The sequence below is a fragment of the Micromonospora trifolii genome (assembly GCF_022229005.1).
Lineage (GTDB): Bacteria > Actinomycetota > Actinomycetes > Mycobacteriales > Micromonosporaceae > Micromonospora > Micromonospora trifolii.
Genome location: NZ_JAKKFD010000009.1, coordinates 1 through 55557, shown reverse-complemented (window position 1 = coordinate 55557; position 55557 = coordinate 1). Strand labels below are relative to the sequence as shown.

Below are 55557 nucleotides of genomic sequence, written 5' to 3'. Positions count from 1 at the left end.
TTTCGGGTCACCTTCTCGCACTGATTTGAGGCGGTCTGCGAACTCGCCCGCGACACTTGGCGAGTTGCTAATGAGCGGCACGGCGGCGGCGATCATCTTCAATTCGCGAGCTTCTCGCAAGACTGTCCACGACTGGTCCGAGGTCACGTCGTAGCCGTAGACCCTAGCCAGCCCTTCATGTAGGCCCGTGCCTCCGAACCGTGCCTCGCCTACCGCCACCGCTGCCAGGTCGACCTGCCATGGCCCGATGCACGTGGCATCGAAGTCGCACATCACCGCCCGGCCCGATGCCTCTCGCAGCAGGTTGCCGACATGGGCATCCCCGTGGACGAGCTTGGGCTCCTCCCGGTGGCTGAGCGCAACGAGCTGCGGTTCCAAGCGATCGCACCATTTCACCAGGAAGTCGCGGTCATTCGTATCGAGACCTTCTGCGTCGGCCAGGCGACGTCGGGCGTCGCCGACCGGATCCCAGGCCGGGAGTGCAATGGGGGCCACGTCGAGAGCATGGAACTCGCGCAGCACAAGGCCGAGGTCCTCCACCGTTGGAGCAACCGGTGACGGTCGGACGTAGGACCAGACTGAGGCGACGAGGTCGCCGACTCGCACCGGCTGCTCGACATCGGGTGCGAGCCGGATTGTCGGTGCGTCGATCCGAGCAAACCAACGCCCAAGCTGAACTACCTTGGTCACCCGGTCCAGGAGCTGATGGGTTCTCGCGATCCGGATAACGATTCCAGATCGAGGCAGCGCGAAAACCGCATTGTTGGTCAACTGCAGCAAGAGGGCTGTCTCGGGAGAGACACCAAGGATGGCGGCGACGTCCCGCATGGCCGCTGTCATCGCGGCCTGCGAGAACCGCCCGCTCACATGTACGCCATTGCCCGAGTGGCGAGGACACGGTCGAACGCGGCCACCTCCGGAAGTTTCCGATGCCGAGCGAAATCACGGCGCAGATTGATTACTCGATCGACGACCCGCTTAGAACTCATCACCTGCGACTTCTCCAGCACCCGATTACCGATCGCTAACGCGTGCTCGGGCTCGCCTGCAAGGAACAACGCGCTGCACAGCCCGACCTCGTTGAGCACGGTGCTGCGCACGTTCTCCGCGCCGAACGCGGCGATGGAATCTCTGCACCAGCGCACCGCCTCGGACGCGTGCTTTCGGTCTCGTCGTGCCATGTCCCGGTACACGCGCCCGTACTGAGCGAACAACTCGCCGCGGTCGTAGAAGCCCATCCAGTCAGGCTCGCGGTCCTTGTCGACGCGCTCGAACTGGTCGCTCGCCTTCCCGAGGGTTGTCACGGCGGTCTGGTGGTCCCCGAGTGCCGCAGCCGAGGCGGCCTCCGCGCCCCACAGCAGGGCTTTGGCTGCCGGGGTCGCGTGTGACCCGAGCTGCGCGTACGTGAGTTGCAGTGTCGCGAGTGCATCCCGGTTGTGCCGTAGGTGTTGGAGCTGCTTGGCCTGCGCGTACCGAATCATCGCGACCAACGGTGCGTTATCAGCAGTCAAGGCGGCACGCTCGCCGGCGACGAAGTGCCGCTGCGCGTCGTCATGCCTTCCCGCGTCGAGCGCGGTCCAGCCGGCCAATTGTCGAGCTGTCGCCACCGCCGCAATGAGGGGCGATGTAAGCCCAGCCGGGTGCGACCAATCAAGCATCCGGTAGACCGACTCGGCGAACCGGGCCACCTCCCGATACAACAGGCCACCGCCAGATTCCCTGTCCACCGACCGGTACAGCTCCAACACAGCGTTCAGCCGAGCGATATCCGATGTGCCGATTCGCCGAGGCTGGACAAGCTCGTTGCCGCCGAGCAGACCCGCGCCGCCAGCGACAGCGGCGATCGCGGCCAACAAGGCCCGCCGGCCCTCGTCCGGCCCGGCACCCTGTGCCTCGGTTGAGGCGCGAGGGCTCCCGGCTGTCTCGGCCGGTCGCTGCGGCTGTCCAGGGAGGGTGAACCAGAGACAAGATGCTGGTATCCCGAGAAGCTTTGCCCAATGGGCCAAACGATCCAAGTGCACCAGCGGTGGGCCGTTCTCCACGCGACTCAACTGCGCCTGTGTGATCCCAAGCCATCCCGCCACCACGGTCTGCGGCAGCGCGATCCGCCCGTGATACGGATGGCACCGATACGCCCGGATCACCCGCCCCAGATGCCGCTCGGCGAGGGCCTGTCGCACCGGCTCGTGTTCCCAGAAGCTCGCCGGAACCTTCGGCGGTGCGCTCAGCCGGTCCCGCTCGGCGGACTGGCACGGCGTACACCGTCCGCTGTCGTTGTCCCGGGCCAGCCGTCCGCCGCACCGAGGGCAGTTCGCGTGGGTCATCGGCGGCTCCGTCCGTCTCGCCTCATCGAGCGTATCCATTGAACACGCTGCGTGGAGCGCTGGTATACGCGCGACGCATATCGTCAAAGGACCGCCGAACTAGCGAACGGACCACAACCACTCAGGACGCGCGCGCCGCCCGCAGCGCCTCGACGACCACGCCCCAACGCTCCGGACCGTTCACCGACTCCAGCGGTTTCCCGTCCGCCACGACAACGCCGGCAGCGCGCAGCACCTCCAGGTGACCCGCGTACGCCGGATGAGCGGCCAACTCCGCCTTGGTGTGCGGAAACGCAATGATCGGCAATCCCGCTCCCAGCGACTCGTTGAGGACGCCGAGCGCCAGCGTGTCGTTGATGCCCAGCGCCCATTTCGTCACCGTGTTGAACGTGACCGGCGCGGCCAGCACCACATCAGCCGGCGGGTGCGGCTCCGGGTCGCCGGGCATCCGCCACTCCACGCGTACGAGATAGCCGGTCTTGTCTTGCAACGCGGCCCGGTCGAGCCACGTCGCGGCGGTCGGGCTGACGATCATGCACACCCGCCACCCGTCGGCGAGCAGCAGATCGACCAACTCGTCGATGTGTTCCGCCGGACCCGCGGCGCAGACGACCAGATACAGGACCGGGCGTTCCGTCATGCCCGCAGTCTGCCCGATTCGACAGTCGCGACGTCGAGCGCATACCGATCGTGTATGCCGTCAACGATCACCGTGACATGCCGTTGTCCCTGGTCAGCCGCGACAGTCGACGCATGGCCCGGGGCGGGTGCCTTGTCCCGGAGTTGCGCCGGCCCTCAACGGCGCAGCTCCTCCCCGCCCGCCCCGGTGCCAGCCCATCAGCGACTTGGAGCCGGCATGCCCACCGTGATCGACGATGACCATCCGGCCCGCGTGGGCCTGGCCGCCGCCTGGGAGTCGGTCGACGCGCGGGCCGCCGGCGACTTCTGGTGCACCCTCGAAGACCGCCGCCCTGGGTTGCTCCCACAGCGTGACGCGCCGCTGTTCTTCGCCGCGCTGGGCCGCCTCCTGGTCGGCGGCGACGACCCGGCGAACCGGGCGGCGCTGCTCCGGGTGCTCGGCCACGCGTACCGTCACTTCGACCTGCTCCCGCACGCCACCACCATCGGCGACGCGCTGCTCGCGACCGTTGCCCGCCACGCGCGCCCCCTGTGGACGCCGCAGCTCACCATCGCCGCCGACCGCGCCCTGTGCCCCGCCAAGCGCGCCCTCCGTCGCGCCGCCGCGCAGGCCGGCGACGGCCGGGCCTGGTGGCACGTCGAGGTGATCGGCCATGACCGGCCGTCGCCCGACATCGCCATCCTGACGGTACGTCCCTGGCGGCGACTGCCCTTCCAACCAGGTCAGGCAGTGCCGGTCTGCACGCCGCGCCTGCCCGGGCACTGGCGCTGGCTCTCGCCGGCCAACGCCCCACGCGCGGACGGCACCGTCGAGCTGCACGTCCGCGCCGTACCCGCCGGCACCGTCTCCCACCGCCTGGTCCATGACGTACGCCCCGGCGAGCTGCTCTGGCTCGGCCCACCCGTCGACACCGGTCTGAGCCTCGAACCGTCGAGCACGAGCGATCTGCTCCTTGTCGCCGGTGGCACCGGACTGGCGCCGCTGCGCGCCCTGGTCGAACAGGTTGCCGCCGCACCGGACGGTCGGCGGGTGACGCTGATCGTCGGCGCGCGCACCTTCACCGACCTGTACGACGCGATCGCCCTCGACAAGCTGCAGTGCGCCCACGACTGGCTGACCATCGTGCCGGCCCTCTCCGACGACCAGTGCGCGGAGCCGGCCGAGCAAGGCGACGCCCTGACCATCGCCCTCGAACACCACCAGCCCGGCCAGGACATCTACCTCTGCGGCCCACCCGCGATGCTGGCCGGCGCGCGGCCACGACTGCGTGCCCGGGGCGTCCCCGCCGCCCGCATCCACCTGCCCGAAGGCTTCACCCGCTGATGGCTCTGTCTGCGGCAGACGGTCGGGAGTGGTTCCCCTTTAAGCGTGATGCCTGTGAGTCATCACGATGACCCAGAGGCATCACGTTCGTCGGGACAAGGCCGGCCGGACCTGGAGCACGCCGGTCGCCCGCCGCCTGGTCGGGAGTGGTCAGGAGTAGGTGTCGCCGAACTCGCGTACCTCGTCGACGTCCAGCGTGATCCGGTCGTTCGCGGTCCACTGGCCGGTGGCGGCGAGCCAGCTGGGGTCGTCGCGTTCGTCGATGTTGCTCCAGCTGTGCCGGTGATGGCGTAGCTGGATCGGGCCGGTCGACTGGCCGGGCGCGAGCGTGCCGTCGGTGAAGGTCAGCTCCACCCAGCCGGGGACCGGCGTTCCCGGCGGGGGGCCTGGCGGGGCCGGCGTCGTCATCGCGGAGGGCGCGCCTGGCGGGACGAAGAACTGCACGGTCTGCTGGACCCGGTCACAACCCAGCGCGGCCCAGTCGCAGTTCGGCACCAGCGAGGTGTTGGCGCCCTCGAAGCGCAGGTGGTAGCGCACCCGCACGGTGCTCAGGTCGAGTGGCCCGGTGCCGGTGTTTGTCACCTTCAGAAGGTGCTGGATCTGGTTGTTGGTGGGGGACCAGTCCAGGTTGAGGTAGCTGACCGTCGCGCGGCCGGCCGCGGTGCGCACGGTGGTGGTGGGCGAGGTGTCGGAGTAGCCGCCGAGCGCGCGGGCGGCAACACCGATCCGGTACGTCGTGCCCGGTGCGAGGTCGGTCAGCGTGATCGTGGTGTCGGTGGTGGAGCCGAGGAAGCGGTACGTGTTCGGGCCCAGCGGCACCTGCACCTCATAGTTGATCGGCTGCTCCGCACCGGGCTCGACCCAGGCCGAAGGCGCCCAACTGAGCGTGAGCTGGTGTGGTTCGTTGGCTACCACAGTGGGGGCGCCGGGGGTGCTGATCGCCGGGCCGTCGGCGCGGGCGGCGGTGACGGCGAGCAGGCTCGCCAGCGTGGCGAGGGCGATGGTGGCGGCGACGCGGCGAGCGGGCATGGGCAAATGGTATGCACAAGCATCGATGCCTGCGCATCGTCCATCAGTCCAGAGGCGTCGAACGTAGGTCCAGTCCGTTACGCGACGTAGTCGGCTTGGAGATAATGCCTGGTCGCGTGGCTACCTAGCGTGAACCCCGTCATCACGAACGGCCTCGACGTCGGCGTCGCACCTGCCGCCCCGTCCGGCCTCAGACGGGAGAAACACATGCGTACTCAGAACAAAAGCCGGCGGTACGGCGCCCGAGTGTCAGTACTCGTGCTCGGTCTTGTCGCGACCGGAGCGGTGCTCGTCCCGGCGAGCCCGGCGTCCGCCGCGGTCCCCGGTCTGGTGCGGGTCGCCGCGACCAGCGTCAACAACTCGGCCGACTACCACAGCGTCACGGCGACCTGCCCGGCCGGAAAGGTGCTCACCGGCACCGGCTACGAACTCAACGGCGTCACCGGCGAGGGCATCGTCGACGACCTGCGCCCCAACGGCGGCGTCGCCACGGCGCCGACGGCTGTCACCGTCGGCGCCTACGAGACCGAGGCGTTCGCGGGGAACTGGTCGGTGACGGCGTACGCGATCTGCGCCAACCCGCTGGCCGGCCTGGTCCGGGTGGCCACGACCAGCGTCAGCAACTCGACCGACTACCGCAGCGTCACCGCGACGTGCCCGGTCGGGAAGGTGCTGACCGGCACGGGCTACGAGCTGAACGGCGTCACTGGTGAAGGTGTCGTCGACGACTTCCGCCCCAACGGCGGCGTCGCCACGGCGCCGACAGCTGTCACCGTCGGCGCCTACGAGTCGGATGCCACAGCCCTGAACTGGTCCGCCACCGCGTACGCGATCTGCGCCAACCCCCTCGCGGGCCTGGTGCGCACCTCGGCCGTGGGGGCCAGCAACTCCCTCGACTTCCGCAGCGTCACAGCGACCTGCCCGGTCGGGAAGGTGCTGACCGGCGCTGGCTACGAGCTGAACGGGGTGACCGGCGAGGGCATCGTGGACGACTTCCGCCCCAACGGCGGCCCCGCGACCGCCCCGACGTCGGCGGCGTCCGGCGCGTACGAGGAGGACGCGTTCGCCGGGAACTGGTCCGACACGGCGTACGCCATCTGCGCCCTGCCGTAGCCGCGTTCCTCCGGTGTGGTCGTCCTGGCAGCGTCCGGGACGGCCATGCCGTTTGTCCGTTATAGAACCTAATGTCGGATCAAGATGGTTTAGTGGGGCGGTAATCCGCAGACCAACAATGGTCGCTCGAACAATGGGCTGCTCACTTTCATGTCTCCGATTCGCAGGTCCCCGTCGTGGTGGTCCGGCTTCGCGGCCTCGGTGCTGGTCGCCTGCCTGGTCGCCACGACAGTCGTCGCGCCCGCGCCGGCCGAGGCCGCCGTCAACCAGATCGCGCTCACAGTCATCTCCGACGGCGTCGCGCCCTTCGACAGCCTGGACAGCGGCGCGAACAACGGGCGCGTACGCACGAAGGACGTGTTGACCTACGGCTGGGGGTACTCATCGGATGGTGCCGGCGCGGGGTCGGTCACCTTCGTGCAGACGCTGACCGCCCCATCGTTGGTCCGCTTCGACACGTCGAACCTGGCCCAGTGCACCGGCCCGGGCGGCGGCAACATCAGCACCGACGGGCAGACGCTGACCTGCGCCGTAGCCGTGGACGCGACGGGCGCGGGCACCGTACCCATCAGCGTCACCATCGGCGGCAGCGTGCCGAACGCAACGACCATCGGGGCGTCGCTCACCGCCAACGCCGGCGCCCTCAACGGTGGCACCCAGAGCACCACAGTGGCGGCATTGCCCCAGCTCAACCTGCAGGCCAACCTCTTCGGCACCCCGACGCCCGCGTCAGTCGGCGGGGCCAGCGGCAGCGGGTACGCGTTCAGCTTCGTGGTGACAGTGCCGACCACCGCCAAGGGCATCGAGTTGGTGACCGCGCCCCTGACGTTCACCGCCGACCTGAGCACGATCTCCGCCAACGCCGTCCTCGTCGCCGGCTCCTGCGCCCCGGTCAGCAACGGCGGATACGGCGTGCCGTACGGCCGGATCGGGATCGTCGCCAACGCCACCGCATCCAACTCGGTGGTCAACTCCGGCACCGTCGGGTGCACCCAGACCGGGCGCACCGTGTCGATCACGATCACCGGCGCCGACCTCGCGGGGCGGACCAGCCCCACCTTCGGCGCCCAGGGCAACACCCTGCCCAGCACGCTCAGCTACCTGGCCTCCGGCACCTTCACCGTCTTCGTACCCAGCGGCGACAGCACCTCGACGATCCAGTCCACCATCCAGTACCGGGGCTTCGACCCGACCAGCGTCACCGGGCAGTCCAACTTCGGTAGCGGATACGAACCGGGCGGTGAACCCGCCGCCGCCACCTGCACCTACGTCGCGGCGAACGCCACCCGGGCGAACGACAACTGCTTCTCGACGACCTTCGGACCCCGATCAGCCGGATACAACGGGTACTTCTGGACCACCGACACCCCCGCTGGTCTCCCCGCCGGCAACGCCACAAACGGGACCGCGGGCGACGGGATCGCCTCACCCGGGCAGACCTACTACGACCGGCTCCAGCTCTACTCCACCAGCGGACCGGCCCTGGTCGGTGCCGCGATCTGCGACAAGTGGAACCCGACCGAAACCCGGATCGTCGGGGCCGGGCGGGTGTACCGCAACAACACAGTCATCGCCCCCAGCGAATACCTCGTCGAGTACGGCGTGTTGAACCTGCCCGACGACAACGCCCGGCGGACCACCTCCTGCGCCACCGGTAGCTGGTTCGGCTCGATCGACGCCGCCGGCGGCGCCGCAGTGGTCAACGCCGTCCGCTTCACAGTCACCTGGACCATCGGCAACGGCGAGGTGAGCTACTTCCACCCGCAGTTCCAGGCCCAGCCCAACCCGACCGGCACGATCATCGCCAACTTCGACAGCGGACGACTCGGCGGGGCCGAAACCTGGGGACCCTCCTACTACAACCGGGTGACCAACAACCCCTCGTACACAGGAAACCGGCTGACCCTGACCGACGGCGTGCTGCGGGTGACCCAGTCGAACGGACTGCCGGTCGGCCAACAGTTCGTGGCCGCCGGCAGCACAGTCACCTACACATTGACGCCCACCGTCACCCGGGCGACGTCGGCCACCTCGCCGGTCGGCGGGGTGACCATCACCGACACCCTTCCCGCCTGCATGAGCTACGTCGCCGGCAGCGCCCGCTACGTCTCCGGCGGTGCCACGCTGGCAGTGGAGCTGACCGCCGCGCAGCACGGCGCGGACGGCATCCCGTGCACCGGCGACAGCGGCGAAACCGGGCCGAGGCTCCTGCTGAAACTCGGGGCGATCACCCCCGGCGTCACGATCCCGGCGATCACGTTCCAGGCCGTGGCGCTGCGCATCGCCTCGGACAACACCGCAGCTACCAACCTCGCGGTGATCAGCTCGGACGCGGCCGTCGCCATCGACGTCGCCCGCCGCACCACCAGCAACACCATCGCGGTACGCAACCAGACGCAGTTCGCCCTGTCGGAGTCGACCTCCACCCCGCAGGTCACCGCCGGCGACCCCATCAACTTCACGCTGGCGTACCGCAACATCAGCGGATTGACAGTGCCCTCGCTGGTCCTGTTGACCGAGCTGCCGTACAACGGGGACGGCCGGTCCGCGTTCACCGGGACCCTCGCCTACACGGGCAGCGCCGCGCCGGCCGGGGTGCAGGTCCAGTGCACCAACCGGGCGCACGGCACCATCACCCCCAACCCCGGCGACTACACCCCGACCTGCGGGCCGGACACCACGGCGTTGCGCGTCGTTGTCAGCAACCTGGCGAACGCGGCAGTCGACTCGGTGCGGATCACCCTCACCCCGAGCGGCAACGCGAGCGGCGACCGGTACGTGAACACCAGCACCGGCAGTTACACCCCCAGTGGCACGACCACGCCGGTGGCGTTGCCGACCACCGAGGTCACCCAGGTCACGGTGGTCTCGTCCGGCATCAGCGGTCGGACCTGGAACGACGTGAGCGCCGACGGGATCCGCCAGCCTGGTGAACCGGCCGTGTCGGGCTTCCCGGTCACCCTGTCGGGCACCAATGACCAGGGCGCGTCGGTGAGCCGCTCGACGACGACAGCGACCGACGGCACGTACGCCTTCACCGGGCTGCGGGCCGGCAGCTACACGGTGACCTTCTCCCCGGCCGCGCTGCGGGCCGACCAACGCTTCTCGCAGCGGTCACAGGGCACCAACAGCGCCGTCGACTCCGACGGCGACCCGAGCACCGGCAGTACGGCACCGCTGGCCCTCGGCACCGGGGCCAACCTGAACGACGTCGACCAGGGCATCCGCCTGCTGCCGCCCGCGATCAGCATCACGGCGGCCAACGCCGGATCGGGCTCGGCCACACTGAGCTGGACCGCGCCCGACTACCTCGGCAGCCCGATCGTGTCTTACACGATCACGCCGTACATAAATGGCCAGGCGCAGAGCGCGCGCACCGTCGACGGCACCGCCACCACCCGAACGCTGACCGGGCTCACCCCCGGCACCACCTACACCTTCACCGTGGCGGCGACGAACGTCGTCGGAACCGGGCCGGCGTCGGCGGCCTCCGCGCCGGTCCGGGTGAACGCCCCACCGAGCCTGTCGTTCCCGGCCCCGCCGAACGGGCAGGAGACCATCGCGTACAGCGTGCAGTTGGTAGTGACCGGCGGCACCGCGCCCTACGCCTGGACGGTGAGCGCCGGGACGCTCCCGCCGGGGCTGACCCTCGGCCCGACCACCGGGCTGCTGGCCGGCACCCCGACCACCCCGGGCAGCTACCCGTTCACAGTGGGCGTCACCGACGCCAGTGGGCTTTCCGCCACCCAGGCCGTCGCCGTGCAGATCGAGGCCCTCGTCGGGCTCAGCATCAGCGTGCCCGAAGAGTCCGCGCTGGGGACGATCTCCGCGGGAGAGGGAGACTTCTCCGGCCAGCTCGGCACCGTCACGGTGACCGACGACCGCGGACCGACAGCCGGGTCGTGGCAGGCGACGGTGACCGTCACCGACTTCACCACCGGCGCCGACACCGCGATCATCGGTCGGGGCCTGGTCAGTTACTCGTCCGGGCCGGCCACCGCCAGCAGCGGCAACGGCGTCTTCATCCCGCAACCGGGGATCGGGCTGTCCGCGTCGCAGGTCGCCGCGGGCTGGTCCGGCACCGGCCCGAACGTGGTGTCGTGGAATCCGTCGCTGCGGGTGGTCCTGCCGGTGGAGCGGGTCGCCGGCACCTACGCGGCGGTGGTGACCCACTCGGTCGCGTAGGACGGCGGGACCGGCCGCGGGCTCGTCCGCCTCACGGATTCCAGTAGACGAGGACTTCGGCCTGGTCGAAGCGGCACTCCTTCAGGTCGGCGCGCTGGATCACCCAGTGGATGCTCGCGCCGCCCTGCCTGCCGCCGTGAAACTCGGCCAGCACAACCCAGTCACCATGGTCGGGTGGCCCGCCACCGCGCACCGATCCATCGTGGCCGGACCGGCCCGAGGGGTTGGCGCCCAACCACGCGGGGTTGAAACCGTTGCAGTCAGTGCCGTAGCCGCCCAACAGCAGCGGCGTCGTCCCGTCTGCGTAGGAGAACGCGCCGTCCGGCACGTCGTCCAGGACTTTCTTCCACACCTCGGTCATCTCTTCGAACGGGGGATCTCCCGGCAGCGGCGGAGACCACGGGGGCCCCGGGATCGTCTTGACGTAGGGCAGAGAGATGTCGACAGTGAGGTGCAGATCGCCCTGCGGGATCTCCGCGTAGACCTCGGCGAACTCCTCGTCGTCCGGAGGAAAATCAGGCGGGTACTGCTCGCGCTCCTCGACCGCCACGCCCGCCGGCACGTACCTGACCTCGCCCCAGCCGCTTTCTTCGGGCCAGCCGAACAGCAGCAGATGGCCGTCGGACGGTAGTGGTAGGTCGGTCACGTCTGCCGGAAGGGCAGCGCAGTCGATGGTGGCGATCAAGGGGTACTCGGGCTCTTCGGCGTCGGCCGGAAGCATCAAGGGCCCACGGATGGCGCCCACTACCGGCCCGTCACCCCCCTGCGTCAGGAGGGCGGACGGACGGGCGAGCCCCAGCCAGCGCTCCACATCGGCGGCGGGGATGTCGCGGCGCAGCGCCTCGGCGCGGACCTGATCGAGGATCTTCACGTTTCGGGGAAGCACTGGAGCACCGTAGGTGAACAGTGCGACGTTCACGACCCCGCCGGGTGCCGGCCGCCCGGAAGGCAGGCGCCGCTGCTGTCGATACCGCGATTTGCTGTCGCAGGGCGGCAGGGGGAAGCGCCCGACCATAGCGTCCGAACCACTGATTTCGGTGAGCGCGCGATCTGTGGGAGGCGACATGCAGACGACCGAAGGTGTGGCGTTACCGGGCGAGCGGGCCCCGGTCACAGTGAAGGTCGACCGCTGGCGGGCGGGGCTGCCGCCGGACGCGTGGCCCGAGAGCCTTGCGGCAACCGGCGAGATCTGGAGGCGCGACGTCTTCGCGGTGGCCGAGGCGTACCGGGCGGGGTCCGCGAGCCCACGGCAACTGCTGGTGGCCGTGCTGGTCTGGGCTTACGGCCCCATCGGGTACGGCCCGTGGCGTGCCGCCAGGTCGCTCGACGCCGATCCGTTCGGCAAACGCCTGGCGTACGCGCTGGAAGAGGTGTCCGTGCCAGCGCCCGACGAGGAGGCGCTGCGCACGGCGTACCGCCGCTTCCGCGACCCGGATCACGCTCGCCTGCCCTGGTTGGGGCCGGGCCTGTTCACGAAGGTCCTCTACTTCATCGGTTACCGGCGCGGGGTGGGCGGCGTGCAGCCCCTGATCCTCGACCGTGTCGTGGCCGGCCTGCTCCCCGCCGAGGCGGGTGTCGGCCGGCGCAACGGCTGGTCGTCCGAGGAGTGGCTGGCCTACCTGCGGTGGGCAACCGAGCAGGCTCGGGTCAGGGGCGTGGAGCCGGACGCGGTGCAGATGGCGGTCGTGCCCGACCGGTGAGGTGGCTATCGGGCGTCGCGTAGGCGGGTGTCGAGCGCGTCGAGGTCGGGGACGAACCAGATCTGCCCGCCCTGGTTCGACTCGTGCACCAGGGCGCGCAACGCGGAACTCTCCGCGAGCTGCGCCGAGATGTCGCCGACGACGGCCAGCCGCACCCGGTAGTTGACGAACTTCTGCATCACGTCGCCGGCGAAGCGGGTGCCCAACGAGAAGAAGCGTTCGTCGAGTCGGTTGGCCGGCACGGCGACCACCTGGGCGCCGAGGAACGCCGCGCCGATCAGGTCCAGCGCGTCCTGCTCGGTGGCCACCGGCGGCCCCGCCGGGTCGCAGACCAGCACCGGCACCCCGGCGCGTTCCTGAATCTCGTCAGACATCGTGGACCTCCCGGTCGAGCAGGCCGTTGTCGGCGTTCAGCACAGCGTCGAGCAGGTGCAGCAACTCGGCGGTCGCGGCCGGGTCACCCAGGATGATGATCTTCATGCGGTGGCGTTGCTCGTCGTACACGGTCTGCACCCGCAACGGGTTGGCCTGGTCGTGGCCGGTGTTGGCGCTGGTGAGCACGAGCGTGCCGACCCGGTCGGCGGCGGCCCGGTCGACGCCGTCGATCTGCACGATGCTCGACACCTCCGCCTGCCTGGCGACGCTGGGCGCGGCCGGGGCCTGCCCGGTGAGCGCGTCGAGATCACTCGCGGCGATCCGGTACTGCTTGCCGATCCGCACCGCGCGCAGCCGGCCGGAGCGGATGTAGCCGCGAACCGTGCGTACGTGTAGCCCGAGCCGGTCGGCCACCTGCTCAACTGAGTGCATTTCTTCCGTCATCGCTCCCTATGCTACCCGAGTGGGGAAGTATGGGGAGTGATGGGGTCGACTCGTTTACGACATCAGCTCCAAAGGCTCCGAACCAACCTGGGCCGGCGAGGCCCCGCGAGGCGTTCCGCCGACCAACTCGCCCGCGCTGTCGGACGGGTCCAGTACCGTCTGGAAACCATGGACGCGCTCGCCGACGCCATCATCGGGCGGGATCACCCCGCGGGTCTGCTGCGCGCCGAGCTGGATCGCGCCACCACCAGCCACGGCGGTCTCGCCCTGGTCACCGGCGAGCCGGGCATCGGCAAGACGACCCTCGTCACGTCGGCGGCCCGGGAGGCCCGGCAGCGAGGCGCGCTGGTGCTCGGCGCCGCCTGCTGGGATTCCGACAGCGCCCCCGGTTACTGGCCGTGGGTGCAGGTGCTGCGTGCCCTGCGGCGCTCCGCCGACGACTGGGCGGTGGCGCGGCAGTCCGCCGAGCCTGCCCTCGCGGCCCTGCTCGGCCAGTCCGGCGCCGGCGGCGAACAGGCCGGTCGCCTGGTCAGTTGGGCCGGCGTCGACAGCGGCCCGGACACCGCCGAGCAGGAGGCGTTCGCGCTGTACGACGCGGTGACCGCCGCGCTGGTCGCCGTCTCCCAGCACCGGCCGGTCGTGGTCGTCCTCGACGACCTGCACTGGGCCGACCCGGCCTCGCTGCGGTTGCTGAGTTTCGCCGCCCAGCACACCTGGTTCGAGCGGCTCCTGCTGATCGGCACCTACCGCGACGCCGAGGTCGAGTCGGGTGAGCATCCCCTGCGCCCGCTGCTGATGCCGCTGGTCGCGAAGGCCACCACGATCACCCTCACCGGTTTCACCCGCGACGAGGTGGCCGCACTGATGACCCGGACCGCCGGCCGGGAGCCCGACGCCAGCCTGGTCGACGAGGTGCACCGGCGCACCGGCGGCAACCCGTTCTTCGTCGAGCAGACCGCACGGCTGTGGCACGCCGACGACGCGGTCGGCGCGATCGCACCTGGCGTACGGGAGGCGGTGCGCCGCCGCCTCGCCCAGCTGCCCGCCGCCGTGGTGGAGGCGTTGACAGTCGCCGCCGTACTGGGTCGCGAGTTCCACCGTCAGGTCCTCGCGGCCTGCGCGGCCGCACCGGCGGCGCAGGTGGACCGGTTGCTCGACCGGGCGGTGACCGCCCGGCTGGTGGTCGCCCGGGGCGGTGGCCGCTTCGCCTTCGCCCACGACCTGGTCCGCGAAACCCTCTACGACGGGCTGACCGACGACGACCGGCGCGCCCGCCACGGCGCTGTCGTCCGGGCGGTCGACGACCTGCGGGAGCTCACCGACCGGCTGATCCCCGCCGACCTCGCCCGCCACGCCTACCTGGCCGGCCCCGCGCTCGACCGGGCCCGGGTGGCCACGCTGCTGGTCGCCGCCGGGCGGGACGCCTTCGCCCGGCTGGCCGGCGACGAGGCGGCGGTGCACTTCCGCCGAGCCCTCGAGGTCGTCGAAGACCCGGCACAGCGGGTGCGGATCCTCGTCGAGTTCGCCGAGTCGCACTATCACCACGCCCGCCGGGAAGAGGTCACGCGACTCCTGGCCGAGGCCGCCACGCTGGCCCGCTCACTAGACGACTCGGTGCTGCTGGCCCGGGTCGCGCTCACTGTGAACCGCTCCCGCCAGGTCGATACCGCCCAGTCGATCGAGGCGGCGGAGTTGGTGCGCGAGGCGTACCGCCGGTTGATCGGCGAACCGGACGCGACAGCGACGGTCGGTGCCCTGGTCGCGGACCTGATCACCGCGAGCGAGACGATCGCCCGTCGAGGGCAGGACGACGAGGCGCTCACCTTCAGCCTCTGGGCCCGCCACGACACGACCTGGGGGCTCGGCACCGCAGCGACCCGAGCCGCGCTCACCGCCGAGATCCGGGACGTGGCCCGTCGGACGGGCGACCGGGAAACCGAGCTGTGGGCCACCTCGCTGCGCTGGGTGGCGCTGCTGGAGCTGGGCGACCCTCGCTTCGCCGAGGAGCTCACCACCTTCGTCGACGCCGAACGGCAGGGCGACTTCGCCCGGCACCGGATGGCCGCGGCCGTCGACAGCGGGATCATCGCGGCGTTCCAGGGTGACTTCGCCACTGCTGACGAGCGGTTCGCCATCCTCACCGACCAGACCGAGCCGGGCCACACCGAGTTCGGGTTCATGGGCCACCACCTGCGCTGGTCCCGACTGCTGCTCCAGGGCCGGGTCGCCGAGGCCGCCGCGCTGGTGGACGGGCTGGCCCCGATCGACTACCCCTACCGGGAGCTGCTGCGGGCGATCACCGCGGCCGAGCGGGGCGACGGCGAGACGGCGGTCCGGCTGACCGCCAGCATCGAAGCCGCCGCCATCCGGTACCCGCGCCCGGTGTCACCGCTCTGGCTACGGCTACGCGCGCAGGCCGCCGCGGCGTCCGGCAACCCGAAGCGCTGCGACGCCGCGCGGGCCGCGCTCGCCCCGCACCGTGGAGAGTGGACGGTAGGGCTCTTCGGCTGCGATATCAGTGGCCCCGTCGACCACTGGCTGGCGCTGATCGACGCCGCCCAGGACCGCTGGGACGACGCCATCGCCGGCTTCACCGCCGCTCGGGACTCCGCCGACCGGCTGGGCTCCCGGCCCTGGTCGCTGCTCGCCCGCACCGGCCTCGCGAACGCCCTCGCCGGCCGAGGTCAGCCGGGCGACACCGCGACGTCGACAGCGCTGCGCGCCGCCGCCGTTCGGGAGGCGACAGCCCTCGGCATGACGCAGGTGCTCCACCGGCTCGCCGCCCCGACAGCGCTCGACGCCGACCTCCCGGACCAGGCCGTCGGGTCGGTTCAGCCTGCTGGGTGGGGCCAGGTTGTGGCGCCCGGCCAGGCCGCCGCGTCGGTCCAGACCATCAGATCGGGCCAGGCCGTCGGGTCGGGTCTGGCCGTCGCGCCCGGCCAGGCCGCGCCGGTCGCGACCGCGATCGAGGGGTACGAGTTTCGGCGCGACGGGCCGGTCTGGCAGCTCGCGTACGACGGTGTCGTGGTGCACCTGCCCGACGCCAAGGGGTTGCACGACCTGCACCTGCTGCTCAGCCGCCCGGGCAGCGACGTGCCGGCGGTCGAGTTGCTCGACCCGGCGGCCGGGCCGGAGCTGGTAGCCGCCCGCCGGATGGGCGCCGACCCGGTCCTCGACGACGAGGCGAAGGCCCGCTACCGGCGGCACCTGGCCCGCCTCGACGAGGAGATCGACCGGGCCGCCGCCCGCGACGACGACCGGAAGGTGTCCAAGCTGGACGCTGAACGGGGTGCGTTGCTCGACGAGCTGCGTGCCGCGGCGGGCCTCGCCGGCCGAAGCCGCCGCCTGGGCGACGAGGCCGAGCGGGCCCGCAAGACGGTGACCGCGCGAATCCGCGACACGCTGCGCAAGCTCGACGACCGACACCCGGCACTGGCGAGCCACCTGCGAGACGCCGTCTCCACCGGCACCACCTGCCGCTACCTACCCCCCAACCCCCTGCCCTGGCAGCTCTAACCCCACCCCCAGCCCTCCGCCCTCAGCCCACCGCGATCTTGCACTTTCGGTCGCCGATTGAGGTGGATTCGCCACCCTTGTCGGGACAGTAAGTGCAAGATCGCGGGAGCGGGGGGCCGAGGCAGGGTCAGCGGCGGTTGTACTTGTACATGGTCAGGGTGCCGAAGACCAGGACGAAGCCGGCGCTCCACAGCAGCAGCCACATCGTGGCCGACGGGTCCGAGTCACCGCTCATCGCTCCGCGGATCGCGGCCACCAGCTGCGTCACCGGGTTGACCTTCACGAACGCCTGGAGCCAGCCGGGCATGGTGCTCGGCTCGACGAAGACGTTGCTCAGGAACGTCAGCGGGAACAGCACCATCATGCTGACCCCCATCACCGACTTCTCGCTGCGCAGGATCAGCCCGAAGAACGTCCACACCCAGGAGAACGCGAACGAGAAGACGACCAGCAGCCCGATCCCGACGGCAACCCCGACCACCCCGCCTTCGGGGCGGAACCCGAGCACCAGCCCGAGACCCAGGATCACCACGGCGGCGAGGATGTAGCGCAGCACGTCGCCGAAGATCATGCCGACCAGGGCGGCCGGACGCCAGACGGGCAGCGTCCGGAACCGGTCGAAGATGCCCTTCTCGATGTCGGTGTTGAGGCCGACGCCGGTGTACATCGTGATCATGACGACGCTTGTCACCATGATGCCGGGCAGGAAGAACTGCAGGTAGTCGCGCGGGCTGCCGGCGAGGGCGCCACCGAACAGGTACGTGAACATCAGCACCATGATGATCGGGAACGCGGTCACGTCGAAGAGCTGCTCCGGCACGTGCTTGATCTTCAGCATGGCCCGCCAGCCGAAGGTGAGCGACGCGGCCAGCGCGCTCGGCCGGGGCGGTCGGGAACCGGGCGCGAGCACTGTCGCCAGCGCCTCGGCGGACGGAACGTAGACGGTCGGCGCCCGTTCGGTGGTGGTGGTCGTGGTGTCGCTCATCGGGCTGCCTCCAGCTCGTCGTCGTGGGCATCGGCCGGCACGGCGGGGTGGTCGGTCAGGGCCAGGAAGACCTCGTCCAGGCTCGGCTGACCGAGGGAGAAGTTGTCGACGACGATGCCGGCGCGGGCCAGGTCGCTGAGCACGCGAGCGGCCTGGGCGCTGGCGTCGAGGTCGGTGCCGGCCTCACCGACGCGGGCGGTCAACGCCACCGGGTCGGCGGCGAGCTGCACCGGCACGTCGAGCGCCTCCCGGAGCACCCGCTCCGCCTCGGGGCGCTGAGCGGGGTCCCGAAGTCGCAGGTGGACGGTGCCGGAGCCGATCGACGACTTCAACTCACCAGGGGTGCCCTCCGCGATCACCCGCCCGTGGTCGACGACAGCGATCCGCCCGGCCAGCTGGTCGGCCTCGTCGAGGTACTGGGTGGTCAGCAGCACCGTCGTGCCGTGCGACACCACCGCCCGGACGATCTCCCACACCTGGTTGCGGCTGCGCGGGTCGAGGCCGGTCGTCGGCTCGTCGAGGAAGAGCAGATCCGGGGTGTTCAGGATGCTGGCGGCGATGTCGATGCGTCGCCGCATCCCGCCCGAGTACTTCTTGACCTGGCGGTCACTCGCCTCGGTCAGCCCGAACGCGGCGAGCAGGGCCGCTGCGCGCTCCCGGGCGGCCGGCTTGCGCAGGCCCAGCAGGCGGGCCAGGAGCACCAGGTTCTCCGTACCGGTCAGGTCCTCGTCGACCGAGGCGTACTGGCCGGTGAGGCTGACCCGGGAGCGGACCTTGTCGGCCTCGGTGACCACGTCGTGGCCGAAGACCCGGGCCGAGCCGCCGTCGGGTCGCAGCAACGTGGCGAGCACCCGGACCGCTGTGGTCTTGCCCGCGCCGTTGGGGCCGAGCAGACCGTAGACGGTGCCGGCGGGCACCTGGAGGTCGATGCCGGCCAGCGCCCGGGTGTCACCGAATGAGCGGGTGAGCCCCTCGGCCTCGATGGCCAGACCGGTGGTGCGTCTACTCATGATCCTTACCTTTCGTGTTGGACGTGTTCAGGAGACGTAGGGCCGAGCCGCCCGGCCATCGCGCAGTGCCAGACCCCACCAGCGCAGCTGGTCGAGCAGGACGTCGACGTCGCGTTGCAGTTCGTCGGTGCACTGGGCGGTCGGCTCGCCGGCGAGCAGGTCGATCCCGACGACGTCGCGCACCGTCATCGCGTGCAGTGCGGTGAAGACGGTACGTAGTTGGTCGACCGCGTGCAGGCCGGTGGACCGGCAGCCGTACGACACGAAGCCGACCGCTTTGGCCTGCCACTCGTCGTACGCGTAGTCGATGGCTTGTTTCAGGGATGCCGGGAAGCTGTGGTTGTACTCGGGGGTGACCACGACGAACGCGTCCGCCCGGCCCACCTCGCGGACGAACGCCCGGATGGACGGTGTCGGCTCGGCGGGGTAGGTGGCCGGGAAGTCGTACTCGGTCAGGTCAACGACAGTCACCGCCAGGTCGTCGTGCCGCTCGGCCTGCTCGACGAACCAGTGGGCGAGCCGGTCGCCGACCCGCCCCTCCCGGGTGCTGCCGACGATCACGGCGATCCGCAACTGCGTCATGGCCACCCCCCTTCCACACTGAGAAGGCGCGAGGTGACGACACGCGCCCGCTAGATCCGATCTAGCGGGGGCGGTTCGGGGCGAAATGTCGGTGGGATCGGCTTGACTGGGGTCGACGAATGGGGGAGCGGGATGGCACAGGTACGCATCGAGCCGTGGCACGAGGACGACCTCGACCTGCTGCGGCAGCTCAACTCACCGGACACCCGCAAGCACACCGGCGGCCCGGAGACCGACGAGCAGGTGCTCGCCCGGCACGACCGGTATGTGCACTTCTCGGGCACCGAGCAGGGCTGCATGTTCACGCTGGTCCTGCCGGACGGGGCACGGGCGGGCAGCGTCGGCTACTGGGCCCGCGAGTGGCGTGAGCGGCCGGTGTACGAGATGGGCTGGGCGGTGCTGCCCGCGTACCGGGGGCAGGGGCTGGCCACGGCGGCGGTGCGCGCGGTGGTGGACGTCGCTCGCGCCCGACGGGACCGGCACTACGCCCACGCCTACCCCTCGGTCGACAACCCCGCCTCGAACGCCGTGTGCCGCAAGGCCGGCTTCACGCTGCTCGGCGAGACCGGCTTCGAATACCCGCCGGGGCAGATGATGCGGGCCAACGACTGGCAGCTCGACCTGACCGCCCCACCGACCGCGAGCTGAGGTCGGCGGGGCGGCCGGTGTCGGGTCACCAGGTGGTGTCGAGGCGGTGCCGTTGCTCGGCGGTCAGCTCCAGGTCGACAGCCGCCAGGCTCTCCTCCAGTTGCGCCACCGACGAGGCGCCCACCAGCGGAATGGACGGCAGCTCGCCGCCCAGCAACCAGGCGAGCACCACCTGGTTGACGGTCGCGCCGCTCTGCCCGGCCACCTCCCGCAGCGCGGCCAGTCGCCGGGGCGCGCTCGGCAGGTCGTACGCCGAGCTGAGCGGTTTGTCCGCCCGGGTGAGCGCACCCTTGAGCAGCGGCGAGTACGCCACCAGGGTCAGCTCGGGCTCGGCCCGCAGATAGCTGAGCAGGTCACCGCTGACGCCGCCCGGCTCGCCGTCCGGGTCCAGGTCGCTGACCAGGTCGGTGCGGTTCGGCAGGTAACTGCGGTGGTACTGGAGCACCTCGTACCCCGGCAGGCCGGCGGCGGCGGCCAACGAGCGGGCGCGCTCCACCCGCCAGGCCCGGTGGTTGCTGGCGCCCAACAGACCCACAGTGCCCTCGGCGACCAGCTCGGCGAAGCCCTCCACGGTCTCCTGGAGCGGCACGGTCCGGTCCTCGATGTGCGCGTAGAGCAGGTCCAGCCGCTCCACCCCGAGCCGTTCCCGGCTGCGCTCCGCCGACTCGCGGATCACCTTGGCGGAGAGGCCCTCGGCGTTGTCGAGGTAGCTGGTGCCCGGGGCCAGCGGTCGGGCGCCCAGCTTGGTGGCGATGACGATCTCGGCGCCGACGCCCCGGCTGCGCCGCCACCGGCCGAGCAGTTCCTCACTCTGCCCGCCCTGCCCGCCGTCCACCCAGAAGGCGTAGTTGTCCGACGTGTCGATGAACGTGCCGCCGGCCTCGACGTACCGGTCGAGGATCGCGTACGAGGTGGCCTCGTCGGTGGCGCTGCCGAAGAGCATCGCGCCGAGGCTGAGCACGCTGACCTCGCGCCGGGTCGCCGGGTCGGCGCCGATCGTGCGGTACCGCATGGGGGTCTCCTCTCGTGCGCCCTACCGGTGGGCGCACGAGTCACACTGCCGGCTGGAGCGCGCTCCAGGTCAAGCGCTCAGTCACCAGGGCAGCACGCCGTACCCGCCGCCGGCGTCCATCTGGAAGCCCCAGAGCAGCCCGTTCGACCCGTCGGCCGGCAGCGTCGCCAGGTGCACGCTCACCTCGGCGCCCTGTTCGGCGGTGCGGAAGCCGCTGTTGCTGTTGAGGTCGGTGGCGCAATAGCCCGGGTTCGCCGCGTTCACCTTGATCGGGGTGTCCCGCAGCTCCTTGGCGTACATCGCGGTGAGCATGTTCAGCGCCGCCTTCGACGACGGGTACGGCACGGAGGTCAGCTCGAACAGCGCGCCGTTCGGGTCGGTCATCACCGCGATCGATCCGACCTCGCTCGACACGTTGACGATCCGGGCGGCCGGTGCCCGGCGCAGCAGCGGCAGCAGAGCATTGGTCACCTCCACCACCCCGAAGACGTTCGTCTCGTACAGCCGGCGCAGCGTCGCCACTGTCGTCTCGCTGGGCAGCCCTCGCGCGCCGTCGGCGAGGATGATGCCGGCGTTGTTGACCAGCACGTCCAGGTGGCCGTACTCCGCCTCCACCCGCTTCGTGGCGGCCGTCACCGACTCGGCGTCGGTGATGTCGAGTGGCACGAACACCGCGTCCGCGCCGCCGTCGCGTAGCTCCCGCTCCGCTGCCCGGCCCCGCTCGGCGTCCCGCGCGCCCACCAGCACTGTCATCCCGAGGGCGCCGAGCTGCCGGGCGGTGGCGAAGCCGATCCCCTTGTTGGCCCCGGTGATCAGGGCGGTCATGTTCGTCATGACGTCGAGCCTCGCCGGGCTGGCCGCGTTCGGGGAGAGACGGGCGGAGGCTGGGACCGGCGGTACCACCTTCGCCGGCCCGCATCGAGGCATGCTGGGGGCATGACGAGCAGCGGGCTGCGGCGTGACGAACTGGCGGCGTTTCTGCGTACCCGCCGCGCCCGGTTGCGGCCCGCCGAGGTCGGGCTCCCCGAGGGTGAACGCCGACGCACCCCCGGGCTGCGCCGACAGGAGGTCGCCCAGCTCGCCGGCATGTCGATCGACTACTACATCCGGCTGGAGCAGGGCCGAGGACCGCACCCGTCGCGGCAGGTGCTCGCCGCGATGGCCCGGGCGCTGCTGCTCAGTCGGGACGAGCGCGAGTATCTGTTCCGGGTCGCCGGGGAGAATCCGCTGCCGGCCGGCGGGCCGAGCCGGGAGGTGACCCCCGGGCTGAGGCACCTGATCGACGCGATGACTGAGACTCCGGCGTACCTCGTCGACGCCGCGTACCAGGTGTTGGCCTGGAACCGGCTTGCCACGTACTTCGTGGGGGATCTCGCGGCCGTGCCCGACGCGGACCGCAACATGATCCGGTGGACGTTCCGGCAGCCGGTGACCGAGGCCCACTGGACCGACGCCGACGCCCGCCGGTTCGTGCACAGCACGGTGGCGGACCTGCGCGCCGCCTACGGTCGCTATCCGGACGACCCGGCGATCCGTGAGCTGGTCACCGAACTGCTCGGCACCTCGCCCCGGTTCGCCGGGCTCTGGGCCGAACATGAGGTGGAGGCACGCCGGCCCGTGGTCAAGCGGGTGCCACACCCCGACCTGGGGCCGTTGGAGTTCGAGTGCCGCGTGCTGCTGGTGCCGGAGACCGAGCAGCGGATGATCGTCTACGTCCCCGAGCCGGGATCGGCGACCCACGCGGTGTTCCGCCGGATCGCCGAGCGCGTCGGCTCGTGAACCCAAGGGCGAGCGTGATGCCGCTCAGTCATCAAGATGACTGAGCGGCATCACCATCATTCGAGCGTCAGTTGGGCAGGTAGGCGAAGGTGTCCGGGTTCGGGCCCTGCCGACCGGCCTCGCCCTTGTTCAGCGCGGTGATCCGCTCCATCGCCGCGTCGTCCAACTCGAAGTCGAAGATCCGGGTGTTCTCCTCGATCCGCTTCGGGGTGGTCGACTTCGGGAAGATGATGTCGCCGCGCTGCACGTGCCAGCGGAGCACCACCTGCGCCGGGGTCCGGTCGAGCTGCCCGGCGATGTCGACCACCGTCGGGTCGTCGAGCACCTTGCCCTGCGCGATCGGCGACCACGCCTCGGTGAGGATGTTGTGCTCACGGCCGTAGGCGCGGACCTCGTCGTTGCCGAAGTACGGGTGCGCCTCGATCTGGTTGACCACCGGCACGACGCTCGCCTCGGCGGCCAGCCGCTCCAGGTGCGACACCTGGAAGTTCGACACGCCGATCGAGCGGGCCCGGCCGTCGCGCTGGAACTCCTCCAGCACCTTCCAGGTCGAGACGTAGTCGCCGTCGTACAGGGTCGGCAGCGGCCAGTGGATCAGGAACAGGTCGATGTAGTCCATCTTCAGCGCCGCCAGCGTCGAGTCGAACGCCCTGCGGGCGTCGTCGGGGCGGTGGAAGCCGTTGTTCAGCTTGCTGGTCACGTAGACCGAACTCCGGTCGAGGCCGGACACGCGTACCGCCTCGCCGACCTCGGCCTCGTTGCCGTACATCTCAGCGGTGTCGATGTGCCGGTAGCCCACCTCAAAGGCGGTGGTCACCGCCGCGACGGTGTCCTTCGGCTCGATCTGGAACACCCCGAAGCCAAGCTGCGGAATGGTGTTGCCGTCGTTCAGGCTGATGTCGGGAATCGTGAGTGCCACTGCGGCTCCTTCGCGTCTTCGTTACCTGTCATCCATACCCGGGTCTGTGGACGATCCACCGCCCAACCGAGGGTGACGAACGCAACGGCGCATCGGTTCACCCGGTCGTGTCGAACAGCACCGGCCACGGCCGTGCCGCCGGCACCGACGTCGCGGGTGGCTCGGGCGCGGTGGGCTCGGCGTCGGCCAGCACCTCAGCGGCGAGTTGGCCGAACATCGCCGCCGCCGGGTGCGCCGAGCGGTCCGGCCAGGCCGCCGAGGTGCGCTTGGCCAGCGGCGCGTCGCCGATCGGCCGCCAGGCCATCCGGGGTTCACGGCGGGCCACCGCCGCCGGTTCCACTGCCACCCCGCCTCCGGCCAGCACCAGCCCGAAGAGGAACTCCGGGTTGCGGGCCGGACGCACCCGGGCCGGACGCCAACCGTGCTGCCGGCACACCGCCAGCAGGTGGTCGTGCCAGCCGGGGGCGGTGGCGCGCGGCGCGGCCACCAGATCCAGACCGGCCAGCGACGCGAGCGTCACCTCGCGGCCGCGGGCCAGCGGCGAGGTGCGCGGCAGCAGCACCCCCAGGGGTACGTCGACCGGGGCGCCGAAGCGCAGCCCGTCCGCCGCCACCGGGTGATGCACGAGCCCCACGTCGAGGGTCCGCTCGGTGAGCATCCGCACCTGCTCGGCAGTGGTCAGCTCGTGCAGCTCCACGTCCAGGCCGGGCGCCCGGGTGGTGAGCGCGTCCAGCAGCGAACGCAGCGTCACGGCGGGCGTCTCCGGTGGCACCCCGGCCCGGAGTACGCCCAGCTCACCGGCGCGGATCTGCCTCATCAGGCTGCGGAGTCGACCCTCGCCGGCGAGCAACTCCTCCGCCTCGCCGAGCAGTAGCTCACCGGCGGTGGTGAGGCGTACCTGGCGGCGGGACCTGTCGAACAGCTCGACAGTCAGCTCCCGTTCCAGCCGCTGGATCGACTGGCTCAGCGGCGGCTGGGCCATCCCGAGCAACTCCGCGGCCCGGCCGAAGTGCAGTTCGTGTGCGACCACCACGAAGTGCCGCAGGTGCCGGAGCAGATCCACGGCCGGGACCCTACGCCAGCGCGGCCACTGCGGTGCTGGATACCGTGCTGACGTGGACGTGGAGGAACGCATCAGGGCCATCTTCGCCGCCGTCGGGGTGACGGCCAGCCTGCACGTCGCGGACCTGGACGCCGTCGACCTGGACGCCGTCGAGGGCGGCGGACCGGTCGGCGGCGGTCTTCGTGAGGTCGGGGTGCGGGCCGACGAGCAGGTGGTGATCGCCTCGATCTTCAAGATCCTGTTGGTGCTGGAGTTCGCCCGGCAGGTCGAGGCCGGTCAGTTGGACCCGACCGAGCGGGTGGTGGTCACCGCCGGCGACCGGCTCGGCGGGTGGGGTCTGGCCGGGTGCGCCGACGACGCCGAGGTGTCGTTACGCGACCTCGCGTACTTCGCCATGTCGGTCACCGACAACACGGCCGCCGACCTGCTGCTGCGCCGGGTCGGCCCGGACCTGTTGCCGATGCTCGCCGTCGAGCTGGGGCTGACCCGTACCCAGATCCTCGGTGGTCCACGGGAACTGGTCGAGATGATGCTCGCCGACGTGGGCGCCCGGACCGAGGCGGAGTTCGCCCGGATCTTCCCCACGCTGCCGGCGGACCGGGTCCGGGCCATGCGGGTCTTCGACCCCGCGCACACCACGTCCAGCACCGCCCGGGAGATCACCCGGCTGCTCACATTGATCTGGCGGGACGAGGCCGGGCCGGCGGCGGCCTGCGCGATGGTCCGCACCTGGATGGCCCGGCAGATCTTCTGGACCCGGCTGGCCGCCGGGTTCCCGCCCGGCGTCCGGGTCTCCGGAAAGACCGGCACCCTGCCCGGGTTCCACCTGGAGGCCGGTGTCGCCGAGTACCCCGACGGCGGCCGGTACGCGATCGCCGTCTTCGCCCGCGCCGAACAGTTGACCCCGCGTCGCATCGACGTGGACCTGGCGATGGGGGAGGCCGCCCGGACGGCCGTCGAGGCGCTGCGCGGCGACTGATTTCGCACCCCTCCGGGAGTCGCCGCACCCCCGCCGAGCACTACCGATATCCACTTGCGTATCGAAGCCGACGGCCCTTGATCTTGGACCGGGGCCCGGTGCCGCTGGTTGGCTCGTGGTCGACACATCGCCCGACCACGGGGAGTAGATCCGCATGCCCAGTCTCGACCGCCGACGCTTCCTGCGCGACGCCGCCGCCACCACAGCACTGGTCTCCGCCGGTGGCCTCGCCGCCGGCGTCGCCACCCCGGCCCACGCCGCGCCCTCGACCGCCGCGCCCACACCGACCGCTCGCCGCAAGGGCGCTGTCAGCTTCCGCTGGTGGGGTACTGCCGGCTGGCGCGTCGACATCGGTGACCGCACCGTTCTCGTCGACCCGTTCCTCAGCCGGATCGACACCGGGCTGTTCACCGGCGCGTTCAAGACCGACACGGCGTTGACGGTGCGCACCGACGTGATCGACCCGCGCGTCGACCGGGCCATGACGGTGCTGGTCACGCACACCCACTGGGACCACTTCATGGACGTGCCGTACATCGCCAAGCGCACCGGCGCGCGGGTGTTCGGCACGCTGACCGCGTACCACCTGGGGTTGGCCTACGGGTTGCCGTCGACGCAGCTCAGCACCGTGAAGGGTGGGGAGGTGCTGGACTTCGGCGACCACAGCGTCGAGGTCGTCGGCTCGCTGCACAGCCGCAACCCGTCGTACTCGGTGGCCTTCCCCGGGGTGCGGGTGAGCCCGCCGCCGCAGCCGGCCACCATCGCCGACCTGCCGGAAGGCGACACGCTGGGCTACCTGCTGCGGGTCGACAGCGGGCCGTCTGTCTACTTCACCGGGGCCAGCGACGTCGCCGAGCGGAACCTCACCGGCCTCGCGCCCGACGTGGCGATGGTGGCCATGCAGAACGCCACCACCACCGGCGACTACCTGCCCCGGCTGCTGGCCGGCCTCGACTACCCGAAGGTCGTGGTGCCGGTGCACTACGACAACTTCGAGACGGCGTTGCAGAACCCGCCGCCGGTCGCCCCGACCGACCGCACCCGGCTGAACGAGATGATCGCGGCGGTGCGCCGGATCTCGCCGCGCAGCCGGGTGCTGGTGCCCGAGTACGAGACGGCGTACCACTTCTGAGCAGCGTCGGTGGGGGTCGCCGAGCCGTGACCCCCACCCGGTGGTCAGGAGGCGGTCATCTCCGCCAGGGCCCGCACCGACTTCCAGTTGCGGGAGGTGGCCACGACACCGAGCTTCTTCTCCAGGTACGCGTTCGTGAACTTCGACCGCCCGTAACCGCCGTCGACGTAGTGCAGGAACGCCTCCCGGCCGGTCACGGTGAACGACACGTTCTCGCCACCGGGCACGGTCAGCGCGTCGACAGTGGACTTCTTCGGTGCGGTGGCGAGGAATGCCACCAGCAGTCGCGTCGGGTCGTCCTCCCGGTCGGCGTACGGGTTGCCGCCGGCGATCGCCGCCAACTCCCGGCCGCTGCGCACCAGCACCGGCACTGTCAACGCCAGCTCGTCGGTGAGCGCCCGTGCGATCCCGGCGGCCAGCTTCTCCGCGTCGCGCACGGTGCTGCCGAAGGCGACGTTGCCGCTCTGCAGGTACGTCTGGACGCCGTCGTGCCCGAGGTCGGTGACGATCCGGCGCAGGTCGGCCATCGCCAGCCGGGTGGTGCCGACGTTGACCCCGCGCAGCAGGGCGACGTACCGGGTCATGGCTCCTCCTCGAATGTGGCCGACCGGCTCAGCGTAGGCCGCCCGGCCCCACCAGGCCCGTCTCGTACGCGACGATGACCAGTTGCGCCCTGTCGCGTACCGCCAGCTTGGTCAGCAGCCGCCCGACGTGCGTCTTGACGGTGGCCTGGCTGAGGTTGAGGTGCGCGGCCAACTCCGCGTTGGACAGGCCCCGGGCGATCAGCGCGAGCACCTCCCGTTCCCGATCGGTCACCCCGTCGAGCTGCCGGGGCAGCGGCCGGGTCGGCTCCGGTTGCCGGGCGAACTCGTCGATCAGCCGGCGGGTCACCGTCGGCGCGAGCAGCCCCTCCCCGGCGGCGACCACCCGGATCCCGGTCAGCAGGTCCGCCGGTGGGGTGTCCTTGAGCAGGAACCCGCTGGCTCCGGCGCGCAGCGCACCGTAGACGTACTCGTCGAGGTCGAACGTGGTCAGGATGATGACCCGGGTGCCGGCCGTCGCCGGGTCGGCGCAGATCCGCCGGGTCGCCTCGATGCCGTCCATCTCCGGCATCCGGACGTCCATCAGCACCACATCCGGCCGGTGCTGCCCGGTCAGCGCGACAGCCTCCACGCCGGTGCCCGCCTCACCGACTGTGGTGCAGTCCGGGCTGAGATCGACCAGCAGCCGGAAACTGCCACGCAGCAACGCCTGGTCGTCGGCGATCAGCACGCGGATCACGCGGTCACCCGGTAGGGCAGGCTGGCCGTCACCGCGAAGCCACCGTCCGAGCGTGGGCCGGCGCGGAACTCCCCGCCGTGCACCGCCACCCGTTCCCGCATGCCGATCAACCCGTGCCCCTCCCCGCCGAGCAGGACCGGCCGCCGGCCGTCGTCGGTCACCTCCACCCGCACCTCGTCGGGCAGGACGGTCACCGTAGCCCGGCAGGCGGCCGGCGCCGCGTGCTTCACCACGTTCGTCACCGCCTCCTGCACGATCCGGTACACCGCGAGGCCCACCGACTCCGGTACCGCGCCGGCCGGCTCGTCCCGCCGTACGTCGAGCTGCACGTCGACGCCGCCGATCGCCGCCTGCCGGGCGAGGAGAGGCAACTCGTCCAGCCCGGGCGTCGGCGCGTACGGGCTGTCCTCGCGCAGCATGCCGAGCACCCGCCGCACGTCGGTCAGCGCGGTGCGGCCGGTCTCCTCGATGACCCGGAGCGCGGCGCCCGCCTCGCGGGGGTCGGCCTCGGCGACGTGGTTGGCGACTGCCGCCTTCACCACGATCAGGCTCAGCGTGTGCGCGACCACATCGTGCAGCTCACGGGCCACCCGTAACCGCTCCTCGGTGGCGGCCTGACGGACCAACTGGTCGCTCTGCCGGGTGGCGAGGGCGCGTCGCTCCCGGATCAGCCAACCGATCGCCCAGGTCGGCGCGACCATGACGGCGGCGTAGATGACCGCGCCGGTCCGCGACCAGAGGTCGCCCGCCGTCAGCACCAGGCCGACGCTCACGAGCGCCAGACAACCGGCGGCGCAGAGCATCGACCGGCGGGTGGGCGTCACCACGGCCACCGTGTAGAAGGACAGGCCGATGGCGAACGCCGGCGCGGCGGCCGCGAAGTTGGGTATCACACCGGTGACCAGGGCAACTGTGGTGATCGAGCTGATCACGACGGCCACCGCCGTCGGCCACCGTCGCCGGACGGCCAACGGCAACCCGAGGGCCATCCCGACCAGCACCGACACCCAGAGCGGCTCGCGTACGCCGCCGTGCATCGGCGATTCCAGCGCGGCGTACGGGCAGAGCAGCCCACCGACGGCCACCGCCAGCAGGGCGTCCACCCTGTACAGGTCCACCGGCCGCATCCGTCGGGTCAGCAGGAGAGCGGTCACCCGTCGAACGGTAGCGGCCGGCCGGGCTGGCCGCGTCCGCCTGCGGGTGGTCATCCCGCAGGACGACCTGCCGGCGGTTGCGGGCCGCCGAGTCCACCCTGGGGAGGGCCGGAAAGTGCCCGCCCCGGCACGACGCGCCGCACCCCCGGCATTCGGCACCGTAACGGCCATGACCACAGACACGGTGACCCTGACGGGGCTGCGCGCGGTGTACGCCACCGGAACCCGGCGGGTGACGGCACTCGACGGCGTGACCACCGGCTTCGCGAGCGGCACGTTCACGGCGGTGATGGGCCCCTCCGGCTCGGGGAAGTCCACACTGCTGCACTGCGCGGCGGGACTGGACCGCCCGACCGAGGGGACCGTCACGATCGACGGGACCTGCCTCAACGACCTCGGTGAGGACGCGCTGACCCGGCTGCGGCGGGACCGGATCGGGTTCGTGTTTCAGGCGTTCAACCTCGTTTCCACGCTGACCGCCGCGCAGAACGTCGAGTTGCCGTCGCGCCTGGCCCGCCGCCGCCCGCCGGCCGGGGACGTCGCCGCCGCTCTCGACGCCGTCGGCCTCGCCGACCGGGCCGGGCACCGGCCGAGCGAGCTGTCCGGCGGGGAGCAGCAGCGCGTCGCCGTGGCCCGAGCGTTGATCAGTCGCCCGGCGGTGGTCTTCGCCGACGAACCGACCGGGGCGTTGGACAGCGCGTCCTCCCGGCAGGTGCTTCGGCTGCTGCGGGCACTCGTCGACGACCACGGCCAGACCGTGGTGATGGTGACCCACGACCCCGCCGCCGCCGCGTACGCCGACCGGGTCCTCCTGCTGGCCGACGGCCGCGTCGTCGACGATCTGACCGGCCCGATCACTGCCGCCGCCGTCGCCACCCGGATCGCCGAGCGGGAGATCGTCGCGGAGTCGTCGTGCTGAGCGTCCGGCGGTCGGCCAGCGCGTTCGTGGCCGTCGCCCTCGGGGTCACGCTGGTCGCGGCGGCCACCCTGCTGCTCGCTTCCGGCCGCCCGCAGGTGCCGGACCGGCTGGCGCGGGCGGCGGTCGTGGTGCAGAGCCCCGAGTCGGGTGCGTCCGCTGACGAGTTCGTGCCGACCCGGCCCTGGTCCGCGGCCACAGCGGCGGAGTTCGTCGGCAGGCTGGCCGGCCTGCCGGACGTGGTGGCGGCGGTGCCGGACCGCACCTTCTACGCGCAGCCGCTCGTCGATGGTCGGCCCTACGCCGCCGACACCCGGCGGGAGGACGCCCACCAGGGACACGGCTGGTCCAGCGCCCAACTGGGTGGGCTGCGCCTCACGGCTGGCGAGCCACCCCGCCGGCCCGGCGAGGTGGTCGTCGACAGCGCGCTCGGGCTGCCCGCCGGTGCACCGGTCACAGTGCTGACCGCCGCCGGCCCGGAGTCGTACACCGTCACCGGTCTGGTCGACGGGTCCGGCGTCCATGTGGCGGACGATGTTGCCGCCGCGCTCGCGCCCGGCGTGCGGGCCATCGGGCTGGTGCTCGCGCCGGGCGCCGACCCTGAGCGGGTCGCCACGGTGGCCAGTGGAGTCGTCGGCGGTGACGGACAGGTGCTCACCGGTGCCGCCCGTGGTGCGCTGGAGCCACGCGGCGACGCCCGTACCCGGTGGATCGGCATGCAGGTGCTCACCGCGACGGCGGCCCTCGCGGGTTTCGTCACCGTGTTCGTGGTCGCCTCCACCTTCGCGTTCACCATCGCGCAGCGCCGTCGTGAGCTGGGCCTGCTGCGCGCCGTCGGTGCCACCGGACGCCAGATCCGCCGCCTGGTGTACGCCGAGGCGCTCACCGTCGGCGTCTCGGCGGGACTCGTCGGCCTGCTGGTGGGCGCGGCGCTCGCCCCCTTGCTGGGTCGGCTGCTGGTCGATGTCGGCTACGAACCGTCGACCTTCCGGGTCCGCTACGAGCTCTGGCCGATAGCGGTCTCGCTCGCCGCCGGGCCGGTGATCGCGTTGCTGGCAGTCTGGTCGGCGTCCCGCCGAGCGGCGCGGGTCCGCCCGCTGGAGGCGCTACGCGACGCCGCTGTGGAACAGCGACCGATCGGCCGGCTGCGCGTCGTCACCGGTGCGCTGCTCCTCGCGGCGGGAGCCGTGCTCAGTCTGGGCACGGCGACCGCCGAGGAGGCCCGGGTGGGGGCGCAGTACGCGCTCTACGCGGTGATGGCGTTGGTGGCCGGCGCCACGGTGCTCGCCCCGGTGGTGGTCAGGCCGCTGCTGTGGCTGCTGCGTTCCCCGGTGCGTCGGCCCGGTGGCGCGATCGGGATGCTGGTCCGGGGCGGGGCATTGACAGCTACCCGGCGGACCGCCGCCATCGCCGCACCGGTGCTGCTCACTGTTGCGTTCGCGGTGCTGGTGTCCGGGATGGTGCGTACCAGCACCGCCGCGTACGCGGCAGGTCGGGCGGACAACGTGAACGCCGGCTGGATCGTGGTGCCGGACCGGGCGCCCGGCCTGTCCGACCGGGCCGTCGCCGCGACCGGCGGCACCGCCCTGCTACCGACCACCGTCTACGGCACCGACCCCGGAGCGTCGCCGCAGAACCAGCCGATGACCGCGCTCGGCGTGGATCCGGAGGGCTTCGCCGCGGCGAACCGGGTGCTCACCGTCGTCGCCGGCTCGCTGGACGACCTGAAGGGCGATGACACTGTTGTGGTCACCGCCTCGGCGAACCGGCTGCCGTCCGAGCCGTACCCGGTGGTCTTCGCCGACGGGACGTCGGTGTCGTTGCGCGTCGTCGCCGTGGTTGACGACACCTCGATCCCCGGCGACCTGCTCGTGCCCCGGGCCGTGGTGCGGGCGCACGACCCGTCGGCGCTGACGTCCACTGTGTACGTCCGGGACCGCGTCGAGCCGCCGGTCGGCGCGCGGATCCTCGACGTTCCGGGCTGGGCGGCCGAGGCGGACGCCGCCGAGGATCGCCTCGTCTGGCTCTTCACAGTGCTGCTGATCGGGGTGTCCGCCGGCTACGGGGCCATCGCGGTGGCAAATACGCTGTTGCTGGCCGCCGCCGGCCGCGCCGCGGATCTGCGGCTGATCCGGATGGCTGGGGCGACCCGACGGCAGGTCATCTGGCTGGTCACGGCCGAGTCGGCCCTGGTGGTACTGATCGGTGCCGTGCTGGGTGGGGCTGTCGCGTTCGTCGGTCTGCTCAGCATCAGTGCCGGCCTTGCCGAGCAGGTCGGCGCCCCCGTCGACCTGGTGGTGCCGTGGCCGGTGATTGCCGGGGTGGTGGGGCTGTGCCTGCTGCTCGCGGTGCTGGCCAGTGTGCTGCCGACGTGGCGGCTGCTGCGTCACAGTCCCGCCCGCTCACCGGTCGGCGGATGACAGTGCCCCCCCGGGAGGGCGATCGGCCCGCTACCGTCCATGGATGCGATCCGCGCGCCCGGTCGGGCTGCTCCTCTCCGCCGCCGCCGTCGCGCTCTGGGCGTACGGCATGACCACGTGGCAACCGCTGACCGAGCCGCTCGGCCCGTGGTCGGAGCGCCTGCCGGGCAACAACGCCTACTGGGCGCGCGACCTGCGATTCATGGCGATCATGGCGGTGCCGCTCGGGCTGGTGCTGGCCGGGCGCGGGCGGGTGCGGTGGGGCGGCCCGGCGGTGGTGCTGGGTGGCTGCTGGATCGCCGCCGACGTGGCGATCGACAGGGCCGACCCGATCGGCGTCGGCGCGACGGTGCTGCTCGCCGTCACCGGCTGTGGCGTGCTGGGCGTGGTCGCGGCACTGCTGCTCTGGTGGGAGCGCGTCACGCCGCCGGCGCGGGATTCCGACACGCAGTCGACGGGGGAGCGCGGCACGCAGTCGGCGGCCAACCGGCGGGTGCTGACCGGCGCTGCCTGCGTGGCCGGGGTGTTGACGCTGGTGGCGGCCGCTATGGAATCACCGACCGACCGGGAGCCGGAGCTGAACCAGGGCGCCCTGGCCACCGCGGCGTTGCTGGTGGCGCTGGCCGTCGGTGCCGCGCTGGCGGCGGCTCCGGCACGGACCCGGGCTCGGGTCGGGCTGGCTGTCGGTCTCACAGTGGTGGCGTTGCTCGGCGTCGGGCTGGTCCGTGCCACAGCGCCCGGCGCACGACTCCTGCCGGAGGTCGCTCTCGGGGCGGTGCTGCTCACCGGGGTCACAGTGCTCGCCTGGGACTGGCCGGGCGGCCGGCCGATCTGGTGGCACCACGCCCTGGCCGCGCTCATCGCCTTGGTGGGCCCGTTGGTGTTCCTGGTGGCCACGGCCATCCCCATGATGATCATGATGCCGATCGGCGCGACGTTCACCGCGCTCGCCGGCAACAGTCCGATCCACGCCGCCGACTCCGACCTGCTGGTCTCACTGGTCGGGCTGCTCTCCGGGCTCGGAATGGCAGTGCTGCTGGCGCGGCCGAGTGTCGAGGACCGTCGGCGGCTCAGGTAGCTCACTCGACGACCGGCAGCACCACCTCGTTGCGGCGCAGGAACCAGGGCTTCCACGGCGGGTCGAAGCGGGCGTACCGGATGGCGCCGGTCGGTTGCAGCCCGGCCGCGGTCACCGACCGACCGAGCATGGTGGCCCGCTGGCTGAACGCCTGCTCCGTCCACCGTCCGGAGAACCGCATCGCTGCCGCCAGCCGCCCGGGGACCGCGCGGATCCGCACCCGGGCGTCCACCGGCTCGGGCAGGGTGGCGGTGGTGAAGGTGGCCGGCATGACGAACTGGATCAGGTACGCGCCCGGCCACTCACCCTCGATCTGCACCACCGGCACGGTCATGGCGATCTTCTCCGAGCCGCTGGCCGCCGCCATCGCCGGAGCGGCGGAGCCGATCGGGTGCCGGGCCCGATTGGCGCCACCGATGTACGCGGCCAGCGGCCGGAACGCCTCGATCGGCGCCCGGGTGAACGACGCCTGGATCTGCATCTCGGCCACCAGGTGGGCGGGGTACCGACGCAGCTCGAAGCCGGGGTGGCGGGACACCACCCGGTACGGCTGCTGTTCGGTCATCGCGCGGCTCCCAGGGTCTGCTGGGACAGACGCTACCGCCCGTCCGCCTCCCGCTCGGCCGAAGTCGGCTGCTCCGGCCCGGGGGCGAGGGCCCGGGTGGTCAACCGCCAGTACTGCCGCTTGCTCTCGTCGCGCAGCACCACCCCGATCTGGCCCAGTTCGCGGCGCAGTTCGCGGGCGTCGTCGCGGCGGTCCCGCTGGATCGCCCGTTCCCGGGCGCGCAGCAGCGCGTCCGCGCCGGCCGGCAGACCGGGCAGGCCCGGCACCCACAGCCGGTACGCCGACTGGTGCGGGTCGTCGTCCGCCCAGCCCCAGCCGTGCTCCCGGAACGCCGCCGCCAGTTGGGCGGCCGGCAGGTCCGTCGACTCCCGGACCAGTTCCGCGCCGTCGGCGTCGAGCAGCACCAGGTGCTTGTCGGCGAGGAAGGCCACCCGGGTGTCGACCCGGGCGATGGTCCGGTTCTCGTCGGAGCGGCGCAGCTGGACCTGCGCCCCGTCGACGGTGACGATCAACCGTTCGGCGGTGCCGATCCCGGCGATGACCAGGCCGGCGATGACGCCCACCGCGATGGTGCCGGCGGTGGCCTGCGGCTCGGGCAGCCGGTCCAACCACTCGATGAGGTCGCTGAACGGCACCCAGGGCAGCCGGGTGAGCCAGCCCGTCGCCGCCGAGAGGAGCCATCCGGCGCCCGCCCCGAGCAGCGGGAAGCCACCCCACAGGACCGCCAGCTCCAGCGGGCCTCCGCTGACCACTGTGCGCGGACGGTAGCCGGCCATGTCCATGGTCAGGACACCTCCCGGCGCAGCGTCCGGAACAGGCCGGCGGCCAGTGGGAGGACCATCCAGACCAGCAGGGACACGACGATCCGCCCCCACTGCTCCCCGGTGAGCGCGTCGCTGCTGAACAGCGGCTCCATGGTCTTGCTGGTGTCCAGCCATTCGGACGGGCCGCGCAGGGGCCGGACCATCTCGCCCAGCACTCCCCAGACGGTGGGCAGCAGGAAGTAGCCGACGATGGCGAGCGGCGGGTTGAGCAGCAGCAGACCGAAGGCGGCGCCCATCAGCACGCTGGTGACCTGGAGGATCACCGCGTTCAGGATCAGGGAGCCGTCGAGCTGCCAGGTGCCTGCGCCGCCGGTGGCGGAGGCCACCAGCGTCCCGACGGCGGCGAGGGCGAGGCTGGCCAGCACCGAACCGAGCGCCGCCACCATGACCGCGACCAGCTTCGCGGTCACCACCCGCTCCCGGCGGGGCACCAGGGCGTACGTGGTGAGAGCGGTCCGCTGCGACCACTCACTGGTGATCGAGAGGATGCCGAGCACCGGTAGTAGCACCCCCACCGGCAGCAGCGAGGGGACGAAGAAGCTGCCGAACGTCTGGTCGGCCTCCTCGGCGTAGATCAACTGAAGGGTGACGACCACGGCGGCGATCAGGCCGATGGTGATCAACAGCCAGCGGCCGGCCCGGGTGTCGACGAGTTTGCGCAGTTCAACGCCGCTGAGGCGCAGCAGCGACGGCCGACTTGCCGGAGTGTGGTGCCGGGGCGCGACGGCGCCGGCGGCGGGCGCGGTGGTGGTCATCGGACGGCCTCCTTGGTGGATTCGCCGGCGGTCAGGGTGAGGAAGAGCTGTTCGAGGCCGCCGCCGCTGGCGGGGCGCAGTTCGGCCAGCGCGACGCCGGCATCGGCGGCGGCCTGGCCGACCGCCTCGGCGTCGGCCTGGACGAGCAGCCCTTCGGAGCTGTCGGCGGCGCTCAGCCCGGCCACCTCCAGCGCCCGGCGCAACGCCGCGCGGTCGCGGGCCCGGACCACAGTGCCGCCGCCGGCCAGCAGCTCGTTCTTGTCGCCCTGAGCCACGATCCGGCCGCCCCCGATCACCACCAGCCGGTCCGCGACCGCCTCCACCTCGCGCAGCAGGTGGGAGGAGAGCAGCACGGTGCCGCCCCGGTCGGCGAAGTCGCGCAGCAGGCCGCGCATCCAGAAGATCCCCTCCGGGTCCAGGCCGTTGGCCGGCTCATCGAGGATCAGCACCCGGGGGTCGCCGAGCAGCGCCTGCGCCAGGCCGAGGCGCTGGCGCATGCCCAACGAGTACGCCCGTACCCGACGCTTCGCCGCCACCGCGTTCAACCCGACCAGGTCGAGCTTCGCGGCGACCTCGCGCCGGTCCAACCCCATGGTGTACGCGGACAGCGTCAACGCCTCGCGGCCGGTGCGCCCGGCGTGCTGGGCGGAGGCGTCCAGCAGCACCCCGACCTCCCGTCCCGGGTTGGGCAGTTCCCGATACGGGCGACCGGAGACGGTGGCGCGGCCGGCCGTCGGCGCGGTGAGCCCGCAGATCATGCGCATGGTGGTCGACTTGCCGGCGCCGTTGGGGCCGAGGAAGCCGGTGACGGTGCCCGGCTCGCAGTGGAACGAGACGTCGTCCACCGCCGGGTGTGGCCCGTATCGCTTGGTGAGGTTCTCCACGGTGATCATGTGGTTGAGCCTGCCCGCTCCGCCCGGCCATCCGCTGCGGCCACCGGTCGGTGCCGCGTCGACCTTGGTCGATCATCGGATCTCGACTTTGGTAGCTGGTCGTGGTGCCCGTCGGCTGCCTAGCATGGGGCCGTGACCAGCCTCGCCGTCCCGGAGCACCCCTGGCTGCTGCCAGGGGAGCTGGCCGTGCCGGCCGATCGTGCGCGTACCCATCCGCGCCGCACCACCCGCGACTGGATCGTGGACACGCTCGCGTTCCTGCTCTCCCTGCTCTGGGTGCTCTTCGTCACCGCCGACGCCCTGTCGCCCGACCCGACGATCGCCATTCCGCTGCCGCACGCCTGGATGACCGGCGTGGACGCGCTGCTCGGGCTGGTCTGCTGCGGGCTGCTCTGGCTGCGCCGACGGTGGCCGCTCGGGGTGTTGGTGGCCACGACACCACTGTCGCTGTTCTCGATGGCCTCGGCCATCCCACTGTTGATCTTCTACTTCACTGTGGTGGTGCACCGGCGGACCGCCGTGGCGGTCGCGGTCACCGGCGCCGGCCTTCTCACCAACCTGGTCTTCAGTTGGCTGCGCCCGGACCCAGCCATGTCGTACTGGGAGACCGCGTCGTGGGGCGTGGTGCTCAGCTTCGCCGTGCTGGCCTGGGGGATGTTCGTCCGGGCCCGCCGGCAGTTGATCGTGTCGTTGCGGGAGCGGGCCGAGCGGGCCGAGGCGGAGCAGCAGCTGCGTGTCACCCAGGCCCGCCACCTCGAACGCACCCGGATCGCCCGGGAGATGCACGACGTGCTGGCCCACCGGATCTCGCTGCTCAGCCTGCACGCGGGTGCGCTGGAGTTCCGCCCGGACGCGCCGGCCGACGAGGTGGCCCGGGCCGCCGGGGTGATCCGGGGCAGTGCGCACGCCGCCCTCCAGGACCTACGGGAGGTGATCGGGGTGCTCCGCGCGGCGGACGACGGTGCCGGCGACGCCCCCGAGCCGCCGCAGCCCACCCTCGCCGACCTGCCGGCCCTGATCGCCGAGTCGCGGTCGGCCGGGGTGCGGGTCAACGTCAGCGACAGCGTCGCCAGCCCGGGGGAGGTGCCGGCGGCGCTGGGCCGGGCCGCGTACCGGATCGTGCAGGAGGGGCTGACCAACGCCCGCAAGCACGCGGCCGGCGCGGCCGTCACCGTGGACGTGGCCGGCGGGCCGGGCGCCGGGCTGACCGTCGCGATCGGCAACCGGTGGCCGGTCGGCGCACCGGCGGGCGACACCTTGCCGGGTGCGGGCACCGGCCTGGTCGGCATCAGCGAGCGGGTCACCCTGGCCGGCGGGCGACTCGCCTACGGTCGGGACGACAGCGGTGACTTCCGGCTGGCGGCCTGGCTGCCGTGGCCGGCGTGACCAGCCCAGACGGCGCGACCCGGCCGCCGGACGCGACCGGGCCGGACGGCGCAGCTGCGCCGCCGGTGCGCGTGCTGATCGTGGACGACGACGCGTTGGTCCGGGCCGGGCTCTCCATGATCCTCGGCGGTCTGCCGGACCTGACAGTGGTCGGCGAGGCGGCCGACGGTGGCGAGGTGCCGGCGGCCGTCGCCGCATACGCCCCGGACGTTGTGCTGATGGACATCCGGATGCCCCGGGTCGACGGGCTGACCGCCACCGAGGCGTTGCGTGCCCAACCGCACCCGCCGGAGGTGCTGGTGCTGACCACCTTCGACGCCGACGAACAGGTGCTGCGGGCGCTCCGCGCCGGGGCAGCCGGGTTCCTGCTCAAGGACACCCCACCGGCGCAGATCGTGCGCGCCGTACGTCGGGTCGCGGCGGGCGAGGCGACGCTCTCCCCGACGGTGACCCGGACGCTGATCGCCCACGTGACCGCCGCCGCCCCCGGCCCGGTCGGCCCGGACCCGCGCCGCGAACGGGCGCTGCGACAGCTCACCGGGCTCAGCGAGCGGGAGCGGCAGGTGGCGGTCGCGCTGGGGCGCGGCCAGACCAACGCGGAGATCGCGGGGGAGCTGTTCATGAGCGTGGCGACGGTGAAGGCGTACGTCTCGCGGCTGCTGACCCGACTGGACCTGAACAACCGGGTCCAGGTGGCGCTGCTCGTGCACGACGCCGGCCTCGTCTGACGAACCGTTCGCCCTGCCAGATGGCCGAGCACACCAACATGCGGGCCGTGGAGGTCACCGTTCCGCTGTCGACCAAGCCGTCGCGGGAGACCCGGTACGCGGTGGCCGATCCGTACCTGCGTTTCTGGTTGTCGTTCCTGGGGCCACACCTCTCCGAGATCGAGCGGGGGCGGGGCGACCTGACCATGGACCGGATCGACAGGTCGTGGACGTCCTGGCAGGGGCGGGCCATCGAACCTGTCGTCCGGGAGGCGCTGCGCCGACTGCCCAGCGACCTCCTACCGGCGGAGGCGGCGACGATCGGCGGCTACTGGACCCGGACCAACGACCCGGAGATCGACATAGTCGGCGCCGACCGTGCGCCCGTCGCTCGGAGCATCAGCTTCGTCGGATCGGTCAAGTGGCAGGAGAGCCGACCCTTTGACGCGCACGACCTGGGCCGGCTGCTCCTGCACCGGTCTCTGCTTCCCGGCGCTGACGAATCGGTGCCGGTTGTTGCCGTGTCGCGCAGCGGCACTGCCGTCGACGGCATCCGGGTGCTGTCAGCGGAGGATCTGCTTACCGCGTACCGGAATTGAACTTTCGTCAGGTGTCTGCCGTACCCATGGCCGAGGATGTCGGTGCGGTGGGTCCGCCGTACCGCTGCCGAACTGCGGGAGGCCTGCCGTGCGAGTTGGTGAGCAGTCGACGGATCCCATCGATCAGGTACTGGGTGAGGTGCCAATGCCGGCACCTCTGACCCCGGAGGATGTCCGGCTCGCGGTCCGGGCGGTGGTAGTGCACACCGCCGAGGAGTGGCCCACGGGGCCGCTGTGCCGCAACGACGGCGCCTCCTACCCGTGCCGGCTGCACCGTTGGGGGCGGCGGGTGTTGGAGGCACACGGGCTCAACGAGCGGCAGATCGAGGCGTTGATCCGGCACGGGAATCCGTTCGTGCACGTGCCCTTCCCGTTCACGGCGACCGGGCCGTCGCGGCAACAGGCCGCGCGGGTCGTCCCCCAGGGGGTACGGCCCACCGCTGCTGGCCGGCCGGTGACTCCCCCCGTCACCGCGCCGCGCTGGCCCCGGGCGAGCTGAGCGCGCTACCCCCTCCGCCCAACCGACCCCGGGGCGACACGACGTCGGCCCGGCGCGAAGATTCCCCCTCCGCGTCGGGCCGACGTCGCTCTGAGCGGGTCAGCTCAGTTGCCGACCCCGCAGTCCGGTGCGGACCAGCTCGTCGTGTTCGAGCTGCTGTCGCTGTTGTTCTCCCGACGTGAGTCGACGTGCACGTGGTCGTCGTGGTCGGGGTAGCCCGGCCCGTAGATCCCACTGAAGCCGTTGTTGCGGGCGCCCCGGGCGACCTGGCACAGCGAGGACGTCCGTGAGGTCACGTCGGCCGCGTTGCCGTACAGGTGTTGGCTGTCGGACGCGCCGCCGACCTGGTTGTTGCAGGCGCGACTGCGGAAGCCGCTGGACACGTTGAGCGGCTTGTCGCCGAGGCTCTTGCGCAGCGCCTCAAGCTTCCACATGGTGCGCAGCGCGTTCTGCTTGGTCTGGTTGGCCGACAGCGGGCCGCCGCTCCACCCGCTCCTGCCGCACCCGTTGTCCAACTCGCCGTAGGTGAAGTGCGCGGGCGTGCAGTCGTTGTCCTGGAGCTGGTACAGCTTGGCGAAGGTCTGTGGGCCGGCGATGCCGTCGGCGCGCAGCCCGTACGCCTGCTGGAACCGCTTGACCGCGGCGGCGGTCTTCGGACCGTAGCGGCCGTCGTTCTCCACGATGTCCCGGTAGCCGGCCCACCCGGCGACCCGGATCTGCAACTGGCGGACGTCATCGCCGGAGCGCCCCTGGCTCAGGGTGCGGTTCCAGGTGTAACAGCCGTCCGCGTGGGCCGCCGGTGCGGCGACCACCGTGGCGATTGCGGCCCCGGGCAGTGCCAGGGCGAATGCGACGGCGACCCGCTTCAAGGTGTTTACGCGCACAGAAGTCCTCCCGATAGGAGAGCGAATGGGGTGGCACCAGGACATCGACCGAGAAGTCCCGTGATTTCCACCCTCGCACCGATCAGTGCGGTTGGAGGTGATTAACGAGAATCGTGCTCACAATCCGCTGTCCCTGGGTATTGGCTGGGAATTCGGCTGATTTGCGAAACAGCCATTTCCGGCCGATCACCCCTCCTGCCGACAAGCGCACCGAACGTCGCAATCTGCCACACGCAGGGTGATGTTCCCGGGGTGATGGCGGCCGGTAACGTCAGCCCCGGGGCGGTGGACTGGCGGAGGTGCGCGTGGCACGCGGTGGCGTCTTCTGTGTCGAGGGTCAGTGGCACCGTGACCTCAACGAGCGGGGCTCGGTGCTGCCCACCCTGGAGTTGCTGGAGCGGCTGGGCAAGATCCGCTTCATCCACAAGGACGCGGCCACCCGCGACGAGTTGTTCTACTTCCTGGACCGGTGGCTGCTCAAGCAGTACGCCGACCACCGGGTCGGCTTCTTCGCCATGCACGGCGAGCCGAGCCGGCTCTGCCTCACCGACTGGCAGTCCGTCGAGTTGAACGAGGTGGCCGAGCTGATGGCCGGCCGCGCGGAGGGGCGGCGACTCTATTTCGGCAGCTGCTCGGTGCTGCGGGCTTCGGACGCGGTTTTGCGCGAGTTCCTGGAGGTCACCGGAGCCGCTCTGATCTGCGGTTTCACCCGGGAGGTCGACTGGGTCGAATCGGCGGCCTTCGAAACCGTGCTCCTCGACGTGCTCGCCAACGGCCAGCGACACAATGCCGCCGAGCTGCGGATGGGCTCCGCCCACTGGGCGCCGCTCGCGTCGTACCTCGGTTTTCGGGTGATCTACGCCAACGGTCGGGCCTGGCGTCCGTCCGGCCGTCCCCGGGTGCCCACCCAGGCGGTGCACCGCGCCGCGGCCCGGCCCCGCTGACCCGCCGACCCCGCTGCGCCCGCGCCCTGGTAGGAACGGGGAATGGCACGCAGCATCGCAAGGAACACCCGGGTCGACCGGGACGGCCTGCTCGACTTCCTCCGGCCGCGACACCGCGTCGTGCTGATGACCACCAGGGCCGACGGGCGCCCGCAGTCCTCCCCGGTCTCGGCCGGGGTCGACGGGCAGGGGCGGCTGGTCATCTCCACCTACCCCGAGCGGGCCAAGGTGAGCAACCTCCGCCGCGACCCCCGGGTGTCGGCCTGCGTGCTCAGCGACGACTGGAACGGCCCCTGGGTGCAGATCGACGGCACCGCCGAGGTGCTCGATCTGCCCGAGGCGCTGGAGCCGCTTGTCGAGTACTTCCGCAGCATCTCCGGTGAGCACCCGGACTGGGACGACTACCGGGCGGCGATGGTGCGCCAGGGCAAGTCGCTGATCCGGGTCACCATCGACGCCTGGGGCCCGATCGCCACCGGTGGCTTCCCAGCCCGCCTCACCGACTGACCGCAGTCCGCCAGCGGCTGCCATTCCGCCGATCTTGCACTTTCTGTCCTGGCAAGCAACTCATCAGGGACATTTCGACAACACAAGGTGCAAGATCGGCGGGGTCGGTGTGGCCGCCGGTCAGTCGCGCAGGGCGGCGTAGACGAGCTGGCGCAGCTGGGAGCGGAGCGGGTAGGTGCTCGACGGCATCAGCTGCGTGAACAGCAACGCGGTGATCTCCTCGGCCGGGTCGACCCAGAACGCGGTGCTGGCCACCCCGCCCCAGTAGTACTCGCCGACGCTGCTCGGCACCCGGCTGGGGATCGGGTCGTCGACCACCGCGAAGCCGAGGCCGAAGCCGATCCCGTCCAGGGTGGTCTCGGCGAAGCCGCCGGTGGACAGGGTGCCCAGGTCCTGACCGCCGGGCAGGTGGTTGCGGGTCATGAACCGCACCGTGCGTGGCCCGAGTAGCCGGACGCCGTCCAGCTCGCCGCCGCGCAGCAGCAACTGCGTGAACCGGTGGTAGTCGGCGGCGCTGGAGATCAGGCCGCCACCGCCGGAGAGCAGCGCCGGCTTGCTGAACGCGAGCGACCCGAGGCTGTCGTAGCGGACGGCCCGGCCGCTGCGCGGTTCCGGTACGTAGAGCGCGGCCAGCCGGTCGGCCTCGTCGCCCTCCACCCACCAGCGGGTGTCGGTCATGCCCAGCGGGCCGAAGATCCGGTCGGCGAAGAACGCGTCGAGGCTCTGCCCGGAGATCACCTCGACGAGCCGACCGAGCACGTCGGTGGCGACGGAGTAGCCCCACGCGGAGCCGGGCTGAAACAGCAGCGGCAGCTCGCCGAAGGCCGCGCAGGCGCCGGCCAGGTCGACGTCCGCAGGCGGGTACAGGTCGTAGCCGGCGGCCCGGTAGAGCCCGTCGACCACCGAGGTCTGCATGAAGCCGTACGTCAGGCCGGCCGTGTGGGTGAGCAGGTGCCAGACCCGGATCGGCTCGACCGCCGGCACCGTGTACGGCTTGAGCGCCGACCCCTTGGAGTAGACCCGCAGGTCGGCGAACTCGGGCAGCCAGCGGCTGATCTCGTCGGTCAGCTCGAACCGGCCCTCCTCCCACAGCATCATCGCCGCGACCGAGGTGACCGGCTTGGTCATCGAGTAGATCCGCCAGAGGGTGTCGGCCTCGACAGGCGCGCCCGACTCCCGGTCGCGCAGCCCGTACGTCGAGGAGTGCGCCACCTCGCCGCGACGGGTGACCACCACCTGCCAGCCGGCCAGCCGGCCGTCGTCGACGTACCTGCCGAAGTGCTCATCGATCCGCGCCAGCCGCGCCGTGTCGAAGCCGATCTGATCCGGGTCCTTGCTCCGAGCCACACTCACGCCGCCGAACCTACTCGCCGGTACACCGACACCGGAAGGGGGCCGGCACCGGCCCGCCGGCCGTCGGCTGCCGTCGGTGCCGACTAGCCTGGCCGGATGCCGGAGTTGACCGAGGACGTGACCTTCCGCAACGAGGACTGGTACGGCGAGGAGCTGACCGACCGGCACTTCGTGGGTTGCGAGTTCTTCGGGGTGGACCTGACCGAGGCGGTGAGCAGAGGCGCGGTCTTCACCGGGTGCACGTTCGGCAACGTCGCGTTCAACGCCTCCCGGCATGTCGACTCCGCCTTCACCCGTTGCGTCTTTCGGCGATGCAACTTCTTCGAGGCCGAGTTCACCGGCTGCAAGCTGGTCGGCAGCACCTTCAGCGAGTGTGATCTGCGTCCGTTGACGGTGGACGGCGGCGACTGGTCCTTCGTCGCGCTGCCCGGTGCCGACCTGCGTGGTGTTCGACTGACCGGGGTGCGCATGCGCGAGGTGGATCTCACCAGGGCCAATCTCACCGGTGCTACGGTCACCGGTGTCGATCTTTCCGGAGCGCAGTTGACCAACGTCCGGCTCGGCGGCGCCGACCTGCGGGGCAGCGATCTCACCGCGCTGGACCCGACGGTCGTCGAACGGGCCGGTGCCGTGATCGACGTCGAGCAGGCAGTGGTCGTCGCGCAACTGCTCGGCTTCCGGATCGGTTGACCGGAAAGGCGCTCGTGGTCTGCCGAATCGTCCGTCCGGGCGGGCCGGGTTGTCCGACAGCGTCCCATTGTGGGCTGGACACGTCCGGTAGTCCGGATCTAGCGTGTCGTCCACGCCCGGACAAACGTGAAACTGCCCACAGCGGATGGTGTGGTCCTCGGCGGTCCAAAACGGCCGGGCGGCGGAGTTGGAGGGGTCGGTGGCGGACGAAGACCGCACGCGGGCTGGTTCGAGGGCTGGCGACGCGCCGCCGAGGCACCGTCCGCGTGCCATTACCGCCGGGGTGACCCGCAGCCTGTTGCGCCGCGTCCGACAGCGGCGACGCTGGGCGGTGGAGGGCGCCGCCGTACTCGTCTGCCTGGTGGTGTTGATCTCTTACCTCGCCACCCGCTCCGGTCCGGCGCCGGACGACGACCAGGCGGGTCCGGGCGGCGTGCCCGTCGGGGCCCGTTCCCCAGGTCTCCCGGCCGCCGACGGGCGCACCGGCGAGGCGGGGCCGGCGACGCCCGGCCTGCGTCCGCGCCAGCGCCCACCCTCGCCGGAGCCGACGCCGACGCCGTCGGCCAGCGCGCCGGCCCCGCCACCGGCGAAGCCCGGTGCGCCGGCGCTGACGGTGAGCCGGGGCGAGATGCCCGCCATCGTCGACCTCACCTCCGTTGGCGCCCGGGACTGGGTGCACTGGGGAGAGCACGGCGGCCGGTCGACGAACCGCAAGCGCTCCGGCTCCGGCGAGATCATCGACGGTGGTGGCGCCGGGCGGCGGGTCGGCTGGGACGGCAACCAGGAGTACGTGCGCTGGTCCGACGGCACGCCGGAGCGGTCGACGAACGGCAGCTCCAACGGCGTCTACGCCTGCGGTGCCGGGAACGGTTTCAGCCTCGCCGTCGCCGGCAGCGGCGAGCCGCGCACGGTCCAGCTGTACGCCGGCATCTGGATGGCTCGGGGGCGACTGGAAGCGCGGCTGTCCACCGGCGGGCCCGCCAGCACCGCTCGACTGGAAGACCCCTACACCAGTCAGAGCGCCCAGTTCACCATCCGTTTCACGGTGCCGAAGGGTGCCCGGCTGCTGCTGAACTGGACCGTCGAGAAGGTCTTCACGCAGCACTGCGGCAACGTCGGCCTCCAGGCCGTGACGGTGCGTTGACTGACTGACTGATCGCTGCGCGTTGGGGCACCGGGACAGTTTGTCCGTCGCTGACTGTCGAATGCGTCGTAACTTTCTGCTGTCCCCATCCGACCATCCAGTGTGGAGGCAGCGGAGATGAGCAGCAGCACCGGCCACCGCGTCCGTCGTGCCGCTTCGTCCGGCGTCGGTGAAGCGTCCGGGGAGGTTCTTCGCGACATTCCCCTGCCGCCGTACGTGACGGGGGAGGACACCCAGTTCGCCGTACGGGCGGTGGTGGTGCACGCCCCCCGACGGTGGTCCGGTGGTGTGGTCTGCCGCAACGATGCCAGCCCGCACCCGTGCCGCCTGCACCGCTGGGGCACCCGGGTGCTGGCGCTGCGCGGGCTGCGGGCCGCTGAGATCGCCGCGCTCATCGAACGTGGTGACCCGACGGCGGTGGTCCCCCCACCGAACCGTCCGGCCTGAGCGCTCGCCGGGCCGGGAGGCGCGAACGCGCCTCCCGGCCGCCGCTCAGCAGGTGATCGGCTTGACCCAGGAGCACTCGACGCCCTCCGGGGTGCGCGGCGTCTCCGGCACCGCCGGCGGGGCCACCCGTGCCTTCGACGCTCCACCCTCGCGGAAGCCGGCCAGCGCCACGGCGATCTGGTCCTCCAACGACTTCACCGACGCCGTCAGGTAGTTGTTCAGCAGGATGGAGAACGCCAGCAGTCGACCATCTGCGCTGGTGACGTAGCCGGAGAGCCCCGAGACGCCGGTCAGGCTGCCGGTCTTGGCGTGCACGTTGCCAGCGGCCGGCGTGCCGGCCATCCGGCTGCGCAGGGTGCCGCCGACGAACCGCTCGGGCCGGCCGGCGATCGGCAGCGCCGCGTACCAGGTCGCGAACCACGGTTCGGCGCGGACGGCGCTCAGCAGGTCGACGAACTCGGCCGCCGGGATCAGGTTGCGCCGGGACAACCCTGAGCCGTCACGCTGACGCAGTCTCCCGGTGTCCATTCCGGTGTCGGCGACGTACTCGCTGATCGCTGTGACACCGGCCGTCCAGGTGCCCGAGCCGGAGAGCACCCGGCCGATCTCCTTGGTCAACACCTCGGCGTGCCCGTTGTTGGACAGCTTCAGAAATGGCGTCATCAGCTCGCCCAGGCTCATCGAGTCGTGGCGCGCCAACGGGCGCGCCCTCGCCGGGGTGGGCTGGCCGAGCACGGTCTGGCCGAGCACCCGGACGCCGTGTCGGTGCAGCGCCGCCCGGAACACGTCGGCCGCGTAGCCGGTGGGCTCCCAGACGGTGACCCAGTCGCTGGCGGGCTCGTCGCCGACGGCGATCTGACCGGTCATCACGACCGTGTTGCTGCCGTGCTCGCGCTCGATCGAGATCGAGGTCTCGCCGTCGCTGACCGTCTGGGCGCGGTTGTCGACGCGGACGTACCCGGTGGCGGGTGTGGTGGTGACCACCGGCGGGGCGCCGGCCCGGTCGGCCGGTGCGGCGTGCACGATCACGGTGCCCGCGTCGTAGTCGGTGTCCGGGGCGACGGTCAGCGCGGAGACCTGCGCGGCGTAGTAGTAGGGCTCGTCGTCCCAGGTCCAGTCGGGGCCGAGTCGGGTGCTGTCGTAGCGGGTGTCGTCGGCGACCAGGTTGCCGGTGACCACCCGGACGCCGCCGGCGGCGACCTGCGCGGCGAGCGCCTCGTAGTCGGCGGCGAGCATTGTCGGGTCGCCTCCGCCGCGCAGGTAGAGGTTGCCGGCGAGCAGGGCCCCACGGCGTTTGCCGCTGGTTCGTACGTCGGTGCTGAAGCGGTGCCCCGGGCCGAGCAGCTCAAGGGCGGCCGTCGAGGTCAGCAGCTTGGTGTTGGACGCCGGGACCAGCCGGCGGTCGCCGTTGCGGTCGTAGAGCGTCTGTCCCGTGCTGGTGTCGACCACGACCACCGACGCCTGCGCGCCGGCCAGCCGGGTGTCGGCGAGGATCGTGTCGATGGTGGCGCGCAGTTGGGTCGTCGCCGCGGTGGGCGACTCGGCCGTGGCACCGGGCGCGCCGGCGGTGGCCACTGTGGCGACCAGCGCGAGCAGCGCGAGGGCCCGGGGAAAGTGACGGCGATGCATCCGCTGATGCTGCCACGGAGATATTCGCCGGAGAAAGCCCTCAGGTGAAAGATGATGCCGTCTGGGCTACTTCGGCCCGCCGACCGTCTTCTCGTGGCCACCCCAGTAGTGCCGCTGCGCCCCCATGACCAGTGGTGCGACCAGCGCCGCGAGCGCCCCGCCGAGCAGCGGGAAGACGATGAACACCCAGAGCTGCCGGAGCGCCACGCCGCCCTCGAAGACCGCCGGCCCGAACGCGCGGGCCGGATTGACCGCCGCGCCGGTCAGCGTCACGCCCACCAGTTGGGTCACGGCCAGGGCCAGCCCGATGGCCAGCCCGGCGGTGCCCGGATTCTCGCTCCGACTGGTCACCACCAGCACGACCAGCACGAACAGGAAGGTCAGCACGACTTCCAGCACGGCCGCGCCGCCCCGGTTGATGTGCGCGCCGTAACCGTTCGTGCCCAGGGCCCCGGTCTGGTCCGCGACGTCACCCCATCGGGTGAGCGCCCAGAGCACGAAGCCCGCGACTGTCGCGCCGACGAACTGCGCGATCCAGTACGCCACCGCCCCGAGCACCGAGATCTTGCCGGAGAGCAGCACACCGAGCGTGACCGCTGGGTTGACGTGGCTGCCGGAAAGTGGGCCGATCGTGTAGACGAGGGCCACCATCACGAACCCGAAGGCCAGCGCCACCACCACCACGCCGCCCTGGATCCGTGCGGCGACCGCGCTGCCGACCCCGAAGAACACCAGCAGCAGGGTGCCGAGGAACTCGGCCGCGTACCGACGGAAGTCGCTCATTCACTCAGCGTAAGCGCAGGTCAGGTGGCCGAAGCCGGAATGGCCGTCTGTGATCGGCGCGACGGTCGAGGACGGGCACAGCTGTGACATCCGGCGCGTTGCAGGACACGTGGACACCCACTCCGCGGACGTCGTGGTGATCGGCTCCGGGCAGGCCGGCCTGAGCGCCGGCTATCACCTGCACCGCACCGGCTTCGCGCCCGGCAGCGGCTTCGTCATCCTCGACGCCGACAACGGGCCCGGCGGCGCCTGGCAGCACCGCTGGCCGACGCTGGTCTTCGACCGGGTGCACGGCTTCCACGACCTGCCCGGGCTGCCGCTCCCGCCCACCGAGCCACATCGCCCGGCGTCCGAGCAGGTCAGCGCCTACTTCGCCGCGTACGAGAGGGCCTTCGACCTGCCGGTGCGGCGGCCGGTGCGGGTCCGGGCGGTGCGCTCCCGCCCGGACGGACGGCTCGATGTGCACACCGACCGAGGCACCTGGACCGCCCGGGCCCTGATCAACGCCACCGGCACCTGGACGCGACCGTTCTGGCCGCACTACCCGGGCCGGTCGACCTTCCGGGGGCGGCAACTGCACACCGCCGACTATCGGGGGCCGGCCGAGTTCACCGGTCTGCGTGTGGTGGTGGTCGGAGGCGGCACCTCGGCAGTGCAACTGCTCGGCGAGGTCTCCACAGTCGCGGCGGCCACCACCTGGGTGACCCGCCGGCCGCCGACCTTCAACGACGAGGAGTTCGGCCCGGAACTGGGTCGCGCCGCCGTGGCCCGGGTGGACCAGGCGGTGCGGGCCGGCCGACCGCCGGGAAGCGTGGTGGGCGTGACCGGGCTTCCGGTCACCCCGGAGGTACGCCGACTGCGCGAGCGCGGGGTCCTCGACCGGCTACCCATGTTCGACCGGATCACGCCCGACGGGGTGGCCTGGACGGACGGGCGGTTCGTGCCGGCGGACGTGATCCTCTGGTGCACCGGCTTCCGGGCGGCCATCGACCATCTCGCCCCGCTGGGGCTGCGCGCGCCGGGCGGCGGTATCACGATGGACGGCACCCGCGTGGTCGCCGACGCACGGGTTCACCTGGTCGGGTACGGCCCCTCGGCCAGCACGATCGGGGCCAACCGGGCAGGCCGCACGGCGGTCACCGAGATTCGCGCCTGGCTGAGCCCGGCCGCCGCTCTCCACTGACCTGGCTCTATTTGACGGATGGTCCGGCAGCGGGCACGGTGGGAGTGACGGGGCCGTCAGCTGCCCCGATTCGATGCGACGGCGATGACCGTTCGCCCCTCTGTCGCCTCCCACGTGGCTCGTACGCGGGCCGACTGTCCGGTCCGCGCGGTATCCGACCGCGAGCCGAGAATCCACGAGGAGTTCCAACAATGCTCACCATGACCGATAACGCCGTGCTCGTCATCCGTGACCTCGCCAACCAACAGGACGTCGCCCAGGACGGCGGTGTGCGTATCGCCGCCGACACCGAGGCCGGCTCGCTCACCGTCGAGCTGGTGCCCGAACCGGTACAGGGCGATCGGGTGGTCGACAACCAGGGCGCCCGGATCTTCCTGGACGAGGACGCCGCCGAGTTGCTCGGCGACGCGTCGGTGGACGCCACCGTCGACGACGAGGGCATCATCCAGTTCGGCTTCACCGAGAAGCAGTAGACCCGGCCTCACCGCAGCGATCGTCCCCGCTGCGGTGGACCCTGCCCGGGGTGCCACCGCGGCGCACCGTCGCCGCCCGGGTGCAACAGCGTGCCGAGCACGTGGGCCAGGTGGTGCGAGGTGCTCCACGCCGCCCAGTTGGCGGTCGAGCCGGCCCCGGCGCCCCGACGGGCCCGGCGCAGCAGCTCGTGGTCACCCCAGGAGAAGGCCGCCCCGCTGGTCGGCCAGTGTGGCGCCGACACCAGCGTGCGACACAGGTCGGCGAACCGGTCGTCGCCCCGGCCGCCGCGTCGCGCCCAGCGGTAGACCCACCAACTGCCGTCGTCGGTGTATCGCACTGTCGGCAACCGGTCGCCCTCAGCGGTGCCCGGCCCAGCCGGGTGGACGCCGTAGTCGCCGTAGTCGACCCCGGCGTCGGCAAGTCGTCGCCACAGTTGCCAGTCCCAACGGTCCAGCTGGACCGGCTCGTCGGTGGGCAACCGGGACAGCGTCGGCGGCATACCGCCGGCCGCCACCGTCACCGACCGCCAGGCGTGCCGGCGCGCCCAGTCCAGCAGGTGGCGTACCCGGGGCTCGGCGGTCCGCACGTCCGCCGGGCAGCACACGTCCCCCGCGTCCACCAGCAGGTCGCACTCCTCCGGGGCGAGGTCGGTGAACCGCCAGATCCGTTCCACGGCGGTGGTGCTCGCGTCCGGCCCGGCCCGGTCCCGACCGGCCCGCAGCCGGATGAGCGCGCGCCGGCCGTACGCCCGCGCCGCCGCGCCGTGCGCGACCAGCCGGTGGTCGCTCTCGGAGAGCCCGATCACCGGCACCACCGGTACGCCCCAACGGGTCAGCTCCGCCTCGGGGATGTCGGGCAGCGCGCTGACGTCGATGGCGGGCAGCAGCCCGGATGGCAACCGGCGGATGGCGTCCATCGTGGACCGACCGATCGCGCCGATCTCCAGGATCGGGGATACCAGTGCGGCGTACGCGGGATCGAGGTGGCTCAGGGCCTCGAGCTCGCCCCGTCGGTTGGCGAGGATGGGGCGGTAGACCGGTGCCGCCGCCCGGCCCCCGTGGGCGGGCACCATAATTCAATCTAGCCAGGCATACGCGCATGCCCCACTGATGTAAGCCGGAATTCGGCTGCTGGACTGTCGGTTCGGCGACTACCATCCACCGGTGCCCAGGCCAATTCACAGATACCGATCCGACGAAGAGGACAGCGCGCGGTGGGGCGGCTTCCCGTTCCGTGACGGCGACATCGTGATCAGCACCCGGTCGAAGAGCGGCACCACCTGGATGCAGATGATCTGTGCGCTCCTGGTGCTCCGTACCCCGGAGTTGCCGGCGCCGCTGACAGTGCTGTCGCCGTGGCTGGACTGGTTGGGCGAGCCGCAGGCCACGGTGTACGACCGGCTGGCCGCCCAGCCGCACCGGCGGTTCATCAAGACGCACACCCCGCTGGACGGGGTGCCGCTCGACCCTCGGGCGCACTACGTGGTGGTGGCCCGGCACCCGCTGGACATGGCGGTCTCCCTCTACCACCAGGGCGCCAACCTGGACCGGGCGCGCATCGCCGAGCTGACCGGCCAACCCGCCCCGGCCGGGCCACCCCGGGAGCGGCCTTCGGTGCGGGAGTGGTTGCTGAGCTGGGTCGACCGGGAGGTGGACCCGGGCACCGAGCTGGATTCACTGCCCGGGGTGCTGATGCACCTGGGTGACGCGTGGGCCCGCCGGCACGAGCCGAACGTCGAGCTCGTGCACTACGACGACCTGCTGGCCGATCTGGGCGGTGAGATGCGCCGGCTCGCCGACCTGTGGAAACTTCCGAGCCCGGGGCCGGAGTTGGTGGAGGCCGCCACTTTCGGTCGCATGCGGGAGCGCGCCGACCGGCTCGCACCGGACACGCTCGGCGTGCTGCGTGACCGCCAGGCGTTCTTCCGCCGAGGCGCCTCAGGTCAGGGACGCGACCTGCTGAACAAAGCCGGCCGAGCCCGATACCAGGAGAAAGCAGCAATGCTGGCCCCGCCCGACCTGCTCAGCTGGCTGCACCGCTGAGCCCTCTGGCACACAAGAGCGCACGGCGCCGTTTCGACAGTTGTCGGAACGTCGCCGTGCTCTGGCCGTCTCCCACCATCGCAGCCGTTCGGCGGTACGCCGGCGGGGACCTGGCTCGACCGGCCCTTCGTGCCGGTCCGCTTCTCGATCCCCGGTCCCTACGGATCCAAACCCGCCCAGCGTGGGGAATTCCACCATTCGTGAGTCCCGGCGTGGCACACCGCTGGACGGGGTATGAGCGTGGACATGGAGCATTTCACTATCGCGACTGTCGCCGAGAAGAGCCCGGATTTCCGGCGCGTGCTGTGGACCGGTGAGCACACTCAGTTGGTCATCATGACCATCCCTGCCGATGGAGAGATCGGCGAGGAGGTGCACGAGGACATCGACCAGATCCTCACCTTCGTGAGTGGCGTCGGCGAGGCGCGGGTCGCCGGCGCGAAGCGGAAGGTCGTCGCGGGCGACCTGGTCGTGGTGCCGGCGGGCACCAAGCACAACTTCGTCAACACCGGCCCCAACCCGCTGGTGCTGTACACGGTCTACGGGCCGCCGGAGCACGCCGACAAGGCCGTGCACAAGACCAAGGAAGAGGCCGACGCGGCCGAGGCGGCGGGCGAGGACGAGCCGCCGACCGAATGATCCGTCCGGCCTGATCCGGGTCGTTGCGGGTACCCGCGGCGGGTGGAGCAGCAGCCGCAGATCTCCGACTACGGGTTCCTCTCGGACTCTCGTTCGGGTGCCCTGGTCGGCAAGGACGGCTCGATCGACTGGTGGTGCCCGCACCGGTTCGACGGGTCGTCCGTGTTCGCGCGGCTGCTCGACCCGGGGGCCGGCCACTTCCGGCTGGCGCCGGTCGGGGTCGGCGACCCGGGTCACCGGGTGGAGCGCGCGTACCTGCCGGACACGTTGGTGCTGCGGACCGTGCACCACACCCCGCACGGCAGCGTGGCGGTCACCGACGCGCTGGCCGCCGAGGTCGGCGCGCGCGCCCACGAGCTGGGTAAGAACTCACCCGCCGTGCTGATCCGGGTGGTCGAGGGGCTCTCCGGGCGGGTGCGGATGGCGTTGGACTTCGCGCCCCGCCCGGAGTACGGCCTGCTCACGCCATACCTGCACGAGCAGCCGGACGGCGGGGTGCTGGCCGGCGCCGGCCCGGTCGTGCTGATGTTGCGCGCCGAGGGCCTGCACCTGCGGGCGGGCACCGACCGGGTGACCCACGAGTTCGAGGTCTCCGCCGGTCAGGTGATCGGGATGGACCTCGCGTTCGGCGAGGCGTACGGCGACCCGCCGGCCCGGGTGGACCCGCTGACCACCCTCGCCGAGACGATCGAGGCGTGGCAGGCGTTCCGGGAGACGCACGGGTACTCCGGCCGCTACCCCGAACTCGTCAAACACAGCTCGACGGTCCTGACCGGCCTCACGTACGCCCGCAGCGGCGCGGTCGCCGCCGCGCTGACCTCCTCGCTGCCGGAGCAGATCGGCGGCGACCGGAACTACGACTACCGCTACTCCTGGCTGCGGGACTTCTCGTTGACGATGCGGGCGCTCTGGGTGGCGGCCTGCCCCGACGAGACGTCCCGGCTGTTCGCCTGGGCGACCCGCTCGATCGGCCGGATCGGCGACGAGCCCGTGCCGGTGCTCTTCGGGCTGGAGGGGGAGCGTGACCTCTCCGAGCACCACTGCAACCATCTGCGCGGCTACCGCGACAGTCGACCCGTGCGGGTCGGCAACGACGCCTGGCGGCAGCGGCAGCTCGACGTGCCCGGTGAGGTGATGTCGGCGGTGTGGCGGCTGCGCGACTACCTCGGCGCGCGGTTCGAGGACGAGCTGCGGGAGATGGTGCTGGGGCTGACCGAGCAGGTGGCCGCGACGTGGCACCTGCCGGACCGGGGCATCTGGGAGACCCGCGACGAGGAGCGCCACTACGTCTCGTCCAAGGTGTCCTGCTGGTTGACCATGGACCGGGCGGTGGGGCTCGCCGACCGGCTCGGTGATCGGGCCGACCCCGGTCGCTGGGCCCGGGTACGCGACGAGATCCGCGACACCGTGCTGCGCGAGGGGTGGAACGAGCGGATCGGGGCGTTCACCGGCGCGTTCGGTTCGGCGGAGCTGGACGCCTCGGTGCTCGCCCTGCCGGTCACGCACTTCCTGCCGGCCACCGACCCCCGGATGCGCTCGACGATCGCGATGGTCGAGCGCGAGCTGGGCACCGAGGACGGCCTGCTGCGCCGCTGGACGACCGACCCGGCCGGATTCCTGCTGTGCTCGTTCTGGCTGGTGGAGTGCCTGGTGATGACGGGCGAGCCGGAGCGCGCCGAGGCGCTCTTCGAGCGGGTCGTCGGGTACTCCAACGACGTGGGGCTGTTCAGCGAGCAGATCGACCTCACCACCGGCATGCAGCTCGGCAACACCCCGCAGGCGCTCTCGCACATCGGGTTGATCAACGCGGCCTGGCGGATCACCGAGCCGGAGAGCTACTGATCCGTCGGCGTTTCCGTCAGGGCCGGAATCCTGCAACAGACCTGCAAGCGCCAGGCATTGACGTTGATGGTTGGGCAGTCCTAGCCTCGAAGCATCGGGAAAGCCCTTTCCCCAGGGCTTCGATCCCGCTTCACCCCGTTTCGGATCCGGGCTTCCGGCGGGGGCGCACACCGATCCCGTTCAGCGCAGCACGCCGTGCCGACACGTCTCGCTACGGCCGCCGAGGGATCACCACCACATGCGTCAAGGAGGACACCTGTGCAGAAAAGACGACTCACCGGCCGCCGACCACTCCTGCTGGCGGTGGGTGCCGGGGTGACCGCGGCGGCCCTCACCGCTGGCATGACCTCGGCCTTCGCGGCCACCGTCTTCAGCGACGACTTCACCGACGGCGACACCTCCGGCTGGTCCAAGTCCGGCGGCACCTGGACCGTCGACGGCTCGGGCGTGCTCAACCAGTCCAACGCCGGCAGCGAACTGGCCCGGCAGTTCGCCGGCCAGACCAGCTGGACCAACTACTCCGTGCAGGCCCGGGTCAGGCCGACGAGCTTCGGCTCGTCCAGCGCCCTGGTCGGGCTTGCCGCCCGTTCCACCAGCAGCACCAAGATGTACCGGCTGGCCCTGCTCGGCTCCGGCCGGGCCGAGCTCCAGGCGGTCAACGGCAGCTCCGTCACGGCGATCGGTTCGGCCGCGCTGGGCGTCGGCACCGGCACCTGGTACACACTGCGCATCGAGACCAGCGGCAGCACCATCCGCGGCTTCGTCAACGGCACCCAGATCGCGTCCGGCAGCAACAGCCTGGCCGGCGCGGGCCGGATCGGGCTGGTCACCGCGTACGCCAGTGGCGGCTTCGACGACGTGGCGGTCGACTCCTCCGGCGGCGGCACCCCGACCACGCCGCCGCCGACCACCACTCCGCCACCGACCACCACGCCACCACCGACCACCACACCTCCGCCGGCTGGCTGGCCGACGCCCACCAGCAGCCAGAAGGTGGACGCCACGATCGCGGTCTCCGGCACCTTCGACGGTGGGCTCAAGCGCTACTACGGCATCGGTGACGGTGGGCAGAGCGAGAGCCAGGACCCGATGTTCGAGCTGGCCGCCGGCGCCACACTGCGCAACGTGATCATCGGGGCCCCGGCCGGCGACGGCGTGCAC

Annotated in this window: 53 protein-coding genes (1 of these 53 only partly in view); 27 read left to right on the top strand and 26 right to left on the bottom strand. The window is 71.7% G+C overall.

The features are described 5' to 3' along the window. The 3 genes from NIE79_RS06445 to NIE79_RS06435 all read right to left on the bottom strand — a co-directional run. A protein-coding gene (locus NIE79_RS06445; protein WP_274523704.1) for a phosphotransferase family protein crosses the window boundary here: on the bottom strand, window positions 1-840 show its 5' portion. It extends 75 nt beyond the left edge of the window; only the first 840 of its 915 coding nucleotides appear in the window; its start codon is at window positions 838-840; the stop codon falls past the left edge of the window. A 23-nt stretch (window positions 841-863) separates the two neighbouring features. Next, window positions 864-2324 (bottom strand): helix-turn-helix domain-containing protein, encoded by a 1461-nt coding sequence (locus NIE79_RS06440; protein ID WP_238677674.1) that lies wholly within the window; start codon window positions 2322-2324, stop codon window positions 864-866. A 121-nt stretch (window positions 2325-2445) separates the two neighbouring features. After that, on the bottom strand, window positions 2446-2964 hold the full coding sequence (locus tag NIE79_RS06435) for a flavoprotein (RefSeq protein WP_238677673.1): 519 nt from the start codon (window positions 2962-2964) through the stop codon (window positions 2446-2448). A 216-nt stretch (window positions 2965-3180) separates the two neighbouring features. Here NIE79_RS06435 and NIE79_RS06430 point away from each other — a divergent pair, with 216 nt between their 5' ends. Beyond that, on the top strand, window positions 3181-4287 hold the full coding sequence (locus NIE79_RS06430) for an FAD-binding oxidoreductase (protein WP_238677672.1): 1107 nt from the start codon (window positions 3181-3183) through the stop codon (window positions 4285-4287). A 150-nt stretch (window positions 4288-4437) separates the two neighbouring features. On the opposite strand, the gene NIE79_RS06425 is transcribed toward NIE79_RS06430, so the two are convergent. Continuing rightward, window positions 4438-5316 (bottom strand): cellulose binding domain-containing protein, encoded by an 879-nt coding sequence (locus NIE79_RS06425; RefSeq protein WP_238677671.1) that lies wholly within the window; start codon window positions 5314-5316, stop codon window positions 4438-4440. Between the two features lie 207 nt (window positions 5317-5523). Between NIE79_RS06425 and NIE79_RS06420 the strand changes: the two genes are divergently transcribed. Together NIE79_RS06420 and NIE79_RS06415 are read left to right on the top strand one after the other, a co-directional pair. Then, a complete protein-coding gene (locus NIE79_RS06420; RefSeq protein ID WP_238677670.1) occupies window positions 5524-6429 on the top strand; it encodes a hypothetical protein in 906 nt (301 codons plus the stop codon). Window positions 6430-6579: 150 nt separating this feature from the next. After that, window positions 6580-10614 carry an SdrD B-like domain-containing protein gene (locus tag NIE79_RS06415; RefSeq protein ID WP_238677669.1) on the top strand — a complete coding sequence of 1345 codons (4035 nt, stop codon included), beginning with the start codon at window positions 6580-6582 and terminating at the stop codon, window positions 10612-10614. Window positions 10615-10645: 31 nt separating this feature from the next. Here NIE79_RS06415 and NIE79_RS06410 read toward each other — a convergent pair whose 3' ends face one another. Continuing rightward, window positions 10646-11680, bottom strand: a complete 1035-nt coding sequence (locus NIE79_RS06410; protein WP_238677668.1) for a YwqG family protein — start codon at window positions 11678-11680, stop codon at window positions 10646-10648. Here NIE79_RS06410 and NIE79_RS06405 point away from each other — a divergent pair. Further along, on the top strand, window positions 11679-12314 hold the full coding sequence (locus tag NIE79_RS06405) for an 8-oxoguanine DNA glycosylase OGG fold protein (protein WP_238677667.1): 636 nt from the start codon (window positions 11679-11681) through the stop codon (window positions 12312-12314). The genes NIE79_RS06410 and NIE79_RS06405 overlap by 2 nt on opposite strands. A gap of 5 nt (window positions 12315-12319) precedes the next feature. Here the strand turns inward: NIE79_RS06405 and NIE79_RS06400 are convergent, their stop codons facing one another. Beyond that, a complete protein-coding gene (locus tag NIE79_RS06400; RefSeq protein WP_238677666.1) occupies window positions 12320-12688 on the bottom strand; it encodes a DUF4180 domain-containing protein in 369 nt (122 codons plus the stop codon). Continuing rightward, window positions 12681-13133 carry a helix-turn-helix domain-containing protein gene (locus NIE79_RS06395; protein ID WP_238677665.1) on the bottom strand — a complete coding sequence of 151 codons (453 nt, stop codon included), beginning with the start codon at window positions 13131-13133 and terminating at the stop codon, window positions 12681-12683. Before NIE79_RS06395 ends, NIE79_RS06400 begins: the two co-directional genes overlap by 8 nt. Window positions 13134-13301: 168 nt before the next feature. Here NIE79_RS06395 and NIE79_RS06390 point away from each other — a divergent pair, with 168 nt between their 5' ends. Beyond that, window positions 13302-16649, top strand: a complete 3348-nt coding sequence (locus tag NIE79_RS06390) for an ATP-binding protein (RefSeq protein ID WP_238677664.1) — start codon at window positions 13302-13304, stop codon at window positions 16647-16649. Between the two features lie 127 nt (window positions 16650-16776). Here NIE79_RS06390 and NIE79_RS06385 read toward each other — a convergent pair whose 3' ends face one another. From NIE79_RS06385 to NIE79_RS06375, 3 genes are read right to left on the bottom strand one after another with little or no spacing between them, the layout of a single operon-like run. Further along, a complete protein-coding gene (locus NIE79_RS06385; protein ID WP_238677663.1) occupies window positions 16777-17634 on the bottom strand; it encodes an ABC transporter permease in 858 nt (285 codons plus the stop codon). Beyond that, complete coding sequence (locus tag NIE79_RS06380) at window positions 17631-18644, bottom strand: ATP-binding cassette domain-containing protein (RefSeq protein ID WP_238677662.1); 1014 nt, start codon at window positions 18642-18644, stop codon at window positions 17631-17633. Before NIE79_RS06380 ends, NIE79_RS06385 begins: the two co-directional genes overlap by 4 nt. 27 nt (window positions 18645-18671) lie before the next feature. Continuing rightward, window positions 18672-19226, bottom strand: coding sequence for an NADPH-dependent FMN reductase (locus NIE79_RS06375; protein WP_238677661.1), 555 nt, complete (start codon window positions 19224-19226; stop codon window positions 18672-18674). Between the two features lie 132 nt (window positions 19227-19358). Here NIE79_RS06375 and NIE79_RS06370 point away from each other — a divergent pair, with 132 nt between their 5' ends. Continuing rightward, window positions 19359-19874, top strand: coding sequence for a GNAT family N-acetyltransferase (locus tag NIE79_RS06370; RefSeq protein WP_238677660.1), 516 nt, complete (start codon window positions 19359-19361; stop codon window positions 19872-19874). Window positions 19875-19899: 25 nt separating this feature from the next. Here the strand turns inward: NIE79_RS06370 and NIE79_RS06365 are convergent, their stop codons facing one another. Continuing rightward, window positions 19900-20886, bottom strand: coding sequence for an aldo/keto reductase (locus tag NIE79_RS06365; protein ID WP_238677659.1), 987 nt, complete (start codon window positions 20884-20886; stop codon window positions 19900-19902). An 81-nt stretch (window positions 20887-20967) separates the two neighbouring features. After that, window positions 20968-21720: an SDR family oxidoreductase gene (locus NIE79_RS06360; protein WP_238677658.1), complete on the bottom strand. Its 753-nt coding sequence runs from the start codon at window positions 21718-21720 to the stop codon at window positions 20968-20970. Between the two features lie 102 nt (window positions 21721-21822). Between NIE79_RS06360 and NIE79_RS06355 the strand changes: the two genes are divergently transcribed. Beyond that, a complete protein-coding gene (locus NIE79_RS06355) occupies window positions 21823-22665 on the top strand; it encodes a helix-turn-helix transcriptional regulator (protein ID WP_238677657.1) in 843 nt (280 codons plus the stop codon). A 67-nt stretch (window positions 22666-22732) separates the two neighbouring features. On the opposite strand, the gene NIE79_RS06350 is transcribed toward NIE79_RS06355, so the two are convergent. Both NIE79_RS06350 and NIE79_RS06345 read right to left on the bottom strand, forming a co-directional pair. Further along, window positions 22733-23584: an aldo/keto reductase gene (locus tag NIE79_RS06350; protein ID WP_238677656.1), complete on the bottom strand. Its 852-nt coding sequence runs from the start codon at window positions 23582-23584 to the stop codon at window positions 22733-22735. Between the two features lie 97 nt (window positions 23585-23681). Continuing rightward, a complete protein-coding gene (locus NIE79_RS06345; RefSeq protein WP_238677655.1) occupies window positions 23682-24647 on the bottom strand; it encodes a LysR family transcriptional regulator in 966 nt (321 codons plus the stop codon). Between the two features lie 52 nt (window positions 24648-24699). Here NIE79_RS06345 and NIE79_RS06340 point away from each other — a divergent pair, with 52 nt between their 5' ends. Both NIE79_RS06340 and NIE79_RS06335 read left to right on the top strand, forming a co-directional pair. Next, window positions 24700-25626: a serine hydrolase gene (locus tag NIE79_RS06340; RefSeq protein WP_238677654.1), complete on the top strand. Its 927-nt coding sequence runs from the start codon at window positions 24700-24702 to the stop codon at window positions 25624-25626. Window positions 25627-25780: 154 nt separating this feature from the next. Next, window positions 25781-26758, top strand: coding sequence for an MBL fold metallo-hydrolase (locus tag NIE79_RS06335; protein WP_238677653.1), 978 nt, complete (start codon window positions 25781-25783; stop codon window positions 26756-26758). A gap of 44 nt (window positions 26759-26802) precedes the next feature. On the opposite strand, the gene NIE79_RS06330 is transcribed toward NIE79_RS06335, so the two are convergent. Genes NIE79_RS06330 through NIE79_RS06320 form a run of 3 tightly spaced genes read right to left on the bottom strand, consistent with a single transcriptional unit; the run spans window position 26803 to window position 29193 of the window. Next, window positions 26803-27342 (bottom strand): DUF1697 domain-containing protein, encoded by a 540-nt coding sequence (locus NIE79_RS06330; protein WP_238677652.1) that lies wholly within the window; start codon window positions 27340-27342, stop codon window positions 26803-26805. Window positions 27343-27370: 28 nt separating this feature from the next. Then, window positions 27371-28039, bottom strand: coding sequence for a response regulator (locus NIE79_RS06325; protein WP_124820667.1), 669 nt, complete (start codon window positions 28037-28039; stop codon window positions 27371-27373). Then, a complete protein-coding gene (locus tag NIE79_RS06320; RefSeq protein WP_238677651.1) occupies window positions 28036-29193 on the bottom strand; it encodes a sensor histidine kinase in 1158 nt (385 codons plus the stop codon). Before NIE79_RS06320 ends, NIE79_RS06325 begins: the two co-directional genes overlap by 4 nt. A gap of 169 nt (window positions 29194-29362) precedes the next feature. Between NIE79_RS06320 and NIE79_RS06315 the strand changes: the two genes are divergently transcribed. Genes NIE79_RS06315 through NIE79_RS06305 form a run of 3 tightly spaced genes read left to right on the top strand, consistent with a single transcriptional unit; the run spans window position 29363 to window position 33607 of the window. Next, window positions 29363-30112 carry an ABC transporter ATP-binding protein gene (locus NIE79_RS06315; RefSeq protein ID WP_238677650.1) on the top strand — a complete coding sequence of 250 codons (750 nt, stop codon included), beginning with the start codon at window positions 29363-29365 and terminating at the stop codon, window positions 30110-30112. Then, window positions 30106-32529: an ABC transporter permease gene (locus NIE79_RS06310; RefSeq protein WP_238677649.1), complete on the top strand. Its 2424-nt coding sequence runs from the start codon at window positions 30106-30108 to the stop codon at window positions 32527-32529. Before NIE79_RS06315 ends, NIE79_RS06310 begins: the two co-directional genes overlap by 7 nt. A 43-nt stretch (window positions 32530-32572) precedes the next feature. Next, window positions 32573-33607 carry a hypothetical protein gene (locus tag NIE79_RS06305; protein ID WP_238677648.1) on the top strand — a complete coding sequence of 345 codons (1035 nt, stop codon included), beginning with the start codon at window positions 32573-32575 and terminating at the stop codon, window positions 33605-33607. Between the two features lies 1 nt (window position 33608). Here the strand turns inward: NIE79_RS06305 and NIE79_RS06300 are convergent, their stop codons facing one another. The 4 genes from NIE79_RS06300 to NIE79_RS06285 are packed head-to-tail and all read right to left on the bottom strand — an operon-like array spanning window position 33609 to window position 36644. Further along, window positions 33609-34172: an SOUL family heme-binding protein gene (locus NIE79_RS06300; protein WP_238677647.1), complete on the bottom strand. Its 564-nt coding sequence runs from the start codon at window positions 34170-34172 to the stop codon at window positions 33609-33611. 32 nt (window positions 34173-34204) lie between these two features. Next, complete coding sequence (locus tag NIE79_RS06295) at window positions 34205-34954, bottom strand: YqeB family protein (RefSeq protein WP_238677646.1); 750 nt, start codon at window positions 34952-34954, stop codon at window positions 34205-34207. A gap of 2 nt (window positions 34955-34956) precedes the next feature. Further along, window positions 34957-35751 carry an ABC-2 transporter permease gene (locus tag NIE79_RS06290; RefSeq protein ID WP_238677645.1) on the bottom strand — a complete coding sequence of 265 codons (795 nt, stop codon included), beginning with the start codon at window positions 35749-35751 and terminating at the stop codon, window positions 34957-34959. Beyond that, entirely contained in the window at window positions 35748-36644 is an 897-nt protein-coding gene (locus NIE79_RS06285) for an ABC transporter ATP-binding protein (RefSeq protein WP_238677644.1), read from the bottom strand. Before NIE79_RS06285 ends, NIE79_RS06290 begins: the two co-directional genes overlap by 4 nt. 132 nt (window positions 36645-36776) lie before the next feature. On the opposite strand from NIE79_RS06285, the gene NIE79_RS06280 reads away from it, so the two are divergent. The 4 genes from NIE79_RS06280 to NIE79_RS06265 all read left to right on the top strand — a co-directional run bounded on the left by NIE79_RS06280 (window position 36777) and on the right by NIE79_RS06265 (window position 39835). Further along, complete coding sequence (locus tag NIE79_RS06280; RefSeq protein WP_238677643.1) at window positions 36777-38030, top strand: sensor histidine kinase; 1254 nt, start codon at window positions 36777-36779, stop codon at window positions 38028-38030. Then, window positions 38009-38758: a response regulator gene (locus NIE79_RS06275; RefSeq protein ID WP_238677770.1), complete on the top strand. Its 750-nt coding sequence runs from the start codon at window positions 38009-38011 to the stop codon at window positions 38756-38758. The genes NIE79_RS06280 and NIE79_RS06275 overlap by 22 nt, the downstream gene beginning before the upstream one ends. Window positions 38759-38778: 20 nt before the next feature. Further along, the gene (locus NIE79_RS06270; RefSeq protein WP_238677642.1) at window positions 38779-39336 is read left to right on the top strand and encodes a DUF234 domain-containing protein; all 558 of its coding nucleotides are present in this window, start codon (window positions 38779-38781) and stop codon (window positions 39334-39336) included. 145 nt (window positions 39337-39481) lie between these two features. Continuing rightward, window positions 39482-39835, top strand: a complete 354-nt coding sequence (locus tag NIE79_RS06265; protein ID WP_238677641.1) for a hypothetical protein — start codon at window positions 39482-39484, stop codon at window positions 39833-39835. Window positions 39836-39939: 104 nt separating this feature from the next. Here NIE79_RS06265 and NIE79_RS06260 read toward each other — a convergent pair whose 3' ends face one another. Continuing rightward, window positions 39940-40719, bottom strand: coding sequence for a D-Ala-D-Ala carboxypeptidase family metallohydrolase (locus tag NIE79_RS06260; protein WP_238677640.1), 780 nt, complete (start codon window positions 40717-40719; stop codon window positions 39940-39942). Window positions 40720-41024: 305 nt separating this feature from the next. Here NIE79_RS06260 and NIE79_RS06255 point away from each other — a divergent pair, with 305 nt between their 5' ends. Both NIE79_RS06255 and NIE79_RS06250 read left to right on the top strand, forming a co-directional pair. Continuing rightward, window positions 41025-41663, top strand: a complete 639-nt coding sequence (locus NIE79_RS06255) for a DUF6642 family protein (RefSeq protein ID WP_091393643.1) — start codon at window positions 41025-41027, stop codon at window positions 41661-41663. A gap of 42 nt (window positions 41664-41705) precedes the next feature. Next, window positions 41706-42170 (top strand): PPOX class F420-dependent oxidoreductase, encoded by a 465-nt coding sequence (locus NIE79_RS06250; RefSeq protein WP_238677639.1) that lies wholly within the window; start codon window positions 41706-41708, stop codon window positions 42168-42170. 120 nt (window positions 42171-42290) lie between these two features. Here the strand turns inward: NIE79_RS06250 and NIE79_RS06245 are convergent, their stop codons facing one another. Then, window positions 42291-43523: a serine hydrolase domain-containing protein gene (locus NIE79_RS06245; protein WP_238677638.1), complete on the bottom strand. Its 1233-nt coding sequence runs from the start codon at window positions 43521-43523 to the stop codon at window positions 42291-42293. A gap of 96 nt (window positions 43524-43619) precedes the next feature. Here NIE79_RS06245 and NIE79_RS06240 point away from each other — a divergent pair, with 96 nt between their 5' ends. The 3 genes from NIE79_RS06240 (at window position 43620) to NIE79_RS06230 (ending at window position 45804) form a co-directional block, all read left to right on the top strand. Further along, on the top strand, window positions 43620-44213 hold the full coding sequence (locus NIE79_RS06240; RefSeq protein WP_112582257.1) for a pentapeptide repeat-containing protein: 594 nt from the start codon (window positions 43620-43622) through the stop codon (window positions 44211-44213). A 283-nt stretch (window positions 44214-44496) separates the two neighbouring features. Next, window positions 44497-45357: a hypothetical protein gene (locus tag NIE79_RS06235; protein WP_238677637.1), complete on the top strand. Its 861-nt coding sequence runs from the start codon at window positions 44497-44499 to the stop codon at window positions 45355-45357. A 117-nt stretch (window positions 45358-45474) separates the two neighbouring features. Next, on the top strand, window positions 45475-45804 hold the full coding sequence (locus NIE79_RS06230) for a hypothetical protein (protein ID WP_238677636.1): 330 nt from the start codon (window positions 45475-45477) through the stop codon (window positions 45802-45804). A 45-nt stretch (window positions 45805-45849) separates the two neighbouring features. Here the strand turns inward: NIE79_RS06230 and dacB are convergent, their stop codons facing one another. Both dacB and NIE79_RS06220 read right to left on the bottom strand, forming a co-directional pair. Then, window positions 45850-47433 carry a D-alanyl-D-alanine carboxypeptidase/D-alanyl-D-alanine endopeptidase gene (gene dacB / locus NIE79_RS06225; protein WP_238677635.1) on the bottom strand — a complete coding sequence of 528 codons (1584 nt, stop codon included), beginning with the start codon at window positions 47431-47433 and terminating at the stop codon, window positions 45850-45852. 66 nt (window positions 47434-47499) lie between these two features. Then, window positions 47500-48216 (bottom strand): MIP/aquaporin family protein, encoded by a 717-nt coding sequence (locus NIE79_RS06220; RefSeq protein WP_238677634.1) that lies wholly within the window; start codon window positions 48214-48216, stop codon window positions 47500-47502. Window positions 48217-48325: 109 nt separating this feature from the next. On the opposite strand from NIE79_RS06220, the gene NIE79_RS06215 reads away from it, so the two are divergent. Together NIE79_RS06215 and NIE79_RS06210 are read left to right on the top strand one after the other, a co-directional pair. Then, window positions 48326-49399, top strand: a complete 1074-nt coding sequence (locus NIE79_RS06215; RefSeq protein ID WP_238677633.1) for an NAD(P)-binding domain-containing protein — start codon at window positions 48326-48328, stop codon at window positions 49397-49399. A gap of 191 nt (window positions 49400-49590) precedes the next feature. Then, window positions 49591-49872 carry an adhesin gene (locus tag NIE79_RS06210; RefSeq protein WP_091393621.1) on the top strand — a complete coding sequence of 94 codons (282 nt, stop codon included), beginning with the start codon at window positions 49591-49593 and terminating at the stop codon, window positions 49870-49872. Between the two features lie 8 nt (window positions 49873-49880). On the opposite strand, the gene NIE79_RS06205 is transcribed toward NIE79_RS06210, so the two are convergent. Continuing rightward, complete coding sequence (locus tag NIE79_RS06205) at window positions 49881-50945, bottom strand: beta family protein (RefSeq protein ID WP_238677632.1); 1065 nt, start codon at window positions 50943-50945, stop codon at window positions 49881-49883. Window positions 50946-51036: 91 nt separating this feature from the next. Here NIE79_RS06205 and NIE79_RS06200 point away from each other — a divergent pair, with 91 nt between their 5' ends. From NIE79_RS06200 to NIE79_RS06185, 4 genes are all read left to right on the top strand, one after another. Beyond that, window positions 51037-51915 (top strand): sulfotransferase domain-containing protein, encoded by an 879-nt coding sequence (locus NIE79_RS06200; protein WP_238677631.1) that lies wholly within the window; start codon window positions 51037-51039, stop codon window positions 51913-51915. A 246-nt stretch (window positions 51916-52161) separates the two neighbouring features. After that, the gene (locus NIE79_RS06195; protein ID WP_091397116.1) at window positions 52162-52554 is read left to right on the top strand and encodes a cupin domain-containing protein; all 393 of its coding nucleotides are present in this window, start codon (window positions 52162-52164) and stop codon (window positions 52552-52554) included. Window positions 52555-52596: 42 nt separating this feature from the next. Then, entirely contained in the window at window positions 52597-54396 is a 1800-nt protein-coding gene (locus NIE79_RS06190) for a glycoside hydrolase family 15 protein (protein ID WP_238677630.1), read from the top strand. 258 nt (window positions 54397-54654) lie between these two features. Next, the coding region (locus tag NIE79_RS06185) for a pectate lyase (RefSeq protein ID WP_238677629.1) at window positions 54655-55557 on the top strand (903 nt) is incomplete at its 3' end.

What these genes read in the sequence shown, in the direction of transcription:
- NIE79_RS06440 (WP_238677674.1), bottom strand. Translation starts at nt 2,324, where the DNA reads ATGACCCACGCGAACTGCCCTCGGTGCGGCGGACGGCTGGCCCGGGAC.
- NIE79_RS06435 (WP_238677673.1), bottom strand. Translation starts at nt 2,964, where the DNA reads ATGACGGAACGCCCGGTCCTGTATCTGGTCGTCTGCGCCGCGGGTCCG.
- NIE79_RS06430 (WP_238677672.1), top strand. Translation starts at nt 3,181, where the DNA reads ATGCCCACCGTGATCGACGATGACCATCCGGCCCGCGTGGGCCTGGCC.
- NIE79_RS06425 (WP_238677671.1), bottom strand. Translation starts at nt 5,316, where the DNA reads ATGCCCGCTCGCCGCGTCGCCGCCACCATCGCCCTCGCCACGCTGGCG.
- NIE79_RS06420 (WP_238677670.1), top strand. Translation starts at nt 5,524, where the DNA reads ATGCGTACTCAGAACAAAAGCCGGCGGTACGGCGCCCGAGTGTCAGTA.
- NIE79_RS06415 (WP_238677669.1), top strand. Translation starts at nt 6,580, where the DNA reads ATGTCTCCGATTCGCAGGTCCCCGTCGTGGTGGTCCGGCTTCGCGGCC.
- NIE79_RS06405 (WP_238677667.1), top strand. Translation starts at nt 11,679, where the DNA reads ATGCAGACGACCGAAGGTGTGGCGTTACCGGGCGAGCGGGCCCCGGTC.
- NIE79_RS06410 (WP_238677668.1), bottom strand. Translation starts at nt 11,680, where the DNA reads ATGTCGCCTCCCACAGATCGCGCGCTCACCGAAATCAGTGGTTCGGAC.
- NIE79_RS06400 (WP_238677666.1), bottom strand. Translation starts at nt 12,688, where the DNA reads ATGTCTGACGAGATTCAGGAACGCGCCGGGGTGCCGGTGCTGGTCTGC.
- NIE79_RS06395 (WP_238677665.1), bottom strand. Translation starts at nt 13,133, where the DNA reads ATGACGGAAGAAATGCACTCAGTTGAGCAGGTGGCCGACCGGCTCGGG.
- NIE79_RS06390 (WP_238677664.1), top strand. Translation starts at nt 13,302, where the DNA reads ATGGACGCGCTCGCCGACGCCATCATCGGGCGGGATCACCCCGCGGGT.
- NIE79_RS06385 (WP_238677663.1), bottom strand. Translation starts at nt 17,634, where the DNA reads ATGAGCGACACCACGACCACCACCACCGAACGGGCGCCGACCGTCTAC.
- NIE79_RS06380 (WP_238677662.1), bottom strand. Translation starts at nt 18,644, where the DNA reads ATGAGTAGACGCACCACCGGTCTGGCCATCGAGGCCGAGGGGCTCACC.
- NIE79_RS06375 (WP_238677661.1), bottom strand. Translation starts at nt 19,226, where the DNA reads ATGACGCAGTTGCGGATCGCCGTGATCGTCGGCAGCACCCGGGAGGGG.
- NIE79_RS06370 (WP_238677660.1), top strand. Translation starts at nt 19,359, where the DNA reads ATGGCACAGGTACGCATCGAGCCGTGGCACGAGGACGACCTCGACCTG.
- NIE79_RS06365 (WP_238677659.1), bottom strand. Translation starts at nt 20,886, where the DNA reads ATGCGGTACCGCACGATCGGCGCCGACCCGGCGACCCGGCGCGAGGTC.
- NIE79_RS06360 (WP_238677658.1), bottom strand. Translation starts at nt 21,720, where the DNA reads ATGACGAACATGACCGCCCTGATCACCGGGGCCAACAAGGGGATCGGC.
- NIE79_RS06355 (WP_238677657.1), top strand. Translation starts at nt 21,823, where the DNA reads ATGACGAGCAGCGGGCTGCGGCGTGACGAACTGGCGGCGTTTCTGCGT.
- NIE79_RS06335 (WP_238677653.1), top strand. Translation starts at nt 25,781, where the DNA reads ATGCCCAGTCTCGACCGCCGACGCTTCCTGCGCGACGCCGCCGCCACC.
- NIE79_RS06330 (WP_238677652.1), bottom strand. Translation starts at nt 27,342, where the DNA reads ATGACCCGGTACGTCGCCCTGCTGCGCGGGGTCAACGTCGGCACCACC.
- NIE79_RS06315 (WP_238677650.1), top strand. Translation starts at nt 29,363, where the DNA reads ATGACCACAGACACGGTGACCCTGACGGGGCTGCGCGCGGTGTACGCC.
- NIE79_RS06305 (WP_238677648.1), top strand. Translation starts at nt 32,573, where the DNA reads ATGCGATCCGCGCGCCCGGTCGGGCTGCTCCTCTCCGCCGCCGCCGTC.
- NIE79_RS06300 (WP_238677647.1), bottom strand. Translation starts at nt 34,172, where the DNA reads ATGACCGAACAGCAGCCGTACCGGGTGGTGTCCCGCCACCCCGGCTTC.
- NIE79_RS06295 (WP_238677646.1), bottom strand. Translation starts at nt 34,954, where the DNA reads ATGGACATGGCCGGCTACCGTCCGCGCACAGTGGTCAGCGGAGGCCCG.
- NIE79_RS06290 (WP_238677645.1), bottom strand. Translation starts at nt 35,751, where the DNA reads ATGACCACCACCGCGCCCGCCGCCGGCGCCGTCGCGCCCCGGCACCAC.
- NIE79_RS06285 (WP_238677644.1), bottom strand. Translation starts at nt 36,644, where the DNA reads ATGATCACCGTGGAGAACCTCACCAAGCGATACGGGCCACACCCGGCG.
- NIE79_RS06270 (WP_238677642.1), top strand. Translation starts at nt 38,779, where the DNA reads ATGGCCGAGCACACCAACATGCGGGCCGTGGAGGTCACCGTTCCGCTG.
- NIE79_RS06265 (WP_238677641.1), top strand. Translation starts at nt 39,482, where the DNA reads ATGCCGGCACCTCTGACCCCGGAGGATGTCCGGCTCGCGGTCCGGGCG.
- NIE79_RS06250 (WP_238677639.1), top strand. Translation starts at nt 41,706, where the DNA reads ATGGCACGCAGCATCGCAAGGAACACCCGGGTCGACCGGGACGGCCTG.
- NIE79_RS06240 (WP_112582257.1), top strand. Translation starts at nt 43,620, where the DNA reads ATGCCGGAGTTGACCGAGGACGTGACCTTCCGCAACGAGGACTGGTAC.
- NIE79_RS06230 (WP_238677636.1), top strand. Translation starts at nt 45,475, where the DNA reads ATGAGCAGCAGCACCGGCCACCGCGTCCGTCGTGCCGCTTCGTCCGGC.
- dacB (WP_238677635.1), bottom strand. Translation starts at nt 47,433, where the DNA reads ATGCATCGCCGTCACTTTCCCCGGGCCCTCGCGCTGCTCGCGCTGGTC.
- NIE79_RS06220 (WP_238677634.1), bottom strand. Translation starts at nt 48,216, where the DNA reads ATGAGCGACTTCCGTCGGTACGCGGCCGAGTTCCTCGGCACCCTGCTG.
- NIE79_RS06210 (WP_091393621.1), top strand. Translation starts at nt 49,591, where the DNA reads ATGCTCACCATGACCGATAACGCCGTGCTCGTCATCCGTGACCTCGCC.
- NIE79_RS06205 (WP_238677632.1), bottom strand. Translation starts at nt 50,945, where the DNA reads ATGGTGCCCGCCCACGGGGGCCGGGCGGCGGCACCGGTCTACCGCCCC.
- NIE79_RS06195 (WP_091397116.1), top strand. Translation starts at nt 52,162, where the DNA reads ATGGAGCATTTCACTATCGCGACTGTCGCCGAGAAGAGCCCGGATTTC.